The sequence below is a fragment of the Mycobacterium kyorinense genome, assembly GCF_002101735.1.
Taxonomy (GTDB): Bacteria; Actinomycetota; Actinomycetes; order Mycobacteriales; family Mycobacteriaceae; genus Mycobacterium; species Mycobacterium kyorinense.
The window spans coordinates 1-55,999 of record NZ_LQPE01000143.1 but is presented as its reverse complement, the minus strand read 5'-3'; the positions used below and the strand labels follow the sequence as shown (position 1 = coordinate 55,999).

Below are 55,999 nucleotides of genomic sequence, written 5' to 3'. Positions count from 1 at the left end.
TACCGGCCTCAACGCCGCCACCGGTGACTACGAGGACCTGCTGAAGGCCGGCGTTGCCGACCCGGTCAAGGTGACTCGCTCGGCGCTGCAGAATGCGGCGTCGATCGCGGGCCTGTTCCTGACGACCGAGGCCGTTGTCGCCGACAAGCCGGAGAAGGAGAAGGCCGCCATGCCCGGTGGCGGTGACATGGGCGGCATGGACTTCTAAAGTCGCCAACGAAAAAGCCCGGCTCACTCGTGAGCCGGGCTTTTTCGTGCGCCCCTTCCCCCGAGTGTGCGGTTTTATACGCGACTCGCCGGTCGGGGCGTATCAATCCGCACAGTCGCGGCTGGGGTCTGTGGACAACCGTCGACCCTGCCGTGAGCCGGCGTGCCACTGTCCGGCCATGCAGCCGATCGAGTGGCCATTTCGAGCGGCGGAGGCGCTGGAAGCCGGAGCGCTGACCTTCCGCGAGCTGCGCCGTTTCCACGCCGCGGTCTACCCGGGGGTGTGGGCGCCCCGCGAAGCGGAGCTGTCGGCGGCTCAGCGCGCCCGGGCGGCGTGGCTATGGTCGGGCCGCGAGGGCGTGCCGGCCGGATTGTCGGCGTCGGCGTTGTTGGGGGCCAAGTGGATCGACGCCGGTATGACCGCGGAGCTCGTCCATACCAACCGCCGACCGCCACCGCTGATCGTCGTCCACACCGATGCCGTAATGCCGGACGAGAAGCAACTGATCTGCGGGATGACTGCGACGACACCCGCTCGCACCGCCTTCGATCTTGGTAGGCGACTCGGTCGCAACGAGGGCGTGCAGCGTATCGACGCTTTGATGAACGCCACTAATGTCACGGTCGCCGACATCGAGGCGGTGACCCGGCGGCATCGCGGCGCACGTGGCATTCGGCAATTGCGGAAGACATTGGCACTTGTCGACGGCGGCGCCGAATCGCCCTACGAGTCGCTGACTCGTTTGCTGTTGATAGACGCTGGATTTCCCCGGCCGCAGACGCAAATCCCGGTGTACGACGACGGCGGGTTCCTGATCGCGCGCATCGATATGGGTTGGCCGCAATGGCGCGTCGGCGTCGACTTCGAGGGCGCGCACCACTGGACTGATCCTCGCCAGCGGGATTGGGACGTCGAACGGTATGCCAAGTTGTCCGAACTGGATTGGGTCGACATCAGGTTGACCGCCCGGACGCTGCACCACAACCCGTGCGTGTTCCTCGACCGGGTTGGCGACGCGCTCAGCGGGCGCGGCTGCCCGAAGACGTGGTGACTGTGCGAATTCATCCGCCCCGACCGGCGAGTCGCGTATGAAACCGCACACTCGGCGGTGCGGCGCACGACGTTACGCGGGCTCGCTGAACACCACGCAGTCATGCAGACAGCCCTTGGCGGCGGACGGGGAGTCGGCGTTGCGATGCAAGAGCGCCTTCGTGGGCACCACCGCGAGGCGAACGGTGTCGTCGCCCGCATCCGTCACTTCGGCCCTCCCGTCGACGATCAACGAATACCCGCCGGACTCGCGCGGCGGCCACAGCAGCGTGACGTCGCTGCGGTTGGCGAGATTCTTGGTGGTGCGCCCGCCGATAAGCCCGACGTCCAAAACCCCGTCGCGCAGCACGGGTTCGACCGTCACGGTGTGCGGGCGATAGTCGTCGTCGACGGTGATGAGGTAGGCGAACGGGAAGTCGTCCAGGGCCGCGGCGAGGCGTTTGAGATCGACTTTCTTGGCGCTCATGAAACCGGCGCGGGTTGGCGGCCGCGGACCAGCCGGCCCGGCCGCGCGGACGTGGGGACGCCGTTCTCTGAAATCACTTCACCGGACACGATCGTCGCGACATACCCGTCGGCGGTCTGGTCGAGCCGTCGCCCGCCCGCGGGCAGGTCGTGGGTGACCACCGGCTTGTGCAGCCGCAGCCGCTCGTGGTCGATCACGTTGAGGTCGGCCTTGTAGCCGACGGCGATCCGACCGCGATCGCCGAGCCCGGCGACGCGGGCCGGCACCGACGTCAACTCGCGGACAGCCTCGGCGACGGACAGCCGCCCGGACGCCCTGTCCCGCACCCAATGCGTCAAAAGATACGTGGAATAGCTTGCGTCGCAGATCATTCCGTAATGCGCTCCGCCGTCGCCCAGGCCCAGCACCACGTCGTCGCGGCGGATCAACTCGCCGACGGTGGACAGCGAAGCCCCCTGGAAGTTGGCCATCGCCCCCAGCAGGATCGCGTGGCCGTCGTCGTCGAGCAGCCGGTCGTAGGCCTCCTCCAGCGGCGAGACACCGCGGGCGCGGGCCCGCGCAGCGATGCTGTTCGACGCGGAAGGCTCGTAGTCGGGCTCCTCGCCGAGCGGGAAGATCCAGTCCCAGGCCTGCGCCAGATAGAACAACGGATTCACCGCGGCCTCGGTCGGCTTGTCGGCCAAAATCCGTTGCCGCACTTCGGGTCTGCGCATCACGGCGACCCGCTCGGCCAGCGGCAGGCCGGCGATCTCGCGGTAGCTCGGATACAACATGAACGGGTTGACGGTCAGGTCCAGGCCGATCATCAGCCCGATCGGCCTCGGCAAGACCTGCGCGGTGACCTCGCCGCCGGCGCCGTTGGCCTTCTCGATCATGGTGATCGCGTCTTCCCACACCGGGTCGCCGGCATTGCCGACCACCAGCGTGAACGTCACCGGCAGCCCGACCTCGCCGGCGGCGTCGAACACCTGCTGCAGCACCGGCTGATAGCCGCCGGCCGGAATGTCGGGCACGAACTGGATCAGCCCGCCGCCGCCGTCGGCGACGCCGCGGCCGATCTCGAGGATCTCGTCGTAGGCGGCGTTGTAGCTGGGAATCTGCTGGCCGCCCTCGGTGCGATGCGTGGCCAGCCGCGACGACGCGAAGCCCAGCGCGCCGAGTTCGACGGCTTCCTTGGCCAGCGCCCGCATCTTGGCCAGATCCTCGGCGGTGGCCGGCTCCCGGTTGGCGCCGCGCTCGCCCATCACGTAGACCCGCAGCGGCGAATGCGGCAGGTAGGCGGCCACATCAATATCGCGCCGGCCCGCGTCCAGCGCATCCATGTATTCGCCGAACGTCTCCCACGTCCACGGCAGCCCGTCGGTCATCACGACGCCCGGAATGTCCTCCACGCCGGCCATCACGTCGACGAGCACGTCGTGGTCTTCGGCGCGGCACGGCGCGAACCCGACGCCGCAGTTGCCCATCACCACCGTCGTCACGCCGTGCGCCGACGACGGATTCAGCCGGTCCGACCAGATGGCCTGCCCGTCGTAGTGGGTGTGCAGGTCGACAAAGCCCGGCGTCACCAGCAGTCCGGTCGCGTCGATCTCCCGGGCGCCGCCCTCGGACACCTCCCCGATGGCGGCGATGACGCCGCCGCGCACCCCTACGTCGCCGACATAGGGCTCACCCCCCAACCCGTCCACGATCGTGCCGTTGCGGATGACGAGGTCGTAGGTCATCTAAATAATCTACGACCGTGTCGGTGGCTCATGCCAGGCTGTTTCCCATGATCGATCACTTCGGCATCAACTGCGCCGACTACACCAAAGCCCAGCACTTCTACGACGCCGTGCTCGGCGTGCTCGGCTACACCCGGCAGATGGACTTCGGCGAGGCCATCGGCTACGGGCGCGACGGGCACCCGGCGTTTTGGATCGCCGAGGGCGCCGGCATGGGTCCCAACCGCGAAGTCCACGTCGCGTTCCAAGCCGCCAATGAGGAGGCGGTCAAGGCGTTCTACGAAGCCGCGCTGGAGCTCGGCGCCGAGTCGCTGCACGCGCCGCGGCTGTGGCCCGAGTACCACCCGGGCTACTTCGGCGCGTTCGTGCGAGATCCCGACGGCAACAACGTCGAAGCGGTCTTCCACGGGGCGTAGCGTCGCCGGTATGGCCGAATCTGATGCTGCCGCCCAGGAATTGCTCCGCGATGCGTTCACCCGGCTGATCGAGCACGTCGACGAACTCACTGACGGATTGACCGACGACGAAGCCAAATACCGGCCCAGCCCCAACGCCAACAGCATCGCGTGGCTGATCTGGCACAGCGCGCGGGTCCAGGATGTGCAGGTCGCCGACATCGCCGGCGTCGAGCAGGTGTGGACTCGCGACGGCTGGGTGGACCGCTTCGGCCTGGACCTGCCGCGCGACGACACCGGTTACGGGCACAGCCCTGAAGCCGTGGGGAAGGTGCTGGCCCCCGGTGACCTGCTGGCCGGCTACTACCACGCCGTGCACCAGCTGACCCTGGATTACGTCAAGGGCATTACCGCCGGGGAGTTGGCCCGCGTCGTGGACACCAACTGGGATCCACCGGTGACGGCCAGCGTTCGGCTGGTCAGCGTCATCGACGACTGCGCGCAGCATCTGGGACAGGCCGCCTACGTGTTGGGGATCGCGCACCGGCGGACTTGACACCTGTCGAGCCCCGCTAGCATGGGGCGCTATGACCGCCATCACATCCGAGTTCTCCGGGACCGGCACCATCCTCAACCCAGCCACCGGCGCCACAGCCGGCAAGGTGCACTGGACCGATCCGGCCGACGTGCCGGCCATGGCCGCGAAACTGCGTGCGGCGCAACGCGAATGGGAGCAGCGCGGCGCCAAGGGGCGCGCCAAGGCGCTGGCCCGCTTCGCGGTGTGGCTCGGCGAGCACCGCGACGAGATCGAAGAACTGCTGATCAAGGAGACCGGCAAGTCGGCCGTCGACGCCGCACAAGAGGTGCCGCTGCTGATCCTGATCCTGTCGTACGTCATCAAGACGATGGACAAGGCGCTGGCCCCGGAAAGCCGGCCGGCCGCGCTGCCGTTCCTGGCGATCAAGAAGATCACCGTGCACTACCGGCCGCGGCCGGTCGTCGGGATCATCGCGCCGTGGAACTACCCGGTGGCCAACGCCATGATGGACGCCATCGGCGCCCTGGCGGCCGGATGTTCGGTGCTGCTCAAGCCGTCCGAGCGCACCCCGCTGACCGCCGAGGTGCTGCGGCGCGGCTGGCTGGAGTCCGGCGCCCCGGACGTGCTGGCGCTGGCTCAAGGCGCCCGCGACGTCTCCGAAGCCGTCATCGACAACGCCGACTTCGTGCAGTTCACCGGATCCAGCGCAACCGGACGCAAGGTGATGGAGCGCGCCGCCCAGCGGCTGACGCCGGTCAGCCTGGAGCTGGGCGGCAAGGATCCGATGATCGTGTGCGAGGACGCCGACATCGAGCTGGCCGCGCACGCCGCGGTATGGGGCGCGATGTTCAACGCCGGCCAGACCTGCGTCTCGGTCGAGCGCGTGTACGTACTGGAGCCGGTCTACGACCAGTTCGTCGAGGCCGTGGTCCGCGACGTCAAGGCGCTGCGGGTCGGCGGCGACGGGCATTTCGGCGCGCTGATCGACGAGGGCCAGCGCGCCGTCACCGAACGCCACGTCGCCGACGCCAAAGCCAAGGGCGCGCGGGTGCTGACCGGTGGCCAGCGACCCGACGGGCCGGGCAGCTTCTACCCGCCCACGGTGCTCGTCGACGTCGACCACTCGATGGACTGCATGACCGAGGAGACGTTCGGCCCCACACTGCCGATCATGAAGGTCGGCTCGGTCGCCGAAGCGATCCGGCTGGCCAACGACAGCGAGTACGGGCTGAGCGCGTCGGTGTTCTCCAAGGATCTCAACCGGGCCAAAGACATTGCGCTGCAGCTTGATTGCGGTGCGGTCAACATCAACGACGTGATTTCCAACCTGATGTGCACCACCGCGCCGATGGGTGGCTGGAAGGCGTCGGGCATCGGCGCGCGGTTCGGCGGTGCCGACGGGCTGCGCAAGTACTGCCGCGTCGAGACCGTCGTCGCGCCGCGCACCAATGTCGGCGCCGGCGGCAACTACTACCACCATTCGCTCAAAGCGCTGGCGCGGATGAACCGGATGATGACGAAGATGGCGCTGTCGCGTCCGCGTCGCACCGTCAAATAGGGCGCGCTCTACGGCACGATCACGTGTGACGGGTCGGGCCGCAATTCGGGTGGAGCCTGGCTGTAGTCGCCGAAGGGGCCGTCGCGCCGCTCGATCGCGGCGCGAACGCCCTCGGTGGCGGCGGTCTGGATGAACTCGAGCGCGTCGGGCGTGTTGCGCATCAGGCCGTCGAGGATGCCGCCGAGCATCTGGGTGGTCGCCAAACCCATGTTCTCGTAAGCCTGGTTGACGATCAGCTTCTGAGCGCGCAACTGCGACAACGGAATTCGCGCCAGCTCTGCGGCGATCTCGGCGACCCGAGCCTCGAGCCGCTCGAATGGCACCGCCTCGTTGATCAGCTCGACCTCGGCGGCCTGCACGCCGGTCAGCGGGCGGCCGGTCAGCGAATGCCACTTGACCTTGGCCAGGCTGAGCCGATACAGCCACATGCCGGTCAGGTAAGCGCCCCACATCCGGCTGTACGGCGTGCCGATCACCGCGTCCTCGCTGGCGATAACCAGGTCGGCGCACAACGCGTAATCGCTTGCGCCGCCCACACACCAGCCGTGAACCTGCGCGATCACCGGCTTGGATGCCCGCCAAATCGCCATGAACTTCTGCGTGGGCCCGGTTTCGCGGGCGGTGACCATCGCGAAATCCTTCCCCGGATCCCAGCGCCCGTCGGTCATCATGGCCTCGCCCCAGTGCGTAAAGCCGCCGCCGAAGTCGTAGCCGCCGGAGAACGCGCGCCCCGCGCCGCGCAACACGATCACCTTGACGTCCGGGTCGCGCTCGGCCGCGCCGATCGCCGCCTCGATCTCGTCGGGCATCGGCGGCACGATCGTGTTGAGGTGGTCGGGGCGGTTCAGCGTGATCGTGGCAACCGGGCCGGCCGTGCTGTAGAGCAGCGTCTCGAATTCAGGCATAGCCGAAGCGAAGTCGCTGCCCGACGGAGGTGTCAACCCCGGGTGTCCTTACCGTTATCTTAGAATCCTTACTATTCTCTTAATCAGTGTGTAGGGTGAGCTGGCATGGCAGACCGGTTCGACGTGGCGATAGTGGGCGCACGATGTGCGGGATCTCCGCTGGCGACGATGCTGGCCCGGCAGGGCTTGAGCGTCTGCCTTCTCGATCGGGCGCACTTTCCCTCCGAGACGCCGTCGACGCACATGATCCAGCCCTGCGGGGTGCAGATCCTGGGCCAGCTCGGGCTGCTCGACGGGATCTTGGCCGCCGGTGCGGTACCGCTCGATCGGCTGTCGCTGGTCAACGACGACGTGCGGATCGATGCGACGGTCGAGGCACCGTTGAGCCCCGCCTTGTGTATGCGCCGCGTGACGCTGGACGAGCTGCTGGTCGAGACCGCCGCTGCGGCCGGCGCGGAGGTGCGCACCGGGTCGCGGGTCACCCAGCTGATCACCGACGGCGGTCGGGTGACCGGTGTGCAGACGTCCTCGGGACCCGTGTACGCGCGGTTGGTGGTGGGTGCCGACGGCCGTCACTCGACGGTCGCGTCGTGCGTCGGCGCCCGCGAGTACCACCGCACATCACCCGGAAAGCTGTACGCCTGGGCGTATTTCGAGGGTGTCGCCGACCGGGAAGGCCACGCCCGGCTTGGCCGGCAGGGCGCCGTCGGGTTCCTTGCCGGTCCGACCGACGGGGATCTGTACATGGCCGCACTTGGGATCGATCTGCCCGAGCAGGCTGAATTCGACGCCGACCGCGACAGGGGCTTCGCCGCGCGGATTCAGCTGTGGCCCGAGTTGGCGGATCTCCTTGCCGGCACCCGGCGCGTCGGGCCGATCCGGGTAGTCGCCAACTGGCACGGCTATTTCCGGCAGTCGGCCGGACCCGGTTGGGTGCTGGTCGGCGATGCCGGACACTTCAAGGATCCGGCGCCCGGGCAAGGCATCGCCGACGCGTTCCGTCAGGCCGACAAGCTGGCGGCGGCCGTCGTCGAGGGGCTCGGCACCGGCAATCCGGATGCGGCCTTGCAACAGTGGTGGCGTTGGCGCGACCACGACGCCTACGAAATGTATTGGTACGCACGCGAGACGGGCGCTCGCGGAGTCACGTCTCCGTTGATCCGGCAGGTGCTGCGCGATATCGCCGGCGACGCGGAGGCCACCCGGGCGCTGCTTGGCGTCTTGAACCACCAGGTTCGCCCGTCGCAGTTGTTCACCCCGGCACGGCTGGCCCGCGCCGCAGCACGGACATTCGTCGACGAACCCCGCCAGATCGTGGCAACCGTCAAAGAGGTCATCGGCGCGGCGAAACGGGGCCGGCGACGACGGGTCCGCCCGCCGGGCATGGCCGACATGGCCGGGGAGCGGCTGTAGCTGCGACGTCGGGCAAGATGTGTCCTCGTGGAATCGGGCAATCGGGTGTATCGGCTGCTGATGCGGATGTTGTCGCTGCGCACCATCGTCGTGGTCGGTGCGATTTCCGTGATCGCTCTTGTCCTGACGCTCGGCGCCTGGGTCTGGTTCGGCGTCACCAACGACCAGCATAGCCAGTTGGACCGACGACTCGACTCGGTGAGCAGCCTGGGTGATATCAGCACGCTGCTGAGCCACCCCAACCAGCCCACCGCTAACAGCGATCTGGTGCGTACCGCGCGAATTGGTCCCATGACCGTGTCGGTGCCCGCCGAGATCGTGCTGCCCAAGCTCGACAACGGATTCGCCACCACGACCGTCAACGGCGTCGAGTACCGGGTGCGCACCTTCACCGCCGGCCACGCCTCGATTGCGCTCGGGGCACCGTTGGCCGAAGCTCAGCATCGGATCAACGAACTGCACCTGCGGGTGCTGTTGATCTGTGGGGGCGTCATCATCGGCACGGTTCTGGCCGCCTGGGTCATCTCGCTGGTGATGGTCAATCCCTTCCGGCTGCTGGCCCAGCAGGCGCGGGCCATCAACGCCCAGTCCAACCCCGACGAAGTTCAGGTCCGCGGTGTGCAAGAGGCGGTGGAGATCGCCGAAGCGGTCGAGGGAATGCTGGCTCGCATCGGCAAGGAACAACAGCGCACCAAGGCCGCGTTGGAGTCGGCCCGCGACTTCGCCGCCGTCGCGTCTCATGAGCTGCGCACTCCGCTGACGGCCATGCGGACCAATCTGGAGGTGCTCTCGACGCTCGAGCTGCCCGCCGAGCAGCGCAAAGAGGTGATCGGCGACGTCATGCGCACCCAAAGCCGCATCGAAGCGACGCTGAGCGCGCTGGAGCGGCTGGCGCAAAGCGAGCTGACCACCGTCGACGATTTCGTCCCGTTCGACATCACCGAGCTGCTGGACCGCGCCGCGCACGACGCGCTTCGCGTCTACCCGAACGTCAACGTGTCGTTGGTGCCGTCGCCCACCGTGCTGATGGTGGGGCTGCCGGTCGGGTTGCGGTTGGTGGTCGACAACGCTATCGCCAACGCGGTGAAGCACGGCGGGGCCACCGAAATCCTGCTCAGCGCAACAAGTTCCGCCTACGGCGTGGAGCTCGTGATCGACGACAACGGCAGTGGTGTGCCGGAGGAGGAACGCGCCACGGTCTTCGAGCGGTTCTCCCGCGGGTCGACGGCATCGCGGTCGGGTTCGGGGTTGGGGCTGGCCCTGGTCGCGCAGCAGGCCGAGTTACACGGCGGCACAGCGTCGTTGGGCGAAAGCCCGCTGGGCGGGGCCCGGTTACTGCTGCGACTGCCCGGGACCCACGACGGCTAGATCTAGGATGACCCGGCATGTATGAGATTGCGGAGATCAGCGGCATCGGCAAGGTCGGCCTGCTCAGCATCGGGGCGTACCGACCGGACCGCGTGGTCACCAACGACGAGATCTGCGAGAACATCGATTCGTCCGATGAGTGGATCTACACCCGCACCGGGATCAAGACCCGACGGTTCGCCGGCGACGACGAATCGGCCGCGACCATGGCGACCGAGGCCGGGCGTCGGGCAATCGCGAACGCGTTGCTCACCGGCCCCGAAATCGACGCCGTGATCGTTGCGACCAACACGCATTTTCTGCAAACTCCGGCGTCTGCTCCGATGGTCGCGTCCGCCGTGGACGCGCACGGAGTTCCGGCATTCGACATCAACGTCGGCTGTGCAGGCTTCGGGTACGCACTCGGTGTCGCGGCCGACATGGTGCGGGCCGGCAGCGCCGCCAAGGTGCTTGTGATCGGTTCGGAGAAACTGTCTCCCACGCTGGACATGCACGACCGCGGCAACTGCTTCATCTTCGGCGACGGGGCAGGGGCCGTGGTCGTCGGCGAGACGCCCGAGCAGGGCATTGGGCCGACGGTGTGGGGCAGCGACGGCCGGCAAAGCGATGCAGTGCGTCAGGACATCGACTGGATCGACTACACCGAAAATCCCACCGGCGCACGCCCGTTCCTGCGGATGGAGGGCACGGCGGTATTTCGTTGGGCCGCTTTCGAAATGACGAAGGTCTGCCAGCGGACACTGGAGGCAGCGAAGGTGAACACCGATGACTTGAAGGTGTTTGTGCCTCATCAGGCCAACAGCCGCATCAACGAGCTTCTGGCCAAGAACCTCAAACTCGCGCCACACGTGGTGGTAGCCAACGACATTGTGCACACCGGCAACACCTCTGCCGCCTCCGTTCCGTTGGCCATGGAGGAGCTGCTGTCCACCGGCGCAGCCAAATCCGGCGACCTGGCCCTGCTGCTGGGCTACGGCGCGGGTCTGAGCTACGCAGCCCAGGTGGTGAAAATGCCGCCGGTCCCGTTCGAGTGAGGGCATCCGCGAGTACTGTCGGGCCATGACCCGAGTTCTTCAGACCCAGGTCTGCGTCGCAGGCGGCGGTCCCGCCGGTCTTGTTCACGCTCTGCTACTCGCCCGCGCAGGCGTCCAGGTCGTCGTCTTGGAGAAGCACAACGACTTCCTGCGCGACTTTCGCGGCGACACCGTGCATCCGAGCACCCTGCGGATCATGGACGAGCTGGGGTTGATCGACGAATTCCTGCGGCTGCCGCACACCAAGATCAACCGGGTCGCCTTCGACGCCGACGGCTCGATCCGCACCTTCGGAAACTTCCGTGCGCTCAAATGGCTGGGCTTCAAACAGCCCTATATCGCGTTGATGCCGCAGTGGGACTTCCTCGACTTCCTCGCCGAAAAGGCCTCTGCCTACCCGGAATTCACCCTGATTCGCAACGCCGAGGTCACGGACCTGATCTTCGACGGCGATCGGGTCGTGGGCGTGCGCACGCCGGACCTGGAGGTGCACGCTGACCTGGTGGTGGGCGCGGACGGGCGAAAGTCCGCAGTGCGGGCTGCAGCCGGTCTGGAGATCGCCCGCGCGCACTCCCCGATGGATGTGCTGTGGTTCCGGCTGAAATGGCGACCGGGCGACCCCGAGGAGCTGTTCGGGGTGATCCGTAGAGGCCTGATGATGGCCATGATCTACCGCGGCGACTACTGGCAGGTCGCGTATCTGATGCCGAAGGGGTCGAACCCCCAGGACGGCTCGCTGGAGGAATTCAAAAAGCGGCTGGTGTCCGTGCAACCCCGGCTGCGTGAACACGTCGACGACCTGCGCTCCTGGGACGACACCAGCCAACTCGACGTGCGGGTGGACCGGCTCAAGACCTGGTGGCGCACCGGCCTGCTGTGCATCGGCGACGCCGCGCACGCCATGTCACCAGCCGGCGGGATCGGCATCAACCTCGCGGTCGCCGATGCGGTGGCCGCAGCGAACATCCTTCACGGACCGCTCCGCGACGGGCGGATTACCGATGCTGACCTCGCTAAGGTGCAGCGCCGCCGGGAACTGCCGACGCGGGTCATCCAGGCCGGGCAGGTTTTCCTGCAGGATGCGGCCATCGAGCCCAATTTGAGCGGGGACCTATCGCCGATCCGTATCCCGGGGATTGTCGGCCGGGGTCCGCTGCAGTTCATTCCGCCGATCGTGGTTGGACGAGGCTTCCGCCCGGAGCATGTCCGCAGTCCCGACGTCCACGCTCGTTGACGCATGACGGTAAGCTTCCGATGAAATCCGGCGTTCCCTGCGACCCGGAGGGTCTGGGCTGCGAGCTGCCGCCGGCGCGGTCGATCGAATTCCCCGGCGGCATCGGGCAGGCCATCGTGCGGGTCGCGCCGGGCCCGAGTCCCGTGTTGCTGCTGCACGGGTGGGCGATCACCGCCGACTTCAACTTCTGCCATGTGATGGCGCCACTTGCGGAGCGTTTCGGTGTTGTCGCGATGGATTTGCGCGGACACGGTCGCGGTCTACCGCTGACGCGCACGGAACGGTTCAGCATTGTCCAGTGCGCCGACGATGCCGCCGCGCTGCTCGATGCACTAGCGCTCGACCGCGTCGTCGTGTGCGGCTATTCGCTTGGTGGGCCGGTCGGATTGGAATTCGCGCGCCGCCACCGTGATCGCGTCGCCGGACTGGTCTTGCAGGCAACCGCTTTGTCGTTCGACACCCCGGGTGACCGGATCACCCGTGTCGTGCTGAGGGCGTTGCGGCCGTTGGCTCATCGCAGCCGCGGCGTTGGCCGGTCGTTGCCGCTGGGCTATTTCAACCGCATTCGCGACGGTCATCCTCTTACGGCGAAGTGGTGGCCTTGGCTGCGCCGCGAGCTCGTGTTGTGCCACCCACGCGTGATCGTCGATGCGATTCTCGACGAATACACCTTCGACTTTCGCCCGCACGTGACGACGATCGCCGGGTTGCCCACCGTGGTCGTCGTCACCGCCCGTGACCGAGCGGTGCCGCCCCGCGACCAACGTCTGATGGCCGAACTGCTGGACGCGGCGGTGGTCGAGATCGACGCCGACCACGATGTATTCCTCACCGACCCGGACGTATACATCGATGCCACTGTCTCGGCCGTCGACTGCGTGCGCCGCGACACGTGATTGTCGAGTGTGCGGTTTCATACGCGACGGGCCGCGACAGGCGTATGAATCCGCACACTGGCGGACCCGTCGACCGATTCCCGGGCAGCCATGCGCAGCGAGCGGGGCAAATATCGGTCGCGCTCGCAGAGGCCGCGCCGTTACGCTGCGAGACGCAAGGCACACCGGAAATGTTGGAAGGCGAGTACGTGGCCAAGGTGTTTGCACGAATCGACGAGTCGCTGCGGGAGTTTATTCAGCAGCAGGCCATGTTCTTCGTCGCGACCGCCCCGTCCGACGGCGGCCGGGTCAACCTATCGCCCAAGGGATATCGCGATACGTTCGCAGTGCTCGATGACCACACGGTGGCCTATCTGGACCTGTTCGGTAGCGGCGCCGAAACCGTCGCCCACCTGCGAGACAACGGCCGTATCACCGTGATGTTCTGCTCGTTCACCCGCAACTCACGGATCCTGCGGCTGTTCGGCACCGGCCGGGTGGTCAGGCCCGACGACATCGAATTCGGCTGTCTGCGACCATATTTCGGGGTTCATCATCCCGGGATCCGTGCCGCGATCGTGATCGATGTCGAGCGAATCGCCGACGCCTGCGGTTTCTCGGTGCCGTACTACGAGCTTGTTGGCGAACGGCCCGTCCTCGATGCGCATCACGCGAAACAGCCCGACGAAAAGTTCGCGCGCCGAATCGCCGGTGACAACGGCCACAGCATCGACGGCCTGCCGGCATTGGACCCCGACCACCCTCTGCCGTCGACAATCAAACGGTGACTCCCTGGCCACGCCCGCAGCACAGGAAGCGGCGTGATATGTTCGCCGACGTGAACATCGTCGTGCGCGCGTATTGGCGCTTTATCTCGGCTCCGGGTGGGGCCGCGGATGGAGCGTCTTACTGACGCGCCGCTCGACGGATACCCGGAGCCCAAGCAGTGACCACAAGGTCGCTGCTTTTCGTTTTCAGGGCATCGGGAACCAGTGGGCGTGCCCTGAACCATCACAGAAAGGCACAACCCACCATGTCAACCGGTACCGCGGCAAGCGTCAACACCAGCGACCGCCGGATCATCGCGTTCCGAGAAATCCCCGCGCCCAACGTAATCCGCACCGAACTACCGCTGACACCTGCCCGAGCCGAGGCCGTCCAGCGCGACCGCGACGACGTCGCCGCCATCCTGGCCGGTCGCGACGACCGACTGCTGGTCGTGGTCGGCCCCTGCTCGGTCCACGACCCGGACGCCGCCCTGGACTACGCGCACCACCTCGCCGCGCTGGCCACCAAGTACGCCGACCGACTGAAGATCGTGATGCGGGTGTACTTCGAGAAACCCCGCACCACTGTCGGCTGGAAGGGGCTGATCAACGATCCCGGCCTGGACGGCAGCTTCGACGTGGAACGCGGACTCCGCACCGCCCGCGGACTGCTGCTCGACGTCGTCGACCTCGGCCTGCCGGTGGGCTGCGAATTCCTCGAGCCCACCAGCCCCCAGTACATCGCCGACGCCGTCGCCTGGGGCGCGATCGGCGCCCGAACGACCGAATCGCAAGTGCACCGGCAGTTGGCGTCCGGCCTGTCGATGCCGGTCGGATTCAAGAACGGCACCGACGGCAACATCCAGGTCGCGATCGACGGCGTCAAAGCCGCCGCGGCGCCACACAGCTTTTTCGGCGTCGACAACATCGGCCGGGCAGCCGTTGTCGAGACGACGGGCAATCCCGACTGCCATATGATCCTGCGGGGCGGTTCGGCGGGTCCAAACCACGACGCCGCGTCGGTGGCTACCGCGGTCGCGCAACTGCGCAAACTGGGGCTGCCCGAACGCGTCATGATCGACTGTTCGCACGCCAACTCCGGTAAGGACCACATCCGCCAGGCGAACGTCGCGGCGGAGGTGGCCGCACGCCTCGGCGCGGGCGAACCCGGGATCGCCGGCCTGATGCTGGAAAGTTTCTTGGTCGCAGGCGCGCAGCCCCTGGGCGGCGAGTTGGTGTACGGCCAATCAGTGACCGATCCCTGCATGGACTTGCCCACCACCGCAGACGTGTTGGCGCGTCTTTACGCGGCCAAGGACGATATCCGACATGACTTCCTCTAGCGACAGCCGGCTACCGCCGCTCGCGGCGGAAGATCATGTGTGCGCCGATTGTGCTTTGGCCTATCCGGAGATCACCGTCGAGCAGGCCGTCGAGGTCATCGGCGGTTTGGCGGGCAGGGTCCGTGAATCACTGTCGGGCGTCCCACGCGAGGCGCTCCGAAAACGTCCCAGTCCGCGAGTCTGGTCAATCACCGAGTATGTCTGCCATCTTCGCGACGTGTACCTCACCTTCACCATCCGGCTGCACCGGGCCCGCACCGAGGACCAGCCGATGCTCGAGCCGATGTTCAACGACCTGCGCGCCCGGCGGTTCCGGTACAACGATCGCAACGTGGAAGTGGTGCTCGACGAGCTTGCGGCGACGACAGCAGGGTTCTGCGACGAAATTGCCCGCGCCGGACAAGCCGACTGGGATCGAACCGCCAGTCGGCTACCGGGCGAATACCGCACTGCCCGTTGGCTTGTCCGTCAGGCGATGCACGAAGGTGTTCACCATCTCGCCGATATCCAGAAGATCCGTGCGACGGTAGCCGGTCCGCACCCTTAGTCGGTAGTGAGCGTAATACCCGCAAACAGATCGGTTTCCGGGCCGGACGTCGCGACCCGGGATCTGGCCAGCTTGAATTTCTCCGTCGGCCAGAGCCGCTGCCTCCACTCCAGCGGAATGACGAAGAAGAACCCGTTCGGATCGACTTGGGTTGCGTGGGCGCGCAATGCTTCGTCCCGCACACCGAAGTATTCACTGCAGCTGATCTCGGTGATCGTCCGGTGAGATCGCCCGGACCGTAGCGCCGAGAGGCGTTTCAAGGCTTCTACCAACTGGAGTGTTCGACTGCGGGATCGGCCGCCGACACGTGGGCGGCTGGGCAGAAATCGGGCAGCCGTTCGAAAAATCTTCTCCAGATGACCGGCGAGCTTGACCATCGGCAACGTTATCCGGATCGGCTGAGGATGTAATAGATTTTGGCAACCGTCCACGGGGTTCCTGCCTCCGGATAGGCGTCGGGATCACCGCTGGCCTCGTAGGCGGCCATCGAAACCTGGTGACAGCGAATGTGATCCGGGTGGGGGTAGCCGCCATTCTCGTCGTAGGTGATCATGACGTGCGGCTTGAACTCGCGAATCACCCTCACCAGCCGCCCCGTCGATTCCTCGAGGGGAACCTCGGCGAAACAGTCGGCGGGAAGCGACCCGCTGTGAAACAGCCCGGAGTCGACGTAGCCAAGCCAGCGGTGCTGGACACCCAGTATCTCCGCTGCCCTGGCCATTTCAACACGGCGTAGCTCGGCCAGGTTTTCTTTGATGTCGGGCTGGTCCATCGCCGGGTTGAGGACATCGCCGCGTTCACCGCCGGTCAATGTCACCACCAGTACGTCATGGCCTTCGGCCGCGTATTTGGCCAATGTGGCTGCGCCCCTGGCCGATTCGTCGTCGGGATGGGCGTGTACGGCCATCAGTCGCATGGGGGGCTTACCTCCCCAGCATTCGCCACAGGAACGAGAAGCTCAGCGCGGACTTGAACGCGGCCTGCGCATTGTCGGCCGCGCCGGCATGCCCGCCCTCGATGTTCTCGTAGTACCAGACCCGATGCCCGGCCGCCTCCAGCGCGGCGGTCATCTTGCGGGCATGACCGGGGTGCACCCGGTCGTCGCGGGTCGAGGTGGTGATCAGAACCGGCGGGTAGTGCGCATCTGCCGAAATATGGTGATACGGCGAGTATTCGGAGATGAACTCCCAGTCCTCGGGGTCGTCGGGATCGCCGTACTCCGCCACCCACGACGCGCCCGCCAGCAGCAGGTGGTAGCGGCGCATGTCCAGCAGCGGCACCTGGCACACCAGCGCGCCGAACAGGTCCGGATATTGGGTCAGCATGATGCCCATCAACAGCCCGCCGTTGCTGCCGCCCTGCGCACCGAGCTGCTCCACGGTGGTGATGCCCCGCTTCGCCAAATCGGCTGCCACCGCGGCGAAATCCTCGGCGACCAGATGACGGCCTTCGCGCATCGCCTGGGTGTGCCAGCTCGGCCCGTACTCGCCGCCACCGCGGATGTTGGCCAGCACGTAGGTGCCGCCGCGCGCCAGCCACAACCGGCCCAACACCCCGTCGTATCCCGGGGTGCGCGCCACCTCGAACCCGCCGTAGCCGCCCAGCAGTGTGGGGCCCGTCGCATCGCGCGGCCGCACCACGAAGTACGGAATCGACGTGCCGTCCGCCGACGCCACAAAGTATTGCGTCACGGACAGGCCCTCGGCGTCGAAAAACGCCGGCGCGGACTTGATCTGTTGCAGCGGTCCACCCGCGGCGCCGTGCAACAGCCGCGACGGCGTGTCGAATCCGCTGGAGTCCAGAAAGATCTCGTCGCCGAGGTCGTCGGCGGCCACGACGACGGTATTGGTGTTGGCCGGCACATCGTCGACCGGTTGTCGCTCCCAGCTGCCTGGCTCGACGATCTCGACGCGGCTGGCCACGTCGGCCAGCGTGACCACCACCAGCCGGTCGCGGGTCCACGCGTAGTGGTTCAGCGCGGTGTGCTCGTCGGGCTCGAACACGACCGTCAACTCCGCTGTGCCGGCGAGGAATTCGTCGTAGTCGGCCGCCAGCAGCGATCCCGCCGCATACGAGGCGCTGCCGGTGAACCAGTCGGTGCGTAACTCGATCAGCAGCCACTGCCGATGGACGGAGACCGTCGCGTCGGTGGGCGCGTCGATGCGGATCAGCTCGTCGCCGCGCAGCTCGTAGACCTGGTCGTTGAAGAAGTCGATGGCACGGCGCACAAACGTCCGCTCGAAACCCGGTGTCCGGTCGACGCCCGCCGTCACGATCACATCGCTGTGTGACCCTTCGAACAGCGTGGCCGCCTCCGCCAGCGGCCGGCCGCGCCGCCAGCGCTTGACGATCCGCGGATAGCCGGATTCGGTCAGCGAGCCTTCACCGAAGTCGGTGCCCACCAACACCGTATCGGGGTCGGCCCAGCCGATATTGGTTTTGGCCTCGGGAATCTCGAACCCATCGACGACGAATTCCTTTGTTGCCATGTCGAATTCGCGGACAACTGCCGCATCCGAACCGCCGCGTGACAGGCTGATCAACGCACGGCTGTACTCGGGTTCGATGACCACTGCGCCGCCCCACACCCAGTTCTCGTCGTCGACGCGACCCAGCTCGTCGACGTCGATCAGCACATCCCACTCCGGCGAGTCGCTGCGGTAGCTGTCCAACGTAGTGCGCCGCCACAGCCCGCGCGGGTTGGCCGCGTCGCGCCAGAAGTTGTACAGGTACTCGCCACGGCGACGCACATAGGGGATGCGCGCGTCGGTGTCGAGCACTTCGAGAGCCTCGGCCCGCATCCGCTCGAAGTCCGGACCGCCGAACTCCGCGACCGTCGGCTCGTTGCGGGCGCGCACCCAGTCGAGCGCGTCCTCGCCGGTGATGTCCTCCAGCCACAGATACGGGTCGTCGAGCTCATCAGCTTCTGTCATGTGCGCGGCTCCTCTCCCCCGCAAGCGGGGGTACCCCCACATCGCGTCCTTTGCGCGCTCTGCATCGTCGCCACGCGCATGGAAGTCATTGTCACCGCAGCGGTAGTGTGAGCTGTGTCACGGGAAACAACGAGGAGCTGAAACGATGACCGTCTTTGCACGTCCGGGGTCCGACGGGGCGCTGATGAGCTACGAATCCCGGTACGACAACTTCATCGGGGGCGAGTGGGTGGCGCCGGCCCGGGGCCGGTATTTCGAGAACCCGACGCCGGTGACGGGTCAGACGTTCTGCGAGGTCCCGCGGTCCGACGAGACCGACATTGACAGGGCGCTCGATGCCGCACACGCGGCGGCGCCGACGTGGGGCAAGACCGCCCCGGCGGAGCGGGCCGCGATTCTCAACAAGATCGCCGAGGCCATCGACGCCAACCGCGACAAGCTGGCACTCGCCGAAGCGTGGGACAACGGCAAACCGATCCGCGAGGCGCTGAGCGCCGACATCCCGTTGGCCGCCGACCATTTCCGCTACTTCGCCGCCGCGATCCGCGCCCAGGAGGGCACGCTGTCCCAGATCGACGAGGACACCGTCGCCTACCACTTCCACGAGCCACTCGGCGTGGTGGGCCAGATCATTCCATGGAACTTCCCCATCCTGATGGGCGCCTGGAAGCTGGCGCCGGCGCTGGCGGCCGGCAACACCGTCGTCCTCAAACCGGCCGAGCAGACCCCGGCCTCCATCCTCTACCTGATGAGCCTGATCGCCGACCTGCTGCCGGCCGGAGTCGTCAACGTGGTCAACGGGTTTGGCGCCGAAGCCGGCAAACCGCTGGCATCGAGCAACCGGATCGCTAAGGTCGCGTTCACCGGCGAGACCACCACTGGGCGGCTGATCATGCAGTACGCCAGCCAGAACCTGATCCCGGTCACGCTGGAGCTCGGCGGCAAGAGCCCCAACATCTTCTTCTCCGACGTGATGGCCGCCAACGACAATTTCCAGGACAAGGCGCTGGAAGGCTTCACGATGTTCGCGCTCAACCAGGGCGAGGTGTGCACGTGCCCGTCACGCAGCCTGATCCAGGCCGACATCTACGACGAGTTCCTGGAACTGGCGGCCATCCGCACCAAGGCGGTCCGCCAAGGCGACCCGCTGGACACCGAGACCATGTTGGGCTCGCAGGCCTCCAATGACCAACTCGAAAAGATCTTGTCCTACATCGAGATCGGCAAAGACGAGGGCGCCAAGATCATCACCGGCGGCGAGCGCGCCGAGCTGGGCGGTGACCTGTCCGGCGGCTACTACATGCAGCCGACGATCTTCTCCGGGCAGAACAAGATGCGGATCTTCCAGGAGGAGATCTTCGGACCGGTGGTGGCAGTGACGTCGTTCAAGGACTACGACGACGCCATCGGCATCGCCAACGACACCCTCTACGGGCTGGGTGCGGGCGTGTGGTCACGGGACGGCAACACCGCCTACCGGGCCGGCCGCGACATCCAGGCCGGCCGCGTGTGGATCAACTGCTACCACGTCTATCCCGCGCACGCGGCGTTCGGCGGCTACAAGCAGTCAGGCTTCGGGCGGGAGAACCACAAGGTGGTGCTCGACCACTACCAGAACACCAAGAACTTGATGGTGTCCTACTCCGACAAGGCGCTCGGCTTCTTCTGATGGTGCCGCGCCGGCGACGATGCAGAGCGAAGCGATGAGGAGGAGCGGCGCCATGCCGCACCGGGTGGTGATCACCGCCGCCGCCGCGAAGCTGCTGGGCGAGCTGATCGAGCGGCACGGGCCGGTGATGTTTCACCAGTCGGGTGGCTGCTGCGACGGGTCCTCGCCGATGTGCTACCCCGACGGGGACTTCATCGTCGGCGACCGCGACGTGCTGCTGGGAGTGCTCGACGTCGGTGACGGTGTGCCGGTGTGGATCTCCCGGCCGCAGTTCGAGGCCTGGAAGCACACCCAGCTTGTCATCGACGTGGTGCCCGGCCGCGGGGGCGGCTTCAGCCTGGAAGCCCCCGAGGGCAAGCGGTTTCTGTCCCGGGGGCGGGCCTTCAGCGACGACGAGAACGCGGCGCTGGCCGGCACCCCGGCGATCACCGGCGCCGGCTACGCCCGCGGTGAGCGACCGACCGCCGCCAGCCCGATCGTGGCCGAGGCCGCCGACGCGTGCCCAATACCGCAAGGGCGCGCCGATCGCGTACCGCGCTAGCTGCCAGCTACCGCAGTATCGTCGTAAGATGTGATCCCACTACCGCGTCCGTGGATGCTGACCAGCGCAATGCTGATCGGCGTCGCGGTCGGGGTGCTAGCGGGAACCGCGGCCACTTTGCTCGTCAGCGCCCGAATCCGGCCCGACGTCGTCATCGCCGTGGTGGTCGGATTGCCCAGCGCCGCAGGGCTGCTGCTGATCTTGATCTCCCGACGGCGATGGGTGACTGCACTGGGTGCGTTCACGCTCGCCCTAGCGCCAGGCTGGTTCGGTGTGCTCGCGCTGATCGAGGTGATGACCCCTGTCTGACGACGAATCCCTCCCGAAGACCGAGCCCTACACGCCGACCTTCGACACCGGCGCGCATCCCGTCGCGGAGGGTGCCGAAGACGCACCGCCGCTCGAGCCGATCCCGGCGCCGGCGCCGTCGATCACGGTGCCCAGCCGGTATCACTACCTCAAGTGGTGGCACTACATCCTGATACTCGTCGCGGTGTGGATTCCCGCGGCGGGGATCGGAGCGGGACTCTTCTACTGGTGGACCCAGGACGCCTCGGCGCACAAGACGCCGGTCGTCTTCGTGACGCTGGTCTACGTCGTGGTGTGCACGGTTGCCGGCCTGATGCTGGCGATGGTGCCCGACCGCCCGCTGCTCTCGGCGCTGGGGATCGCGATGATGTCGGCGGTGTTCGCCTCCGTCGCCGCCGCCGCGCCGTTCTACGGCGCCTTCTACTGCGACCACACAACGGGGCCCTGCCTGGCGGGCATCATTCCGCATTAAGACATCGAGTCGCCTAAGGGGCATCGTGGTCGCCGCAAACCTACTTCGCCAACGTGAACTGGTTGACGTCCACCCGCTTCTCACGGAACATCGTCGCGCACCCGGTCAGGTACCTCATGTAGCGGTCGTAGACCTCCTGCGACTGGAGCTTGATGGCCTCGGCTTTGTGACTCTGTAATGCCGCCGCCCAGAGGTCCAGGGTTCTCGCATAGTGCGGCTGCAGCGAGTGCACCCGGCTCACGGTGAAGCCTGCCTCGGTAGCGCGCTCCTCGACCATTGAGATCGACGGCAGCCGACCGCCGGGGAAGATCTCGGTCATGATGAATTTGACGAACCGAGCCAACTCGAACGTCATCGAGAGCCCCAACGCGTAGACTTCCTTGGCGGTCAGGCCGCAGATCGTATGCAGCAGCATCACCCCGTCGGCGGGCAGCGCGTCGTACGCCATCTTGAAGAACGCGGGGTAGCGCTCGTGGCCGAAATGCTCGAACGCGCCGATGGAGACGATCCGATCGACCGGCTCGTCGAACTGCTCCCAACCCTGCAGAAGCACCCGCTTGGTGCGGGGGCTGTCCATCCCGTCGAACGTCTTCTGGACGTGGGCGGCCTGGTTCTTGCTCAGCGTCAGGCCGATGACGTTAACGTCGTAGCGCTCGATCGCACGTCGCATCGTGGCGCCCCAGCCGCAGCCGACGTCGAGCAGCGTCATCCCCGGCTGCAGGCCCAGCTTGCCCAGTGCCAGATCGATCTTCGCGAGCTGGGCCTCTTCCAGAGTCATGTCGTCGCGCTCGAAGTACGCGCAACTGTAGGTTTGCGTCGCATCGAGGAACAGCCGGTAGAAGTCGTCGGACAGGTCGTAATGCGCTTGCACGTTTTCGAACTGCGGCGTGAACTGCTTGGACATGACGGTTACTTCCTGTAGGTCCGGATAGTCGGTCGAGAGTCTCCACGTGATGTATTCGGCGCCGATGACGTCGCGACAGCAGGAATTTCAGCTCAGCGGCAACGCGGCCAGTATCGTCCCGGTCGGCTGCTGCGATCCGGCCCCGGGTTCGACGGTGAACGCGAGCGCCGTCGAATCGCCCAAGTGGGGGAGGACCGCAGTGGTCGACGGCGCCACGGCCTTGGTGTCCATCGTGCCCGCCGAAGTCGGCCCCTGGGCGCCGAGCAACCACATCTGATAAACAGAGCCCGGCGACGGCGGGGGCACATTGTTCATCACCAGCACGCCGGCGTTCTTTTCGCGGGAGAACACCACCGTTGCCGTCCCGGGTCCCAACGACCCGATCACCGTTCGCACGTCCGGCGCATCCAGCACCTGTTCGGCGATGCTCGGTGCCGAGGACGGACGTACCGCGATCCCCACGCCGAACGCGCCCAGCCCGACGACGATCGCGGCGGCAGCGGCGACAATAGCTGTGCGCCAACGGGACCGCCGACCGGCGCCCGATTCCACCGCGGCCAGCACCGCCGCGCGAAGGTGTGGGGGCGGCTCGGCGGCCGTTGCGGCCGAGACCAGCGCGGTCGTCTCGCGGACGGCGCGGACTTCCTCGCTGAAGGCCTCGGCGACGGACTGCGGCGCGGCGGCGAGACGACGGTCGATGTCGGCTCGCTCGGCATCGGAGATGGCGTGCAGCGCATACGGCGTTGCCAGCTCGAGCAATTCGAATTCGGTCGGCTCGGTCATGTCACGCCCAGGCAATTGCGGAGGCTACGCAGCGCGTCGCGCATGCGGGATTTGATGGTCGACAGATTGGCGGACAATCGTTGCGACACTTCGACGTAGGTCAAGCCGCCGTAATACGCCATTTCGATGCACTGCCGCTGCGCATCGGTCAGGCCGTCAAGGCACTCGGTGACCCGGCGTCGCTCGTCACCGGCAATCGCCGAATCGGCGACCACGTCGGTGGGCGGGTCGACGCTGGCCGCTCCATAGCGGGAGTCTCGCTGGCTCGCGGCCTGCTCGGCGCGCACCCGGTCGACGGCACGGCGGTGCGCGATCGTCAGCAGCCAGGCCAGTGCGGAGCCCTTGCTGGAGTCATAAGCCTCCGCGCTGCGCCACACCTCCAGGTAGACCTCCTGAGTGGTTTCTTCGCTGTAGCCCGAATCGCGAAGGACGCGGGCCACCAGCCCGTACACCCGCGACCGGGTGTGGTCATAGAACGCAGCGAACGCATCGGTGTCACGTCGGGCCACCCGACGCAGCAATGCGTCGAGGTCGCCGTTCAGCTGCGGCGGTCCGGTCATCGACCGGTAGCCTATCCCGTTAGCTGCGACGGCCGTCATCTACGTGCCGATCTCGGCGGCCTCGGCACGAAAAACGCTGTCCGTTGCCGGTATTCATCGAAGCCGGGGCGGCTCTTCATGTATTTCTCCGTGCGCCGCGCGCCGGTTGCGTACACCAGAAAGTAGGTCATGAGCAGCGGCGAGAGGACGGTCGCCAGGGCAGGCCAACCGGTGATGGTGATGAGCCACAACCCCCACCAGACGCATGCGTCGCCGAAGTAGTTGGGGTGGCGTGTCCACGCCCACAGACCGCGGTCCATCACCACGCCGCGATTCGCCGGGTCGGCTTTGAACGCTTGCAGCTGCCGGTCACCGATGGGTTCGAAGCACAGGCCCACGATCCAGACCACGAAGCCGGCGACAGGGACGGCGACCAGCTGTCGCGGCGTCGGCCCGTTCACCGCCGACAGCTGCAGCGGCAAGGAAACGAACCAGGTGGCGAAGCCTTGGAGGGCGAACACCTTCCGCAGCACCTGGCCCACGGTGGCGCCGCGCAACAGGTCGGCGTAGCGCGGATCCTCGCCCTTGCCGGCCGTCTTCCGATACATGTGCCAGGCCAGCCGTAGACCCCAGATCGCGACCAGCGTCAGCAGCAGCCAGCGCCGGAACGCGTCGCCCTGGCCGAGCACCGCGGCAACCAGGGCGACCGTCACGAAACCCACACCCCACGCCACATCCACCACGTTGTAGCGGCCGACTCGCCTGCCGATGCCGAACGTCACGCCATGCACCACGACGAGGACTAAAGCCGAAGTGCCGGATACCAGGACGAAGTTCATAAGGCGCCCTCGCGCGCGAACGTCCACTGATAGACGTTGAGGTATCCGGACCGGAAACCCGCCTCCGAATAAGCCAGGTATAGCTCCCACATCCGGGCGAACACCTCGTCGAACCCTAACTGTGCCAGGTGGTTCCGTCGCTCGGCGAACCTTTCTCGCCACAGCCGCAGCGTCTCCGCGTAATCACGGCGCATCGACAGCGCGTGCAGCGCGCGTAAACCGGTGTGGCGTGCCGTGATCCCCAGGATGGCCTCTACAGACGGGATCAGTCCACCGGGGAAGACGTACTTCTGGATCCACGTGTGGGTATTGCGGGTGGCCAGCATCCGGTCGTGCGGCATTGTGATGGCCTGGATCGCCAGCCGTCCGCTCGGCATCAGCAGTCGCTCAAGCGTTTGGAAGTACTCCGGCCACGCCTGGCAACCGATCGCCTCGATCATCTCCACTGATAGCACCGCGTCGTAGTTTCCGCCGACATCGCGGTAGTCGCGCAGGTCGACCCGAATGCGGTCGGACAGCCCGGCTGCGGCGATCCGCTGCCGCGCCAGCCGCTGCTGTTCAGTCGACAGCGTTATCGAGCGAACGAATGCTCCGCGCTCGGCCGCCCGGATACATAATTCGCCCCACCCGGTGCCGATCTCGAGGACGCGGGTTCCGGGCCCGACGCCGGCCGCATCGAGCAGGCGGTCGATCTTGCGCCGTTGCGCCCCGGCCAGATCGTCCCACGATGCGGGCAGGTCGGTGAATAGTGCACTCGAGTAGGTCATGGTCTCGTCGAGGAACAAGGCGAACAGCTCGTTTGACAGGTCGTAGTGGGCAGCGACGTTGCGCTGGGCCTGGTTTCGGCTATCACTTGGCGAACGTGGCTGGGCGGCAACCACGATGGGACGTAGCCACTGCAGTGCGGGCGGTACGAGTTCGGCCACCGCCGTCGCGAAGACGGTCAGCAGCCCAGTGAGATCGGTCGACTCCCACTCGCCGGCCATGTAGGACTCGCCGAAGCCGATCAAGCCGTAGCGTCCCATCCGCCGGCTAAGGGCGGCCGGCCGGTGGATGAGCATCGCCGGTGACGTCCGGTCGCCGGCGCCGATCATCGTGCCGTTGGGGTACACAAGCCGCAGCGGCAGGCTAGCAGCAGCTCGGCGCAGCAACCTGTCGGCGACCGCCGCCGACGCTGCCGCGACGGGCCCGGACGGTATCCGCGCGACCGCCGGCCAGCGTTCGGGATCGATTGCCGCCGAAGGCGTTCGGGTGAGGGCGGCACTCATCGTGGCACCACCGGAACTCCGCGCCGCCACAACGTGATTCCCTGGATCCGAATGCGCAGCGCCACTATCAGCGGCGCCAGCGGCGCGACGATCTGCATCCGCACGACGTGGCGCACCGTTGCGGGTTGCCCGGTGCCGCGCAGGGTCGCAACGAACGCCGGCTCGTTGCCCCGGTGCAGTGACACCGCGATGTCCACGCGACCGTCAGGGCGGGGTGCTCGTACGCGATAGTGGCCGTCTACCGAGTTGAACGGTGAGACGTAGAACGTCTTGGGGACCGGCACCGGTACGTCGGCCGGCGGCAACAAATAGGTGTGGCGTTCTCCATAGGTGTTGTGCACCTCCGCAATTACGCGGCGTAGCACTCCGCCGCGGTCGTGACACCAGAAGATGCTGACCGGGTTGAACACGTAACCGAGCACACGAGCCTGCAGTAGCGCCGTAACGGGGCCGCCGACCGGAGTCACGTCGCGTTCGGCGAGAAAGGCGTTCACCCGGTCACGCAGCGAGTCGCCGGGTCGCCCGGTCAAGTGGTCTGCTGCATCGAAGCGCGCAAACGGCCGCAGCCACCAGGGCAGCCGCGGCAGATCGTCGATGTCGACATACCAGCTGTAGCTGCGGTATTCGAAGTGATGCTGTATGGGAACCACTCGCCGGTGGGTGATCCTGGTGCGATAGATCGCCGGAGTCAGCACGTCAGAATCTCCTTCCGCTGGGCGCGGCCCGGCCACTCGGCGCCGAGTCGCCGTGCCGCCCGAAGTCCCGACGCCGCTCCGTCCTCGTGGAACCCCCAGCCGTGGTAGGCGCCCGCGAACGCCACCCGGTCATCATCGAGCATCGGTAATAAGCGTTGGGCCGCAACCGATTCAGGCGTATACAGCGGATGGCTGTAGGTCATTTCGGCGATCACCGACCCGGGATCGACCCGGTCATGGCCGCCGAGAGTCACCAAAAACCGGCGGTCGCCTGCGATTCGCATCAGCCTGCTGACGTCGTAGGTAACCAACACGTGGTCGTTTGTCGCCCCGATCAGGTAGTTCCAGGAGGCGCGGGCGCGACGGTGGCGGGGGAGTACGGACTGGTCGGTGTGCAGCTGCGCGAGGTTGGTGGAATAGGGGATCGCCCCGAGTACGGCCCGCTCGTACGGCGAGGGGTCGTCGAGCAGTAGCAGCGCCTGGTCGGGGTGGACGGCGACGACCGCCGCGTCGAAAACTCGCGGTGCGGCATCGTCGGCATGTATCAAGACGCCGGCGGGCAGCCGGCGCAGCGACTGCACCGGTGTCCCCACCAAGACCTCGTCGAGCCGAGCTGCGATGGCCTGCACGTACTGTGCCGAGCCTCCGGTGACCGTGCGCCATGTCGGTGAGCCGAACACCGAGAGCATGCCGTGGTGCTCGAGAAAGACGAACAGATACCGGGCCGGATAGCGCAGAGCGTCGTCGCCGCCGCATGACCACACCGCGGCCACCAACGGGGTGATGAAGTGCTCGACGAAAAACGACGAGAAGCCGCGCCGGCTCAAGAAAGTCTCCAGGGTCTCCAGGTCGTCGTCGGAGCCGTCGCGCAGGAGGCGGGTCGCGGCGCGATGGAAGCGGATGACCTCGGCGAGCATGAGTAGATAGCGAGGGCGTGCGGACTGCCGCGACGCGAACAATCCACCGACGCCGAGGGCTCCGGCGTATTCGAGGCCGGTCGACTCTGCGCGCACCGACATCGACATGTCCGACTCCTGGGTGGATACCCCGAGTTCGCAGAACAGTCGGCACAGCGTCGGGTAGGTCCGTTCGTTGTGCACCAGGAACGCGGAGTCGACGCCGACGAGGGTGCCGTCGCTGCGCTCGACCATGTGGGTGTGCGCGTGACCGCCGAGCCGCACGTCGGCCTCGTACAGCGTGACCCGATCGCTCTGCGACAACACGTAGGCCGCGGTCAGGCCGGCGACACCGCTACCGATGACCGCGACCGAACGTGGCGCGCTCAATCCTTCTTGCACATCAGGTATTCGGATCCGACGGCAGCACGGTTGGCAGAGCGCGACGGCTCGTGTCCATCGCACCCACCGATGTGAAAGCGGGTTTTGGAAACCGAATGTCGGTATCCGAGTTATCGAGGTCGCCGACATGTTGCACTAAAAATGTTCCGGTTCAGCTATCCGCGCGCGGATCGACTCCGAATCACTGTGGTTAACCGAACAGTCCGCGGCCCCATTGCCGCACGTGAGCACAGGGTTATCGAGGATGGAGCACCAACGCGAACGCGATTGTCAGCCAGCCTCGCCGACCGACACCGACAGTTATGGCTTCCCCGCTCAGCTATGGCGAGCACTGGATCGCTACCGCCCGCCAGGTGGTGGGCTGGCGCGACGCTGGCGCAGCCCGTTGCGCGGACCGTGGTTGACGTCGGTGTTCGGGTCGGTGTTGTTGGTGACGTTGCCGCTTGTCATTCTGAGCGGACTGCTGTCCTACATCGCCTACTCGCCGCAGTTCGGGCAGGCCCTGCCAAGCCATGTGGGGTGGCTCAAACTGCCGACGTTCGATTGGCCCACCCGCCCGGTTTGGTTGTATCGGGTCAGCCAGGGCATACACGTGGGGCTGGGTCTGGTACTCATTCCTGTGGTGCTGGCCAAGTTGTGGTCGGTGATCCCGCGGCTATTTGCCTGGCCGCCGAGTCGGTCGATAGCGCAGGTGATGGAACGGCTTTCGATTGCCATGCTGGTCGGCGGAATCCTCTTCGAGATGGCCACCGGCGTGCTGAACATCCAGTACGACTATATCTACGGTTTCAGCTTTTACCCGGCGCACTACTACGGCGCCTGGGTGTTCATCGCCGGCTTTCTGATGCATATCACCATCAAGATTCCACGCATGGTCACCGGGCTGCGGTCGATGTCTCTGCGAAAAGTGTTGCGCACCAACCGTGCCGATACTCAGCCGGAGTCGCCGGACGCTGAGGGGTTGGTCGCCGCCGACCCGGCGGCCCCGACGATGAGCCGCCGCGGCGCGCTGGCGCTGGTCGGCGGCGGCGTGCTGCTGACGACCCTGGTCACGACGGGACAGACGATCGGCGGGATCGCGCGCCGCCTTCCCGCGATGCTTCCCCCAGGCGACATGACAGGCAGGGGTCCCAACGACTTTCGGGTCAACAAGACGGCCGCAGGGGTCGGCGTCGATCCCGCTGGTACGGGGGAGCGCTGGCGCCTCACGCTGCGTGGGGGTCCCTCGCCCGCGGTGCTGGACCGCGACATGTTGTGCTCGCTGCCCCAGCACAGCGCCCGGCTGCCGATAGCCTGCGTTCAGGGCTGGTCCAGCGTACAGACATGGAGCGGGGTGCGGCTTGCCGATCTGGCCGAACTGGCTGGCGTGCCGGCACCACTATGCGCTCGAGTCTCGTCGTTGGGGCGCGAGGGTAGCTTCAACCGGGCAACGTTGCAGGCCAACCAGATCCGCCACCCAGATGCATTGCTCGCGCTGCGAGTCAACGGCGCCGATTTGTCATTGGACCACGGTTACCCGGCGCGGCTCATCGTCCCCGCGCTGCCCGGGGTGCACAACACCAAATGGGTAAGCTCCATCGACTTCGAGGCGAACTGAGATGCGGGCGCTACTGGCCGGCTTCCGCGGCTGCTATGGATCCAATCCACTGCACCTGTTGACGATGCTGGCCGGCTTCGCGCTGCTGGGCTACGTCATCGTCACGGCCGGGCCGTCTGTTCTGTGGCGACCGGAGGGAGCGTGGTGGAAATCGATCGCGGTTTGGTTTGTAGGGGCGATCGTTGCCCACGACTTCGTATTGTTTCCCATCTATTCACTCGCGGATCGCCTCCTGGGCATCCCGGTCAAGCGGCAACGCCGCGGCGCACCCCATGTCCCAGTGCGCACATATCTTCGGGTACCGGCACTTGGGTCCGCCTTGATACTGCTCCTCTTTTTTCCTGACATCGTCGAACAAGGCGCGCCACTGTATCTCGCCGATACTGGGCTAACGCAGCAGCCGTTCTTCGGCCGCTGGCTGCTGCTTTCAGCCACGATGTTTGCCACCAGCGCCGTCATCTACGGAGCTCGGCTGGTCATGGCTCGTGTGTGCAAGGACCGTATCGACGAGGCATCCGGCACCACAGCAACGGACAGCACGAAGACATGACGGCGCAATCGATTAGCACGACCAGGCGCTGGTCGATCCTGGTTATGTCGCTGACGGCGACGTTATGCGCCACGGTCTTCATCAACGGCGTCCCGTTTCTGATTCCCGCGCTGAAAGCCGAGCGCCACACCGACTTGGCAGAGGGCGGTCTGTTGGCGGCAATGCCGAGCCTCGGCATGGCAGTCACACTGATCGCCTGGGGCTACCTGTTGGATGTTATTGGTGAACGGATCGTGCTCGGCGTGGGCTTGGCGCTGACTGCGGCGGCTGCCTACGCCGCGGCTTCGATGAATTCGATGGTGGCCGCGGGGGCATTTCTATTCCTCGGTGGCATGGCCGCCGCTAGCAGCATCACCGCCAGCGGCCGGCTCGTGACCGGCTGGTTTCCACCGCACCAACGTGGCGTGGCAATGGGAATCCGACAGACCGCGCAGCCGCTGGGAATTGCGTTGGCCGCCTTGGTGATGCCCGAACTAGCTAAGCGCGGCCTCTCGGCGGCGCTGGTGTTCCCGGCGGTGCTGTGCGCTCTGGCGGCACTGGCCAGCGCGCTGAGCGTGCTGGATCCGCCGCGTTCGACACGAGAAGCCGCCGACGATAAGGAACTGGCCAACCCGTACCGCGGGCCGGCAGTGCTGTGGCGGATTCATGCGGCGTCCGCGCTGCTAGTGGTTCCACAGAACGTGGTGTTGACGTTCATGGTGGTCTGGTTGATAGGTAATCACGGCTGGTCGACCGCATCCGCTGGTGGGCTGTTGGCGCTCTCGCAACTGCTCGGTGCCTTAGCGCGCACCGTGGCCGGCCGATGGTCGGACCGATTCGGCTCGCGGATGCGACCGATGCGGATCATCGCAGTCGTGACTTCCGTGATCATGTTGGCGCTCTCGCTCACCGATCACCTGGGTTCGTCACTTGCCGTGGTAGTGATGGTCGCCGCGGGAGCGATCACGGGCGACAACGGATTGCCGTTCACCGCGATCCCCGAGTATGCCGGGCCATTTTGGAGCGGACGCGCACTAGGTACCCAACACACCGCCGAGCGGATGGTGTTCGCCATCGGACCCCCGGTATTCGGCGCGATAATTGGGGCGGTCGGCTACCCGTTCGCGTTCGCGGTCTGCGGATTTTTTCCACTGGCTGCGCTGCCCCTAGTGCCGGTCATCGGCCGCGCGCGATGACGCGGCCGCCGCCGGGTCGCCAGACGGAATGTCAGTCGATCCGCGGCGCTGTTGGCTCCGAATAAACGGCAGTGACACTGCCTGGCCGGCGTTTCGTCTACCAGGCGTGGGGTAGACGCATGCTGTGTGAAGAAGCTGGCAGGAGGGATTCGGTGCTCAAGCAAGTACTGACATTGATCTGTCAACTGTTGGAATCGGTCCCGTCGGTGGTGGGAATTCGCAGCGGGACGGAGCAACCGCTGTACAGGGTGGAACCGCTCACCGACGAGGTAGAGATTCGACGATATGGCCCACGTATCGCTGCGGAAACGACGGTGCGAGCTAGCGAGGAGGCGGCGCGCCACGAGGGATTCCGTCGTCTTGCCGGCTACATCTTTGGTGCCAACCATTCGGCCGAGAAGATTGCGATGACCGCACCGGTAGGCCAGTATTCGGTTCGCGGTAATGGTCAGAAGATTGCGATGACCGCCCCGGTGGCCCAGTCCGGGAACTTCGAGCAGGGCTGGGTCATTCGGTTTTTCATGCCCGCGAAATGGACAATGGACACTTTGCCCGTGCCTGTCGACACCCGGGTGCGCCTCGTGGAACTGCCGGCTCAGACCGTGGCCGTGCTGAGCTTCAGTGGCGGCCGCGGTCCCGATGCCGTCGCCGCCCGGACCGCGCAGCTGCGCGAAGTGTTGCGCGCCTACGGGTTCGAACCGGCCGGTGAACCGACCGCATGGTTCTACGACCCTCCATGGACGGTTCCCTTCCGCCGCCGCAACGAGATCGCAATCCCGATCAGTTGCACCTGATCCTTGAGGATTTATAAGCATGACGGCAACGGTGGCCGTGTTCACCAGAGACCTCCGAATACACGACAATCCGGTGCTCACCGCTGCCCATCGACGCGGGTCCGCGGTGGTCCCGCTGTTCGTGCTTGACGACACGATCCTGGCCAGCAGCTATGCCACCGCGAACAAGGCCGCATTTTTGGCCGCCGCGCTCACTGAACTCGACGACGAGTTGCGCCGCCGCGGTGGACGCTTGATCGTGCGGCGAGGCAAGTTCGTGACCGAGGTGCTGCGTCTGGTCGACGAACTGTCGGTCACCGAGGTGCATATAGCCGCTGATGTCAGCACCTACAGTCAGCGCCGCGAACAGCGATTGCGCCGCCGCCTCGCCGAGCACCGCTGCGCTCTGCACGTCCATCCCGGCACCATTACCGTGGCCGAGCCTGGCAACATCGCCCCGCATGGTGGCGACCACTTCGCTGTGTTCACGCCTTACTACCGGCGCTGGTTGGACACGCCGATCCGAAATGTGTTGCGGGCTCCGGTCACACTGACGGTCCCGGACAGCCACAGCGAGCACATCCCAGATGCTGGCGATTTGTGTTCGGGCGTCGCATCCTCCCGGCTCAGCATGGGCGGGGAGACGACCGGCCGGCGGTTGCTGAAACGCTGGTTGAACACAACCGTCGATCATTATGACGAGCGCCATGACGACCTCGCCGCCGACGCGACGTCACGGCTCTCGGCGTATCTGCACTTCGGCTGCTTGTCGCCGGTTGAAATCGTCCACCGCGCCGGGCAATCCACCACAGGTCGTAAATCCTTTGTCCGCCAGCTGGCCTGGCGCGACTTTCACCATCAAGTCCTGGCCGCGCGCCCTGAGGCGGCTCGCGTCGACTACCGGACCCGACACGACCACTGGCACCACGGCGGTCCAATGCTCGACGCCTGGCGCGACGGCCGCACCGGCTATCCGATCGTCGACGCCGGCATGCGCCAACTCGCGGCCGAAGGCTGGATGCACAACCGCGCTCGGTTGATCACTGCGAGCTTTCTGGCCAAGACATTGTATCTCGATTGGCGACTCGGAGCCGCCCATTTCATGAGCCTGCTTGTCGATGGGGACGTGGCGAACAACCAACTCAACTGGCAATGGGTGGCCGGCACCGGCACCGACACCCGACCCAACCGGGTGCTCAACCCGGTCCGGCAGGCGCAACGCTACGACCCCGCTGGTGACTACGTGCGACGGTGGGTTCCCGAGCTCGCCAACATGCGCGGCCCCGACATCCATACCCCGTGGAAACAGCCTGAGTTGGCACCGGATTACCCGCCGCGGGTCGTCGACCACCTAGATGCCGCAAGGCAATTCAAGGCTGCCCGAGCTCACCGGGGGCCCACCAAGAAATGAAGGGACAGCAGTGAACAAAGCAACGTTGACCGGAGTGGGCGACGCGAATCAGCAAGCAGGCCTGGCACTTGTCCCGTACCCGCTGTGGTGTGCGTTTGCGACGCTGTTGTCGACCCGGATCTGGCAGCTCAATCGCTGAGTGGGAAGGCCGTCATGGGCATCGAGTACGAAAGTGTGGTCGACCACCCGCTCGCCGACGTGTTCGCCTGGCATACTTGTCCGGGCGCGATGAGGCGGCTTGTCCCGCCCTGGCAGCCGATGACCGTACTGGCCGAAGCCGAATCACTGGCCGACGGGCGCGCTGTGTTGGGCCTTCCCGGTGGACTGCAGTGGGTGGCGCAGCATTGTCCCGACGAGTTCGAGCCGCCCCACCGGTTCGTCGACGTGCTGTCGTCCGCGGGCCCGGTGTCCTGGCCGCCGCGGCTGGTCGGCTGGTGGCGGCACACGCATGAGTTCAGCGATGCCGGCAACGGCACCACCCGGGTGCACGACCGGGTCGACACCCCGGTGCCGGCCGTGGCGCTGAAGTCCACGTTCGTCTATCGGCATCGCCAGCTCACCGACGACCTCGCCGCGCACCGCGAGGCTGCGGAGCGCGGAACGAGATCGCTTGTCGTCGCGATCACCGGCGCGTCCGGCTTGGTCGGGTCGGCGCTCACCGCGTTTCTCACGACCGGGGGGCACAGGGTGATCCGGCTGGTGCGCCGACGCGCCACCGCGGCAGACGAGCGGCACTGGGACTCGACCGCGCCGACGGCCGACCTGTTGTCCGGGGTGGACGCGGTCATCCACCTTGCGGGCGCGTCGATCGCGGGCAGATTCACCGACGGGCACAAGGCAGCGATCCGCGAGAGCCGAATCGGGCCCACCCGTCGACTCGCCGAGTCCGCGGCGCGAGCCGAGAACGGTCCGTCGATTCTCGTCAGTGCGTCGGGGATCGGCTACTACGGGTACGACCGGGGAGACGCGTCGCTGGATGAGGGCAGCGCGCACGGCGGAGGTTTTCTGGCCGATGTCGTCGCCGACTGGGAGGCGGCGACCGCGCCGGCCGCCGACGCGGGATTGCGAGTGGTGTTGGTGCGCACCGGAATTGTGCAGGCGGCCCGCGGCGGCACGCTGAAGTTGTTACGTCCATTGTTCGCAGCCGGTTTGGGTGGTCGGCTCGGCAGCGGCCGCCAGTGGCTGTCGTGGATCGGCCTGGACGATTTGACCGACATCTACTACCGGGCGCTCTACGACACCCGGCTGACCGGACCCGTAAACGCTGTGGCCCCGGCGTCGGTGCGCAACAGCGACTACACCAAGGCCCTCGCGCGCGTGCTGCATCGTCCCGCTATTGTCCCCGTTCCATCGTTAGGACCCCGAATCCTGTTGGGCAGCCAGGGCGCTCGTGAACTCGCCGAAGCCGACCAGCGGGTGCTGCCGACCAAACTGGAAGCCATCGGTCATCAGTTTCGCCACCCCACCGTGCAAGCGGCGCTGGCCCACCAACTGGGCCGCGAAATCGACTGAAGGCTAGGTGCGTATCTTCGTCGGGCTATCGGAGGGGACAGTGTTCAACCGTTCGAGGTTGTCATTGGCCGCTTGCAGCGCCGACTTGATCATTCCCAGCAGCCTTTCCCGCGCCCGTGGTCTTTGCAGCAGTGGAGCGTACATATCGCGAAGCAGGTTCAAACGTGCTGACGCCAGCCAGTCCATCAGCTGGGGATCGCTGATCCAGCGGATCTCATTGCGCTGCTCGGCTAGTGTCATCTCCAGCCAGTCGAGATCGGTGTCGGGATGCGGCACGGGCACGCACAACTGGTTCTTGGCCAGGTCGTCGTCGTACGCGGCTTCGATGTGGGCAATCAGGCTAGCACTGAACACCTGCTGACAGCCGCGCACGCTTTGCAGGGTAATAAGGTTTCCGTCGAAAATAGCTGTTGCGGAGTGTCTTTCGAGTCCATCAGCAGTGCAGTCGATGTACAGAGTTGACGGGTCTGCGGCGATGGTGCCGTCGGTGAGGATGATCTTTTCCGATTCGATCCGTTCGACTCGTCCCAGACGAACAATGTCCCCGATGCGCCGCAATTGCGTCAACTCTGCGCTCGACACCGTGGCGCAGCGATACATCGTCGGGCGAACCGACGGATCAAGCCGTAGTAGGTTACCGGTAGCCTCCAGCCGCTCGAACAGATCCTCCACCGAACTGGCTGCCGCGGCAGATTGCAGCCGCGCGGCAAAGCTGGCGCGAAAGCGGTTGAAAAACTGCGGCCCGGGCTGAACGTTCGCCCGATCCAGCAGCCACGAGTCGCGAGGCATGATCCAGGTCAGCCGCTCGGGTGGAATGCCGTTGCCCAGCAACCACAAACAGGCATCCATCCCGGTCTTGCCGGCGCCCACGATGACGTAGCGGTCCCGGCCCGGTGCGTGGTCGGGTAGCTCATTAGGCGGCACGCAACCGATGCCGTCGGCCACCTGGTAAGGCGGAGGACGCATCGACGGCACTACGGTGTGCAGAAACGTCGCATCCACGACGCGACGCCGGACCCCGACGGAGTACTCCATCCCGGCAAGATCGCGTATCCGGCCCTCTCCCAGGTACTCGCTCATCGGGAAATACGACACACGTCCGGTGGGCAACAGGTCCTGCTGCATGACGCGGTCGAAGTAGGCGCACACATCGCCCGCCGTTGCCAGCTCGTAAAGCCCTTTATTCCAGCCAGATTGATCGAGAGCGTCGCTGCCCAGCGTTCGCGAATTGACTCCGTAAGACGCGGACGGCTGGTGCAGGCGCACGTAGGGATACGCGCGGGTCCAGTGCCCACCCGGCTGATGACCCCGGTCGACGACCACCACGCGCGCATCTGTTTCGGCCACCAGCGTGTCGGTGAAAGCCATTCCCATCGCCCCGGCGCCGACGACCAGGTAATCCGTCTCAATCGTGCGCATCGCCCTCTCCGTTACCGTACGACGCCGGTGCAACCCATGGGCGGGTCAGCGGCATCCCTGCAGCACCGTTGGCCGCCGGCTTAACGGCGAGAACCTGATCGACACCCATGCGCCCCTCCTCGAACGCCAGCGCCCCGCCGCTCAGGTACAGCCGCCATACCCGGACCATCTCTTTACCCTGGAGGGCGACAAACTCGTCGTAATGGCTCTCGAGCGTGTCGATCCAGTGCCCGACGGTGCGCACATAGTGCTCCCGCATCGCCTCGACGTCGCGCACCTCGAAGCCCGCCCGCTGCAGATAGCCCAGCGTCTGCGCCAGCGGTCGCATGTGCATGTCGGGTGCGATATACGACTCGATGAACGCCCCACCTCCTGGAGCGGCGTCGAGCCGGCGCGACATCTGCTGCAGCAGTAATCGGCCCGTCGGCTTGACCGCCCGAAACAAGATGTCGGTGTAGGTCTGGTAGTGCTCCTCACCGACATGTTCGCCCATCTCGATGGAGCTGACCGCGTCGAATGCCTCCAGTGACGTTGGAAGGGAACCGAATTCACGATAGTCCTGCAATCGGACCTCGACGTTTTCCGCGCGGCGCTCGGCGATGCGTTTGACGATGAAATCCCGCTGCTGCTCCGACAACGTGATACCGGTGGCGTGAACTCCGTAATGCTTTGCCGCATAGAGGATCAGCGATCCCCAGCCGCATCCGATGTCGAGCAACCGCATCCCTGGCTTGAGGGCCAGTTTGCGGCAGGCGAGGTCCAGCTTGGCGGTCTGCGCGTCGTACAACGACTGCCCTTGGTGGGTGAAATACGCCGACGAGTAGGCCATGTGCTCGTCGAGCAGCAGCCGGTAGAAGTCGTTCGACAGGTCGTAGTGGTGGGCGATCACGGCGCGATCCCTTAACCGGGAGTGTCGCCGCCCGTTCGGCCGCGTCTCCGCATGCGGTGGAGGCGGGGGCAGGCCGACCGCGCCCAGCCTGACCGCGGCGATTGCCGCCTTGATCTTGCCGGACCGCGTCAGGCGCAGCCCCGGGTCGGGACGGGAGCGGGCATTCTGCCAGGCCAGCCGGAGGCCGTCGGCGAGGTCGCCGTCCACGTCGATATCGCCGGACACGTAGGCCCGGGCAAGCCCCAATTCACCTGGTGCCCAAAGCAACCGGCGCAGCGCGCGTCGCGACCGGATCACCAGCACCGGCCCGTCACAGTGCCCGGCCTCGCTGCCGTCCCAGGCTCGGATCCGCACCGGGAGCGCGACCCCGACGATGTCGCGGAAAACCTCCGCCAAACGGTCAGCGATCACGGCAGACGCAAATCGGGTCGCAGGCCCTTACATAGCCGGGGGCATGAGCACAGTGTCGATCATGTAGACCGTCGCGTTGGCGGTAGGTACCCCGCCGCACACCAGACCGGCGTTGTTGACCCGCAGGTCGTTTCCCTGGCCGGTCACGCTCACGTTGGCGCCCTGCAGGGTCTTGTGGCTGCCGGGGATCTTCGCCGGGCTGATCTGGCCTTGCACCACGTGGTAGGTCAGGATGCTGCTCAACATATTTGAGTTTGTTTTCAGCTGGTCGATCGTGGACGCCGGAAGTTTGTTGAACGCGGCGTCGGTCGGTGCGAACACCGTGTACTGGCCGTTGTTGAGGGTGTCGACCAGGTTGACCTGCGGATTGAGCTGGCCCGACACCGCCGCGGTCAGCGTGGTCAGCTCCGGGTTGTTGGATGCCGCCGTCGCGACCGGGTCCTGGGACATCCCGTCGACCGACGCGGGTCCGCTGGGATGCAGTGCCGCGTAATCCGCGCATCCCGGACCGACCAAATCGGCCGCCGCTGCGGTTGGGGACGTTACTACCGCTAGGCCGACGATCGCGGCAGCCGCGAAACCGCTTGCCGCAATCGGCTTGCTGTGCATTTTCATTGCCTTCCGCTCCTCTGTTGAATTCTGAAGACGGTCCGGGCGTCCTATTCGACCTGGACATGGTTTCTTCGGAGCCGGGCGGGTGTTGGATGGGTCACAGCGCATCGCGGCTGGCTTATTCAGCTGTAGGTGAAGGAATACACCTGCAATCCCCTGCTGGGGCGCACCTCGAGTGTTCCGGGCACCACATGGTCGCCGGCGACGAGCTGATGCGACGTCGGCGGGCCGGTGATCGGCAGCGGGGTCGACTGCCCGCCGCGCAACACGGTGAGAGTCCCCGTGCCGCCGACGACGACGTAGACGTTCTTGGCGTGGTAGTTGAGTTTGATGCTCGAATTGTCGCCCTCGGGTCTGGCGCCCTGATAATCCAGCGACCAGGGGCCGCTGAGCGCGAAGCTGTCGGCGGGGAGATCCGGCGGGTAGGTGAACGTCGCCGAGCCTTCGTCGTATACACCGCCGCCGGCGTAGTTGACCACCTTGCCCACCCCGAAGTAGGTCTCGGGCGTGGTCTGCTGATGTGGGGTGAGGTCGGGCGCGTCGGTCGGTGGCGGCAGCTTGACCCCGGGATTGGCTTGCGTGAGCAACTGCCTTATCAGCTTCTCGGTGACGTTGTAGTCGCCTTCCCCGAACTTGATGTGGCGCACCGTGCCGTCGGCGTCGATCAAATACTCGGCGGGCCAGTACCTGTTGCGGTAGTTCGTCCAGGTGGAGTAGCCGTTGTCCAGCGCGATCGGGTAGGTGATTCCCAGATCGGCGGCGCCCTTCGCGACGTTGCCGGTCACTTTTTCGAACGCGTATTCGGGCGTGTGTACGCCGATGACCTCGAAACCGCTGTTCTGATATGCCCGGTACCAACCGACGACGTGCGGTAGCGCCCGCTGGCAGTTGATGCACGAATAGGCCCAGAAGTCGACGAGCACCACCTTGCCCCGCAACGAGCGCAGCTCGATCGGCTTGTCGCCGGGTGTATTCAGCCAGGCAGTGATGCCCTTGATGTCGGGTGCAGGGCCGCAGTTTTCCAGCTGAGCGCCGCCGTTGCTGCAGTTCGACAGCTGCCTGTTCTGATCGGTGACAATGCCGCCGAGATTCAGCTTCTGCCGTATCTGATCACCGCCGCCGACCTTCTCTTGAAGCGAGCTGGTGTAGTCGGGAATGGCGCGCTGCAGGACCGCAGGCAGGTTGAACACCAGCGCTACCGCGAGCAGGATCGTCACGATTCCCGCGGCAATCCGGATCTCGCGCTGGCGTCGCCGGAATGCGGTCACCCGTTCAGCCACCCGTTGGCCGGCCAGCGCGAAGATCAACAACGGCACTGCGGTGCCCACCGCGAACGCCATCGTGAGCACGACGATGCCGGGGCCGATGTTCGCCGTGGCCCCGGCGACCATGATCGCGGCGAGAATTGGACCCGCGCACGGGACATAGAGCACGCCCAGCGCCAGTCCCAGTCCGAACCCGTTGCTGCGGACGGCGATGTGCTTCTGCGGAATCCGGGCAAACGGCCGCTCGAGCAACTGCTCGAACCGCGGAAAGATCAGGCTTAGACCGATCGCCACCAAGGCGACCAGCGCGACCCACCGGATGGCGTCCTGCGGCAGGCGCAGCAGCGACAGCAATGCTGAGCCCAGCAAAGTGACCAGGCCGAAGCTGACCACCAAACCGCAGATCACCCGGTAGGGGCGCAGGGTCTCACGTTTCGTTCCCACCGCGACACCGCCTGCACCTTCGGAGGTGCTTTGCGCGCCCGAGAAAAAAATCACCGGCAGCACCGGGAGTATGCACGGTGATATTCCGGTGATCAGGCCTCCGACGAGGCCGATCAGCGCAAGAGTGAACATGACCCTTATTCGTTGCCATGCCCGTCTTGGATCGGTAGCATCTGCCGCGAATTTTGCTGTGCGCCAGGCTCGTTAAGCGCGACAAGGCAGCCCGGGGGCTGCCTTGTCTGATACGGCGGAAGACTGTTACCGGCCAGGAGGCATCAGCACAGTATCGATCATGTACACCGTCGCGTTCGCGGTGTGCACCCCGCCGCACACCAGGCCCGCGTCGTTGACTTTCAGGTCATTTCCAGTGCCGGTGACGGTCGCGTCCGCGCCCTGCAGCGTCTTGTGGGCGCCGTCGATCTTCGCCGGGCTCAACTGCCCCTGCACCACGTGGTAGGTCAGGATGCTGCTCAACATGTTGGCGTTGGTCTTGAGCTCGTCGATCGTGGCCGCGGGCAGCTTGTCGAACGCCGCGTTGGTCGGCGCGAACACCGTGTACTGACCGTTGTTGAGCGTGTCGACCAGGTTCACGTTCGGGTTCAGCTTGCCCGACAGCGCGGCGGTCAGCGTGGAGAGCATCGGGTTGTTCGACGCCGCCGTCGCGACCGGGTCTTGCGCCATCCCGGTCACCGAGGCGGGACCGCTGGGGTGCAGCGCCGCATAGTCGGCGCACCCTGGACCGATCAGATCGGCCGCCGGGTCCGCCATCGCGGACGTCGTCGCCGGCGCCGCCGCGCTGGTGGTCTGACTCGCGCTGGGCGGCTTCTCCGACTCGGACTTCTGGCTCGAACACGCCGAGAAGCCCACGATGGCGATCGCCGCGAGGCTTGCCGCCGCAAGGGTCTTTGTCTGAACGTTCGTCATTGCGCTTTCACTCCTGCGTCATGGACGGCTGGTGCCGCCGCCCTCCGGTCGGACACCGGATATTCGGAGCGACCACTACGGTGGACGGGTTGCGATCGCCATTAGGGTGGGCTCGTGACTTCTCACTATGACGTCGTCGTCCTCGGAGCCGGCCCCGGCGGTTACGTCGCCGCGATCCGCGCCGCCCAGCTCGGGCGCAGCACCGCAATCGTCGAACCCAAATACTGGGGCGGCGTGTGTCTCAACGTCGGCTGCATCCCGTCCAAGGCGCTGCTGCGCAACGCCGAACTGGTGCACATCTTCACCAAGGAAGCCAAGACCTTCGGGATCAACGGCGATGCCTCTTTCGACTACGGCATCGCCTACGACCGCAGCCGCAAGGTGGCCGAGGGCCGCGTCGCCGGTGTGCACTTCTTGATGAAGAAGAACAAGATCACCGAAATCCACGGCTACGGCAGGTTCACCGACCCCAACACGCTCGCGGTGGAACTCAACGACGGCGGCACCGACACGGTCACCTTCGACAACGCGATCATCGCGACCGGCAGCAGCACCCGACTGGTGCCGGGCACGTCGCTGAGCCAGAACGTCGTGACCTTCGAGGAGCAGATCCTGTCCCGGGAGCTGCCCGGCTCGATCATCATCGCCGGCGCCGGCGCCATCGGCATGGAGTTCGGCTACGTGCTGGCCAATTACGGCGTCGACGTGACGATCGTCGAATTCCTGCCCCGCGCTCTGCCCAACGAGGACGCCGAGGTCTCCAAGGAGATCGAAAAGCAGTTCAAGAAGCTGGGCGTCAAGATCCTCACCGGCACCAAGGTGGAGGGCATGAACGACGACGGCGGCCAGGTCACCGTCACCGTCAGCAAAGACGGCCAGTCGCAGGAAATCAAAGCCGATAAAGTGTTGCAGGCCATCGGATTTGCCCCGAACGTCGAGGGTTACGGACTCGACAAGGCCGGGGTGGAGCTGACCGACCGCAAGGCCATCGGCATCAACGACAACATGCGCACGTCCGTGCCGCACATCTACGCGATCGGCGACGTCACCGGGCTGCTGCAGCTCGCGCACGTCGCCGAGGCCCAGGGCGTGGTGGCGGCCGAAACCATCGCCGGCGCAGAGACTTTGACGCTCGGCGACTACCGGATGCTGCCGCGTGCGACGTTCTGCCAGCCGCAGGTCGCCAGCTTCGGGCTCACCGAGGAGCAGGCACGTGCCGAGGGGTACGACGTCAAGGTTGCCAAGTTCCCGTTCACGGCCAACGGCAAGGCGCACGGCCTCGGCGACCCCAGCGGGTTCGTCAAGCTGGTGGCCGACGCCCGCTACGGCGAGCTGCTCGGCGGACACCTGATCGGCCACGACGTCTCGGAGCTGCTGCCCGAGCTGACCCTGGCGCAGAAGTGGGATCTGACCGCAAACGAGTTGGCGCGCAACGTGCATACCCATCCGACGATGTCGGAGGCGCTACAGGAATGCTTCCACGGCCTGACCGGACACATGATCAACTTCTGATCGCTGTGCGTGCCGAGACCGTCTGGAGCGCCGCCGGCGGAGCACTTGTCGGCTACGTCGGATGGCTGGTGGCGATTTCGGTCGGTGCCGCGCTGGGCAGCGCGGGTTCCTGGAGTCTGGTCGTGCTGGCGCTCTCGGTGGGTTTCGCGGTCTGGGCCGTGCTGTGGGGATGGCGGCTGCGTCGGCGACGCAATTATTCGTTGGCAGCGTTCGCCTTTGGGCTGCCGGTTCTTCCGGTTGTGCTGACGCTTGCAGTGCTGGCCGCGACTTACTCCGGGTAATCCAACGGGATGTCCAGGGCGGACATGGTGGCTGCCAGGCCGTCGTATTGGCTTGCCAGCAAACAGAATTCGATGAGTTGGCGACGATCCAGGTGACTCGCCAGCTGCTGCCAGGTGCCGTCAGTGATGGTTCGTTGCGTGACGAACTCGTCGGTGGCCGCCAGCAGCGCCTTCTGCCGGGCGCTGAATCGGTCCGCGGCATTACCGTCCGGGTACGCGAAAATCGAGGCCTGCATGTCCGAATCGAGGCCCCGCTTGCGCGCGATCCGGCGATGGTGCTGCAGCTCGTACTCGCACGCCCGCAAATGCGCGACCCGCAGGATCACCAACTCGGTATCGACCGCGGGCAGCCGTCCGCGCAGCAGCCGGGCGCCGTAGAAGGCCCACGCCCAGAACAGCAGTTGGCGCTGCCCCAACGTGGTGAACAGATGAAACTCGGGCGCCCGGACGGTGTGGGCGCCGAGCTTGGCGAGCACCCAGTTGATCGGCCCCAGCTCGCGGAATCCTCCCGACGGGATCCTCCCGGCATCCGTGCCCGTCATTGCTTCACCAGGTAGGGCGACACCGTGCTGCGGTGCTCGTCGAGGTCAAGGGCGCGGCCCAGCGCCGGGAAGGCCCGCTGCGGGCAGTTGTCGCGTTCGCAGACCCGGCATCCCGCGCCGATCGGAGTGGCGTTGTCGCCGGACAAGTCGAGTCCTTCCGAGTAGACGAGCCGGTGGGCGTGCCGCAGTTCACAGCCCAGCCCGATCGCGAAGGTCTTACCGGGCTGACCATACCGCGATGCCCGTCGCTCGACGGTGCGGGCCACCCACATGTAGTTGCGGCCGTCGGGCATCTGGGCGATCTGCACCAGGATCTTGCCCGGGTTGGCAAACGTCTCGTAGACGTTCCACAGCGGGCAGGTACCTCCGCTAGAGGAAAAGTGAAATCCCGTGGCGGACTGGCGTTTTGACATGTTGCCGGCCCGGTCGACCCGGATGAACGAGAACGGCACGCCACGCATCGACGGCCGCTGCAGGGTGGACAGCCGGTGTCCGATCGTCTCGTAGCTCACCGAGTAGAACGACGAGAGCCGCTCGATGTCGTAGCGGAAGTTCTCGGCCACGTCGAGGAACTGCCGGTACGGCAAGACCGTCGCTGCGGCGAAGTAATTGGCCAAGCCGAGGCGGGCCAGCGTGCGCGACTCCTCGGAGGTGAACTTGCCCTCGGTGACCATCCGGTCGATCAGGTCGCCGAACTCCAGATATGCCAGCTCGGCGGCCATCTTGAACACCTGCTGACCCGACGAGAGGTGGTTGCTGATCTCCAGCGTCTTGGTTTCCGGGTCGTAGCGGTGCAAGACCGTGTCGCCGAGGTCGATGCGCTTGTTGATGTGCACGCCGTGCACCTCGGTCAGCCGCCGGGCGATCTCGCCGGCCAGATCGCCGCGGTGCATCCGCATCCGGGCGGTCAGGTCCTCGGCGGCGGTGTCCAGCTCGTGCAAATAGTTCTGCCGCTGATAGAAGTAGTCGCGCACCTCCTCGTGCGGCATCGTCAGCAACCCGGTGCCGCTGCCGTCGGAGTAGCGCTCCTCGGTGGCGGCGGCCAACTGCGCGGTGGTGAGCCGGTAGCGGCGATGCAGGTTGACCATCGCGCGGGCCAGCTTCGGGTGAGCGTTGACCATTTCGGCGACCTCGGGCAGGTCGACGTCGATGTCCAAGTCGCGGTCCATGGTCACTTCGCGCAGTTCGGCGACCAGCCGGGTGTCGTCTTGCGAGGCGAAGAACGTCGCGTCCACGCCGAACACCTCGGTGATCCGCAGCAGCACGGCCACCGTCAGCGGGCGGACGTCGTGCTCGATCTGGTTGAGGTAGCTCGGCGAGATCTCCAGCATCTGCGCCAGTGCGGCCTGGCTGAATCCGCGCTCGCTGCGCAGCTGCCGAACGCGAGAGCCGACGAACGTTTTGGGCACGCGACCAGGCTACCGGTGTTGCGAAGGTGTGGTTAGCAGAGTTCGCACGGCGGCGTGCATTGGCGCCGCACGGTGGTCGTTTGGCATGATTCGCTGCAGGGCTGGGGGGAGAGCAACCGGGGAGTGGAGCCGTGAGCCTGGACAAAGTGATGATGCCGGTGCCGGACGGCCATCCCGACGTCTTCGACCGGGAATGGCCGCTGCGCGTGGCCGACATCGACCGCGAGGGGCGGCTGCGCTTCGATGCGGCCACCCGCCACATCCAGGATGTCGGCCAAGATCACTTGCGCGAGTTGGGTTTTGAGGAAACCCATCCGCTGTGGATTGTCCGGCGCACGATGATCGACCTGATCCGCCCGATCGAATTCCAGGACATGCTGCGGTTGCGCCGCTGGTGCTCGGGGACGTCGAACCGGTGGTGTGAGATGCGGGTCCGCGTCGACGGTCGCAAGGGCGGGCTGATGGAGTCCGAGGCGTTCTGGATCAACATCAACCGGGAAACCCAGGGACCCGCGCGTATCGCCGACGACTTCATCGAGGGCCTGCAACGCACGACCAACGTCGACCGGTTGCGGTGGAAGGCCTATCTGAGCGCCGGCAGCCGCGATGACGCCCTGGAAATCCACGAGTACCCGGTCCGGGTCACCGACATCGACCTGTTCGACCACATGAACAACTCGGTGTACTGGGGGGTCATCGAGGACTACCTGGCGTCTCACCCTGAGTTCCTCAAGGCGCCGCTACGGGTCACCATCGAGCACGACGCGCCCGTCGCCCTCGGCGACAAGCTGGAGATCATTTCGCACGTCTACCCGCCCGGTTCCACTGATCAGTTCGGTCCCGGCCTGGTGGATCGCACTGTTACAACGCTCACATACGCCGTCGGCGACGAGACCAAAGCTGTCGCGTCGATCTTCTCGTTGTAGCCCTCCGCCGCCCGCCGGTCACGTCGGCAAACACGCCGTTGACCTGCGCAATTTGGTTACTGACCGGTAATCATCTGAACCGGTTCAGAGCGCCAGCGCCTTCGCAAGCTTTGCAAAATCATGCCGAGTCGTAGCTGAACTTGGCAACTGAAACGGGTGGACCTGCGGAGCTAAGTTGTGCCATGTTCGACTTAGCAGACCAGTGAAGTTGCTGCGGGGCTTAACACGACCGCGGCGGCGAAGAACCTACAAGGAGCACCTCCATGTCAACCGTTGGCACCCCGAAAAGCGCCGAGCAAATTCAGCACGAATGGGACACCAACCCGCGGTGGAAGGACGTCACCCGTACCTACAGCGCCGAGGACGTGGTCGCGTTGCAGGGCACCGTGGTCGAGGAGAACACGCTGGCCCGTCGCGGCGCCGAGGTGCTGTGGGAGCAGTTGCACGACCTGGAGTACATCAACGCGCTCGGTGCGCTGACCGGCAACATGGCCGTGCAGCAGGTCCGCGCCGGCCTGAAGGCCATCTACCTGTCCGGTTGGCAGGTCGCCGGTGACGCGAACCTGTCCGGGCACACCTACCCCGACCAGAGCCTCTACCCGGCCAACTCGGTGCCGCAGGTGGTCCGCCGGATCAACAACGCGCTGATGCGCGCCGACCAGATCGCCAAGATCGAGGGCGACACCTCAGTGAAGAACTGGCTGGCGCCGATCGTCGCCGACGGCGAGGCCGGCTTCGGTGGCGCGCTCAACGTGTTCGAGCTGCAGAAGGCGATGATCGCGGCCGGTGTCGCCGGGTCGCACTGGGAGGACCAGCTGGCGTCGGAGAAGAAGTGCGGCCACCTGGGTGGCAAGGTGCTGATCCCGACCCAGCAGCACATCCGCACCCTGACGTCGGCCCGGCTGGCCGCCGACGTGTGCGACGTGCCGACCGTCGTCATCGCCCGCACCGACGCCGAGGCGGCCACGCTGATCACCTCCGACGTCGACGAGCGCGACAAGCCGTTCATCACCGGCGAGCGCACCCGGGAGGGCTTCTACCGCACCCGCAACGGCATCGACCCGTGCATCGCCCGGGCCAAGGCCTACGCGCCGTTCGCCGACCTGATCTGGATGGAGACCGGCACCCCCGACCTCGAGCTCGCCAAGCAGTTCTCCGAGGCGGTCAAGGCCGAGTTCCCCGACCAGATGCTGGCCTACAACTGCTCGCCGTCATTCAACTGGAAGAAGCACCTGGACGACGCCACCATCGCCAAGTTCCAAAAAGAGCTTGCCGCAATGGGATTCAAGTTCCAGTTCATCACGCTGGCCGGCTTCCACGCGCTCAACTACTCGATGTTCGACCTGGCTTACGGCTACGCCCGCAACCAGATGAGCGCCTACGTGGAACTGCAGGAGCGCGAATTCGCCGCCGAGGAGCGGGGTTACACCGCGACCAAGCACCAGCGCGAGGTCGGTGCGGGCTACTTCGACCGGATCGCCACCACCGTCGACCCGACGTCGTCGACGACCGCGCTGGCAGGCTCGACCGAAGAGGGCCAGTTCCACTGAGGTAACCTCCGCCGAGCGTGAAGCTGTTGCTAGTTTTCGGCTGGTTTTTCGCAACGGCTTCACGCTCGGCGAAAGGAAAACAATGATCGAACGAGTAGGCGTCATCGGCGCGGGCCAGATGGGCGCCGGCATCGCCGAAGTGTCAGCCCGCGCCGGTGTCGGCGTGACGGTCTTCGAGACCACCGAGGCGCTGGTCACCGCGGGTCGCAACCGCATCGTGAAATCGCTGGAGCGCGGTGTGAGCGCCGGCAAGATCACCGAGCGCGAGCGCGACGCCGCCGTCGAAAAGCTGACCTTCACCACCGATCTCAAAGACCTCGCCGACCGGCAACTGGTCATCGAAGCCGTCATCGAGGACGAGGCGGTCAAGGCGCAGATCTTCGCCGAGCTCGACGAGATCATCACCGATCCCGACGCGGTGCTGGCGTCGAACACGTCCAGCATCCCGATCATGAAGCTGGCCGCCGCGACCAAGAACCCGCGGCGGGTGCTCGGACTGCACTTCTTCAACCCGGTGCCGGTGCTGCCGCTGGTCGAGCTGGTCTGCACGCTGGTCACCGACGAGGCCGCGGCCGCGCGCACCGAGGAATTCGCCAGCGCCGTGCTGGGCAAGCAGGTGGTGCGCTGCAGTGACCGGTCCGGGTTTGTGGTGAACGCGCTGCTGGTGCCCTACCTGCTCTCGGCGATCCGGATGGTCGAGGCCGGGTTCGCCAGCGTCGAAGACGTCGACAAGGCCGTCGTCGCGGGCCTGTCGCATCCGATGGGACCGTTGCGGCTCTGCGATCTGGTCGGGCTGGACACCTGCAAGCTGATCGCCGACAAGATGTTCGAGGAATTCAAAGAGCCGCAGTACGCCCCGCCGCCGCTGTTGCTGCGCATGGTCGAAGCCGGCTTACTGGGCAAGAAATCCGGTCAAGGATTTTATTCATACTGAGGTCTTATTCACGAGTTGCGGTGGGGAGCAGACCTTTCGGACTGCGGTAAAGTATGCGCAGCACGGCACTGAAGACGCATAGGTACTGGTGGAATGACAAAATTACGTCCGTACTACGAAGAAGCGCAAGCGATCTACGACCTGTCCGACGAGTTCTTTTCGCTGTTTCTCGATCCCACGATGACCTACACCTGCGCCTACTTCGAGCGCGACGACATGACCCTCGAAGAGGCTCAGATCGCGAAATGGGACCTGGCGCTGGACAAGCTGAATCTCGAGCCGGGAATGACGCTGCTCGACGTGGGCTGCGGCTGGGGCGCCGCACTGGTGCGAGCCGTCGAGCGCTACGACGTCAACGTCATCGGCATCACGCTCAGCCGCAACCAGTACGAATACAGCAAGGCCAAGCTGGCCGAGATCCCGACCGAGCGCACCGCGGAGGCCCGGCTGCAAGGCTGGGAGGAGTTCGAGGAGAAGGTCGACCGGATCGTCACGGTAGAGGCGTTCGACGCGTTCAAGAAGGAGCGGTATCCGGCATTCTTCGAACGCGCCTACGACATCATGCCCGGCGACGGTCGGATGCTGCTGCACAGCTTGTTCACTTATCCCTGGACGTATTGGTCCGAGCACGGCATCCCGGTGACCATGACCGATTTGCGGTTCATGCGCTTTATCGGCCAGGAGATTTTCCCCGGCGGGCAGATGCCGGCCAAAGAAGACATTCTCGAGTTTTCCGCCGGGGCCGGATTCTCGGTCGAGCAGATCCAGTCGTTGAACCCCCACTACGCGCGGACTCTGGACATCTGGGCGGCCAACCTGCAGGCCAACCGCGAGCGAGCCATCGCCGTCCAGTCCGAAGAGGTCTACGACCGCTTCATGAAGTACTTGGTCGGTTGCGCGGATTTCTTCCGGCGGGGAATTACCGAGGTCGCACAGTTCACGCTGACCAAATAGCGATCTGCGTCACATCCATTTGAATCTTACGTCGCTGCAACTCGGCGCGCAGGCGGAGCCGGTGCCAGATGCATTTCGGCGTCAGAGTATGGTGCTTGCGACCGAAAAAATTTGAGGGTTGGGGTGCAAGTTCACAAATGCTCAGTTGATGCCGTTAACCAGTACGAGTACAGCAAGGCCAAACTCGCGAAGATCCCGACGAAGCGCAATGTCGAAGTCCGGCTGCAGGGTTGGGAAGAATTCTACGAGCCTGCGGACCGGATCGTCAGCATCGGCGCCTTCAAAGCGTTCAAGAAGGAGCGCTATACCGCGTTCTTCGAACGCGCCTTCGACATCCTTCCCGACGACGGCCGGATGCGGCTGCACACCATCATGACCTTACCCGTACAAACACATGCAGGAAACGGCGTGAAGCTCACCATGAGCGACGTGAGGTTGTTCAAATTCATCGGGACGGAGATATTCCCGGGCGGCCAGTTGCCGTCAAAAGAAGATGTTGTCGAGTACTCGGAAGCGGCGGGATTCACGGTTGAGCGGATGCAATTCTTGCAGCCCCATTACGCCCGGACTCTCGACATGTGGGCGGCAAATCTGGAAGCAAATCGCGACCAGGCCGTTGCCCTACAGTCCGAAGAGGTCTACGACCGTTATATGCGCTACTTGACCGGATGCGCCGGCCTATTCCGCAAAGGAATCACCAACGTGGGCCAATTCACCCTCACCAAGTAAGGGCTGCGACGCAGGCCACCGGTTAGGCGGCCTGCTTTTCCATCGTGAACTGGCAGACGTTGGTGTAGCCGTCGCGGAACAGCTCGCGGCAGCCTGTCAGGTACTTGATGAACGTCTCGTACATCTGCTCGCCCTTGAGCTCGATCGCCTGGTCTTTGTGCGCTTCCAGGGCCTTTGCCCAGGTGTCCAGAGTGCGGACGTAGTTCTTGCCGATGAAGTGGTGGCGGCTGATGTGGAAGCCGGCTTCGGTGGCGTACTTGTCGACGATGTCGACCTGCGGCAAGCGGCCCCCGGGGTAGATCTCTTTGCGGATGAAGCTGATGAAACGCATCAGCGACATGGTCCTTTTCAGCCCGAGCTTTTCGCCCTCCTCGGCACTGGGCACCACGATGGTGTGCAGCAGCATCACCCCGTCGTCGGGCATCACGTTGTAGGTCATCTTGAAAAAGTCGGCGTAGCGCTCGTAAGTGCCGATGCCATCGGCGAAGTGCTCGAACGCGCCCAGCGACACGATGCGGTCCACCGGCTCGTTGAATTCCTCCCACCCTTGCAGCCGCACTTCCTTGCGCCGCGGCGAGTCCATCTCGTCGAACTTTTGCTGGCAGTGCGCTAACTGGTTCTCGCTCAACGTCAGACCGATCACGTTGACGTCGTACTTCTCGATCGCGTGCCGCATGGTCGAGCCCCAGCCGCAACCAATATCGAGCAGGGTCATGCCCGGCTTCAATCCGAGCTTGCCCAGTGCCAGCTCGCGTTTGGCGTACTGCGCCTCTTCGAGCGTCGTGGCGCCGTCTTCCCAATACGCGCAGCTGTATGTCATCGAAGGGTCGAGCCAGAGTTTGAAGAATTCGTTCGATCGATCGTAGTGCGACTGGATGTGCTCGATATCCGGCTTGAGTTCACTGTTGCCGTGTGTCATAGCCGCCGACCTTATACGCAGCGGCGGAGCGCTGCAATTGGCCCCGGCGGGATCGTGGTTGTGTCTGTAACGGCATGTGCCGTCGCAGTATTGGCGCCGTCGGCGCCGGGCGCGCAGCCCGGTGACGCGGGGCGGGGCGATGGGGTGTTTGTGACCATTTTCGGTGGGTACCCGACCGAAGCCGGGTGCCAAACGACAAATGCTCGGAGGTCCGAACATGGCTGAGGGCACGACCACAATGCGGCCGTACTTCGAGGACGTTCAAGCGCATTACGACTTGTCCGACGATTTCTTCGGGCTGTTCCAGGATCCGTCCCGCACGTATAGCTGCGCCTACTTCGAACGTGAGGACATGACACTGGGGGAGGCGCAACTGGCCAAGGTCGACCTGAACCTGTCCAAGCTGGATCTACAGCCGGGCATGACGCTGCTCGACGTCGGCTGCGGCTGGGGTTCGGCGATGCGGCGCGCCATCGAGCGCTACGACGTCAACGTCGTGGGGCTGACCTTGAGCAAGAATCAGCACGCCTACTGTCGGCGTCTGCTTGGCGGCCTCGACACCCGCCGTTCGCGCGAGGTGCTGCTGCGTGGCTGGGAAGACTTCGACAACCCGGTCGACCGGATCGTCAGCATCGAGGCGTTCGAGGCGTTCGGCAAAGAGCGCTATGCGGCGTTTTTCCAGACAGCCCATCGCGTGCTGCCCAGCGACGGCCGAATGGTTCTGCAGACGATATTCACCCACCCGCCGGACTACTGGCAGAAGCACGGTATCCCGATCACGATGAGCGACTTGAGATTCATGCGTTTCATCGGCAAGGAGATATTCCCCGGCGGCCAGGTTCCCTCAGCAGAAGACGTCGTCGAGTTTTCGAGCGCGGCCGGGTTCTCGGTGGGCGACGTTCAACGGCTCAACCCGCATTACGTCCGGACCCTCGACACCTGGGCGGCCAACCTTGTGGCCCATCACGACGAGGCCGTCGCCGCTACGTCTGAAGAGGTCTACCAGCGTTACCTGCGGTACCTGACCGGATGCGCCGACTTCTTCAACCGCGGCATCACCGAGGTGGCGCAGTTTACCCTGACCAAGGGCTGATCGCTACTTTTCCAGCGTGAACTGGTCGACGTCGGTATACCCGTCGTGGAACAGCTGAGCGCAGCCGGTCAGGTAGCGCATGTAGCGGTCGTAGACGTCCTGCGATTGCATCGCGATGGCCCGCTCCTTGTTGGCCCGCAACGCCGCCGCCCACATCTGCAGCGTCCTGGCGTAGTGCGGCTGTAGCGACTGGATCCGCGCTACTTCGAAACCGGCCTTGGCGGCGTGCTCTTCGACGGTCGGGACCGTGGGCAGCCAGCCGCCCGGAAAGATCTCGGTCAGAATGAATTTGCTGAAGTGCACGATGTCGTGCGTGAGCCCCATGCCGCGGCTGCGTAACTCCTTGAACGTGGGCCGGACGATGGTGTGCAGCAGCATGACTCCGTCGCCCGGCAATGCATGGGCGGCCATCGCGAAGAAACGTGCATAGCGCTGGTGGCCGAAGTGCTCGAACGCGCCGATGCTGACAATGCGATCGACGGGCTCGTCGAACTCTTCCCAGCCCTCCAGCAACACCCGCGTCGAGCGCCGGGTGTGCATGTCGTCGAACATCTTCTGCACATGGGTGGCCTGGTTGTTGGACAACGTCAAGCCGACGACGTTGACGTCGTATCGCTCGACGGCGCGTTTCATCGTGGCGCCCCAGCCGCAGCCGATGTCGAGCAACGTCATTCCGGGCTCGAGCCGCAATTTGCCCAGCGCGAGGTCGATCTTGGCCAGTTGCGCTTGCTCCAGCGTCATGTCGTCGCGCTCGAAGTAGGCGCAGCTGTAGGTCTGGGTGGGATCGAGGAAGAGCCGGAAGAAGTCGTCGGACAGGTCGTAGTGAGCTTGCACGTCGCTGAAGCGCGGCGTGAGCTGGAGGGGCATTACAGAGTGGGCCTTTCTCAATTCGAGAGGCATTCACGAGTCCCGCGACAGCAGCATGATCTACCCCCATGCGTTCGTTGGATGCTAGCCGCTGCGGGTGTCGCGCGGAAGTAGCCGACGTCAGAGGGTGCGCAACAGCGCGCCGACCGCAAGGCCCACCACCAGCAGTGCGCCCGCTTGCCGGACGTGGACCCAGGCCAGCGCCGCATACCACAGCGGCCACACCGGATAACCCTTCGGCGGCTCGTCGGGCGGCGGGCGACGAAAATAGGGCCACACCTTGACAAGTCGCGGCAGTGCCAGCACGACGAGCAGCGCCGGCCATGGCATCGCGCCCGCGGCCACCGCGACAGCCGCAAGCACGTAGAAGCCGACCATCATGGCGAGCGTGACGGCGCGGGCGCGGGTTTCGCCGAGGATCACCGGCAGCGTATGGATGCCGAGCGGCGCGTCGTAGGGGATCTTGTCGATGTGCTTGCCCATCAACACGGTGGTGCACAGCAGCCCGTAGGGCAGCGACGCCAGCACGACACTCCAGTCGACGCTGCCGACCGCCGAGTAGTAGGTCCCGCACACCATCAGCGGGCCCCACACCACGAAGACGTCAGGCTCGCCCAAGCCGCGTTTCTTCAGCCGCACCGGCGGCGCGGTGTAGGCGACGCTCAACACGAAGCCCGACAGCGCGAACGCCACCACCGGCCAGCCGCGCGCCCACGTCAACACGATCAGGATCGCCAGGTCGGCCAGGTTCACCGCGGCGATCGCGACGAGCAGGGTGCGACGGCTGACCAGACCCGAGAGCACCGGGTGCGGGGCGTACAGGGCGCGCGGATAGCTGGCGCTGTCGGTGCCGGTCTGCGTGTCGTAGAGGTCGTTCATGAGGTTGTTTGCGATGTGCGCCAACGTGATTCCGGCCACCGCGAGAACCAGCCAGCGCCAATCCAGGCCCGGCTTGCCCACCGCCAACAGCGCGGCGACCAGGCCGGCGAACAGCGTCATCGGCAGCACGGCGGCGCGTGTGACGACAATCCAGCGGGTGACGATGTCGACCGGCCCGTCCGGCGGCGGGTTGGTGGTGCGCAACGCGTATGCCCACGACTTCAGCCGAGACGGTGCCGACACTTCTGGCATCACTCAAGAGTAGAACGCGGCACGGCTTCCGGGGAGTCATCGCAGCGGGCGCCGGCCCGCTACCGCCCCGCCTCGGTGCGTAACAACGGCTACTGTGCGGGGGATGCAAGGAAGTAGCGAAGGCGCGGGCACACACGCCGTCGTCATCGGGGCCAGCATCGCGGGGTTGTGCGCGGGGCGGGTGCTGTCTGGTTTCTATGACCGGGTGACATTGTTTGAACGCGATCGGTTGCCGGACGCACCTGCCAATCGCGCGGCCGTCCCGCAAGGACGGCACGTGCACCTCCTGATGGCCCGAGGCGCGCAGGAGTTCGATGGCTTGTTTCCGGGTCTGCTCCAGGAAATGGTGGCCGCGGGCGTGCCGATACTGGAAAACCGGCCGGACTGCATTTACTTCGGTGCGGCAGGGCATGTGCTGGGTGTGGGGCACACCTTGCGCGACGAGTTCACCGCGTACGTGCCCAGCCGGCCACAGTTGGAATGGCAGATCCGCCGCCGCGTCAACGCAATCCCCAATGTCGAGATACAACAGCGGACAATGGCCGAACCGCATTTCGATACCGCTGCACAGCGAGTGACCGGAGTGTGGCGCGATTCCGAAGAGTTCATCGCCGCCGATCTGGTGGTCGATGCCTCTGGCCGCGCCAGCCGGTTGCCGTTGTGGCTGGAGAAGTGGGGGTTTGACCGGCCGCGCGAGGATGTCGTCGACGTCGGTATCGGGTACGCGTCGCATCAGTTCCGCATTCCTGACGGCCTAATCGACCAGCGGGTTGTGGTTGCGGGGGCCTCCCGGGAGCAGCCGCTGGGCTTGGGCATGCTGGGCTACGAGGACGGCACCTGGGTTTTGACCACCTTCGGTGTGGCCAAAGTCGAGCCGCCGCAAACCTTTTCCGAGATGCGCTTGCTCGCCGAGAAGCTGCTGCCCGCCCACTTCACGGCCGCACTGGAGCAGGCCGAACCCCTCGGCGGGGTGGCGTTGCATCGCTTCCCCGTCAGCCGATGGCGCCGCTACGACAAACTGGACCACTTCCCCGCCGGCATCGTGCCGTTGGGCGATGCGGTGGCCAGCTTCGATCCGACCTTCGGTCAAGGTATGACGATGGCGTCGCTGCAGGCCCGTCATCTGCGGGAGGCGCTGCAAATCCCGCACCGTGATCTGGCGCGGGAACTGAACCGGGCCACAGCGAAGACCACCTATCCGGTGTGGATCATGAACGCCGTCGCTGATTTCAGCTTCCACCACGCGAGCGGAGCGATGCCCTGGTGGTACCGCCCGGTGGGTGACCTGTTCGACCAGTTGCTCGGCGCGGCGGAGACCGATCCCGTTCTGGCCGAATGGTTCTTGCGACGGTTCTCCCTACTGGACAGTCTCTACATGGTGCCCTCGGCGAGCCTGATCTTCCGCACCATTCGGCACAACATGCGATTGTGGCTCGCCGAGCGCCGCCAGATGTTGCGCGACCGCAAGACGCTTAGGCGGCAGGCTTCTCCATGGTGAACTGACACACGTCGGTGTAGCCGTCGCGGAAGAGTTCTCGGCATCCGGTGAGGTATTTCATGAAAGTCTCGTACGTCCGCTCGCCTTTGAGGGCGATCGCTTCGTCCTTGTGCGCTTCCAGTCCCTTGGCCCAGGTATCCAGGGTGCGGACGTAGTTGTTGCCGATCCGGTGGTGGCGGGTGATCTCGAAACCGGCCTCTTTTGCGTATTCGTCGACCACCTCGATCATCGGCAATCGCCCACCGGGGTAGATCTCTTTACGGATGAAGCTGATGAACCGCATCAGCGACATGGTCCGCTTCAGCCCGAGTTGCTTTTCTTCCTCTGCGGAGGGCAGCACGATCGAATGCAGCAGCATCACGCCGTCGTCGGGCAAAACGTCGTAGCACATCTTGAAAAAGTCGGCGTAACGCTCGTACGTGCCGACGCCGTCGGCGAAGTGCTCGAAGGCCCCGATAGACACGATGCGGTCGACCGGTTCGTCGAACTCTTCCCAGCCCTGTAGCCGCACCTCTTTGGAGCGCGGGCTGTCCATTTCGTCGAACTTCTGCTTGCAGTGGGCCAATTGGTTTTCGCTGAGCGTCAGCCCGATAACGTTGACGTCGTATTTTTCGATTGCCCGACGCATCGTTGAGCCCCAGCCACAACCAATGTCGAGCAGCGTCATGCCGGACTGCAGGCCCAGCTTGCCCAGCGCCAGATCGACCTTGGCCATCTGTGCCTCTTCGAGCGTCATGTCGTCGCGCTCGAAATAGGCGCAGCTGTAGGTCATGGTCGGATCCAGCCACAGCCTGAAGAATTCATTCGACTTGTCGTAGTGCGACTGGATGTGGTCGGCATTGGGCTGCAGCCTGGTGTTTCGATCTGTCATCATCGCCCGCCTTGTTCGTACCTTGCTCCCCGGCGATTGGACTCGCGGTTACTTTGCCAGGGTGAATTGGTTGACGTCGATGTAGCCGATCCGGAATGCGTTGGCGCAGCCGGTCAGGTAGCGCAT

At 65.5% G+C, this 55,999-nt stretch carries 54 protein-coding genes and 3 pseudogenes (1 of these 57 cut by a window edge); 33 read left to right on the top strand and 24 right to left on the bottom strand.

Annotated features, from left to right (window positions below):
- Window positions 1-208, top strand: the final stretch of a protein-coding gene (groL, locus tag AWC14_RS18770; RefSeq protein ID WP_045375782.1) for a chaperonin GroEL. 1,415 nt of this gene lie to the left of the window's left edge; 208 of the gene's 1,623 nt are visible here — the last part of the coding sequence; its start codon lies off the left edge, out of view; it ends in the stop codon at window positions 206-208.
- Window positions 209-386: 178 nt separating this feature from the next.
- Window positions 387-1,259, top strand: a complete 873-nt coding sequence (locus AWC14_RS18765) for a hypothetical protein (RefSeq protein WP_045375784.1) — start codon at window positions 387-389, stop codon at window positions 1,257-1,259.
- Between the two features lie 72 nt (window positions 1,260-1,331).
- On the opposite strand, the gene AWC14_RS18760 is transcribed toward AWC14_RS18765, so the two are convergent.
- Window positions 1,332-1,724 carry a pyridoxamine 5'-phosphate oxidase family protein gene (locus AWC14_RS18760; protein ID WP_045375786.1) on the bottom strand — a complete coding sequence of 131 codons (393 nt, stop codon included), beginning with the start codon at window positions 1,722-1,724 and terminating at the stop codon, window positions 1,332-1,334.
- Window positions 1,721-3,448: an N-acyl-D-amino-acid deacylase family protein gene (locus AWC14_RS18755; RefSeq protein ID WP_045375788.1), complete on the bottom strand. Its 1,728-nt coding sequence runs from the start codon at window positions 3,446-3,448 to the stop codon at window positions 1,721-1,723. Before AWC14_RS18755 ends, AWC14_RS18760 begins: the two co-directional genes overlap by 4 nt.
- A gap of 47 nt (window positions 3,449-3,495) precedes the next feature.
- Here AWC14_RS18755 and AWC14_RS18750 point away from each other — a divergent pair, with 47 nt between their 5' ends.
- Genes AWC14_RS18750 through AWC14_RS18740 form a run of 3 tightly spaced genes read left to right on the top strand, consistent with a single transcriptional unit; the run spans window position 3,496 to window position 5,939 of the window.
- A complete protein-coding gene (locus tag AWC14_RS18750) occupies window positions 3,496-3,864 on the top strand; it encodes a VOC family protein (protein ID WP_045375790.1) in 369 nt (122 codons plus the stop codon).
- Between the two features lie 10 nt (window positions 3,865-3,874).
- Window positions 3,875-4,399 carry a mycothiol transferase gene (locus AWC14_RS18745; protein WP_045375793.1) on the top strand — a complete coding sequence of 175 codons (525 nt, stop codon included), beginning with the start codon at window positions 3,875-3,877 and terminating at the stop codon, window positions 4,397-4,399.
- 31 nt (window positions 4,400-4,430) lie between these two features.
- Window positions 4,431-5,939, top strand: coding sequence for an aldehyde dehydrogenase family protein (locus AWC14_RS18740; RefSeq protein ID WP_045375795.1), 1,509 nt, complete (start codon window positions 4,431-4,433; stop codon window positions 5,937-5,939).
- Between the two features lie 8 nt (window positions 5,940-5,947).
- On the opposite strand, the gene AWC14_RS18735 is transcribed toward AWC14_RS18740, so the two are convergent.
- Window positions 5,948-6,844, bottom strand: a complete 897-nt coding sequence (locus AWC14_RS18735; protein WP_045375798.1) for a crotonase/enoyl-CoA hydratase family protein — start codon at window positions 6,842-6,844, stop codon at window positions 5,948-5,950.
- Between the two features lie 105 nt (window positions 6,845-6,949).
- Here AWC14_RS18735 and AWC14_RS18730 point away from each other — a divergent pair, with 105 nt between their 5' ends.
- From AWC14_RS18730 to AWC14_RS18695, 8 genes are all read left to right on the top strand, one after another.
- Window positions 6,950-8,257, top strand: a complete 1,308-nt coding sequence (locus tag AWC14_RS18730; protein WP_057003133.1) for an NAD(P)/FAD-dependent oxidoreductase — start codon at window positions 6,950-6,952, stop codon at window positions 8,255-8,257.
- A 60-nt stretch (window positions 8,258-8,317) separates the two neighbouring features.
- On the top strand, window positions 8,318-9,625 hold the full coding sequence (locus AWC14_RS18725; RefSeq protein ID WP_045375907.1) for a sensor histidine kinase: 1,308 nt from the start codon (window positions 8,318-8,320) through the stop codon (window positions 9,623-9,625).
- A 17-nt stretch (window positions 9,626-9,642) separates the two neighbouring features.
- A complete protein-coding gene (locus AWC14_RS18720) occupies window positions 9,643-10,659 on the top strand; it encodes a beta-ketoacyl-ACP synthase III (protein WP_045375800.1) in 1,017 nt (338 codons plus the stop codon).
- Between the two features lie 25 nt (window positions 10,660-10,684).
- Entirely contained in the window at window positions 10,685-11,893 is a 1,209-nt protein-coding gene (locus AWC14_RS18715; RefSeq protein WP_057003132.1) for an FAD-dependent oxidoreductase, read from the top strand.
- Between the two features lie 20 nt (window positions 11,894-11,913).
- On the top strand, window positions 11,914-12,789 hold the full coding sequence (locus AWC14_RS18710) for an alpha/beta fold hydrolase (RefSeq protein WP_045375803.1): 876 nt from the start codon (window positions 11,914-11,916) through the stop codon (window positions 12,787-12,789).
- A 188-nt stretch (window positions 12,790-12,977) separates the two neighbouring features.
- Window positions 12,978-13,556: a pyridoxamine 5'-phosphate oxidase family protein gene (locus AWC14_RS18705; protein ID WP_045375911.1), complete on the top strand. Its 579-nt coding sequence runs from the start codon at window positions 12,978-12,980 to the stop codon at window positions 13,554-13,556.
- 245 nt (window positions 13,557-13,801) lie between these two features.
- Entirely contained in the window at window positions 13,802-14,878 is a 1,077-nt protein-coding gene (locus AWC14_RS18700) for a 3-deoxy-7-phosphoheptulonate synthase (protein ID WP_045375806.1), read from the top strand.
- The gene (locus AWC14_RS18695) at window positions 14,865-15,425 is read left to right on the top strand and encodes a DinB family protein (RefSeq protein ID WP_045375809.1); all 561 of its coding nucleotides are present in this window, start codon (window positions 14,865-14,867) and stop codon (window positions 15,423-15,425) included. The genes AWC14_RS18700 and AWC14_RS18695 overlap by 14 nt, the downstream gene beginning before the upstream one ends.
- Here the strand turns inward: AWC14_RS18695 and AWC14_RS30105 are convergent.
- The 3 genes and pseudogenes from AWC14_RS30105 to AWC14_RS18680 form a co-directional block, all read right to left on the bottom strand.
- Window positions 15,422-15,631 (bottom strand): annotated as a pseudogene (locus AWC14_RS30105) (mycothiol conjugate amidase Mca); the annotation flags it as partial. The gene AWC14_RS18695 and the pseudogene AWC14_RS30105 overlap by 4 nt on opposite strands.
- A 199-nt stretch (window positions 15,632-15,830) precedes the next feature.
- Window positions 15,831-16,341, bottom strand: a pseudogene (gene mca / locus AWC14_RS30100) (mycothiol conjugate amidase Mca); the annotation flags it as partial.
- A 7-nt stretch (window positions 16,342-16,348) separates the two neighbouring features.
- Window positions 16,349-18,400, bottom strand: a complete 2,052-nt coding sequence (locus AWC14_RS18680; protein ID WP_081968035.1) for a prolyl oligopeptidase family serine peptidase — start codon at window positions 18,398-18,400, stop codon at window positions 16,349-16,351.
- A 103-nt stretch (window positions 18,401-18,503) separates the two neighbouring features.
- On the opposite strand from AWC14_RS18680, the gene exaC reads away from it, so the two are divergent.
- From exaC to AWC14_RS18660, 4 genes are read left to right on the top strand one after another with little or no spacing between them, the layout of a single operon-like run.
- On the top strand, window positions 18,504-20,027 hold the full coding sequence (gene exaC, locus AWC14_RS18675; RefSeq protein WP_045375818.1) for an acetaldehyde dehydrogenase ExaC: 1,524 nt from the start codon (window positions 18,504-18,506) through the stop codon (window positions 20,025-20,027).
- Between the two features lie 52 nt (window positions 20,028-20,079).
- Entirely contained in the window at window positions 20,080-20,568 is a 489-nt protein-coding gene (locus AWC14_RS18670; protein WP_235215848.1) for a DUF779 domain-containing protein, read from the top strand.
- A 30-nt stretch (window positions 20,569-20,598) separates the two neighbouring features.
- The gene (locus AWC14_RS18665) at window positions 20,599-20,877 is read left to right on the top strand and encodes a putative holin (protein WP_081968036.1); all 279 of its coding nucleotides are present in this window, start codon (window positions 20,599-20,601) and stop codon (window positions 20,875-20,877) included.
- Window positions 20,870-21,349 (top strand): hypothetical protein, encoded by a 480-nt coding sequence (locus AWC14_RS18660; protein WP_045375827.1) that lies wholly within the window; start codon window positions 20,870-20,872, stop codon window positions 21,347-21,349. Before AWC14_RS18665 ends, AWC14_RS18660 begins: the two co-directional genes overlap by 8 nt.
- A gap of 40 nt (window positions 21,350-21,389) precedes the next feature.
- On the opposite strand, the gene AWC14_RS18655 is transcribed toward AWC14_RS18660, so the two are convergent.
- The 7 genes from AWC14_RS18655 to AWC14_RS18625 form a co-directional block, all read right to left on the bottom strand.
- A complete protein-coding gene (locus AWC14_RS18655; protein ID WP_045375831.1) occupies window positions 21,390-22,253 on the bottom strand; it encodes a cyclopropane mycolic acid synthase family methyltransferase in 864 nt (287 codons plus the stop codon).
- A gap of 87 nt (window positions 22,254-22,340) precedes the next feature.
- The gene (locus tag AWC14_RS18650; RefSeq protein WP_045375833.1) at window positions 22,341-23,036 is read right to left on the bottom strand and encodes an anti-sigma factor; all 696 of its coding nucleotides are present in this window, start codon (window positions 23,034-23,036) and stop codon (window positions 22,341-22,343) included.
- Window positions 23,033-23,596: a sigma-70 family RNA polymerase sigma factor gene (locus tag AWC14_RS18645; RefSeq protein WP_045375834.1), complete on the bottom strand. Its 564-nt coding sequence runs from the start codon at window positions 23,594-23,596 to the stop codon at window positions 23,033-23,035. Before AWC14_RS18645 ends, AWC14_RS18650 begins: the two co-directional genes overlap by 4 nt.
- A gap of 35 nt (window positions 23,597-23,631) precedes the next feature.
- Complete coding sequence (locus AWC14_RS18640; protein ID WP_085241393.1) at window positions 23,632-24,414, bottom strand: DUF1295 domain-containing protein; 783 nt, start codon at window positions 24,412-24,414, stop codon at window positions 23,632-23,634.
- A complete protein-coding gene (locus AWC14_RS18635) occupies window positions 24,411-25,682 on the bottom strand; it encodes a class I SAM-dependent methyltransferase (RefSeq protein WP_045375840.1) in 1,272 nt (423 codons plus the stop codon). Before AWC14_RS18635 ends, AWC14_RS18640 begins: the two co-directional genes overlap by 4 nt.
- Window positions 25,679-26,377: a DUF1365 domain-containing protein gene (locus tag AWC14_RS18630; RefSeq protein WP_045375842.1), complete on the bottom strand. Its 699-nt coding sequence runs from the start codon at window positions 26,375-26,377 to the stop codon at window positions 25,679-25,681. Before AWC14_RS18630 ends, AWC14_RS18635 begins: the two co-directional genes overlap by 4 nt.
- Window positions 26,371-27,663: an NAD(P)/FAD-dependent oxidoreductase gene (locus AWC14_RS18625; RefSeq protein WP_428838983.1), complete on the bottom strand. Its 1,293-nt coding sequence runs from the start codon at window positions 27,661-27,663 to the stop codon at window positions 26,371-26,373. Before AWC14_RS18625 ends, AWC14_RS18630 begins: the two co-directional genes overlap by 7 nt.
- 256 nt (window positions 27,664-27,919) lie before the next feature.
- Between AWC14_RS18625 and AWC14_RS18620 the strand changes: the two genes are divergently transcribed.
- The 7 genes from AWC14_RS18620 to AWC14_RS18590 all read left to right on the top strand — a co-directional run bounded on the left by AWC14_RS18620 (window position 27,920) and on the right by AWC14_RS18590 (window position 34,693).
- Window positions 27,920-29,272: a molybdopterin-dependent oxidoreductase gene (locus AWC14_RS18620; RefSeq protein WP_081968038.1), complete on the top strand. Its 1,353-nt coding sequence runs from the start codon at window positions 27,920-27,922 to the stop codon at window positions 29,270-29,272.
- Window position 29,273: 1 nt separating this feature from the next.
- Window positions 29,274-29,822: a hypothetical protein gene (locus AWC14_RS18615; protein WP_045375848.1), complete on the top strand. Its 549-nt coding sequence runs from the start codon at window positions 29,274-29,276 to the stop codon at window positions 29,820-29,822.
- Window positions 29,819-30,997, top strand: coding sequence for an MFS transporter (locus AWC14_RS18610; protein ID WP_045375851.1), 1,179 nt, complete (start codon window positions 29,819-29,821; stop codon window positions 30,995-30,997). The genes AWC14_RS18615 and AWC14_RS18610 overlap by 4 nt, the downstream gene beginning before the upstream one ends.
- 119 nt (window positions 30,998-31,116) lie before the next feature.
- Window positions 31,117-31,791, top strand: a complete 675-nt coding sequence (locus AWC14_RS18605; RefSeq protein WP_142281751.1) for an SOUL family heme-binding protein — start codon at window positions 31,117-31,119, stop codon at window positions 31,789-31,791.
- Window positions 31,792-31,810: 19 nt separating this feature from the next.
- Complete coding sequence (locus AWC14_RS18600) at window positions 31,811-33,181, top strand: cryptochrome/photolyase family protein (protein ID WP_045375857.1); 1,371 nt, start codon at window positions 31,811-31,813, stop codon at window positions 33,179-33,181.
- Window positions 33,126-33,320 carry a tryptophan-rich sensory protein gene (locus tag AWC14_RS30245; protein ID WP_428838982.1) on the top strand — a complete coding sequence of 65 codons (195 nt, stop codon included), beginning with the start codon at window positions 33,126-33,128 and terminating at the stop codon, window positions 33,318-33,320. The genes AWC14_RS18600 and AWC14_RS30245 overlap by 56 nt, the downstream gene beginning before the upstream one ends.
- Before the next feature lie 14 nt (window positions 33,321-33,334).
- Window positions 33,335-34,693, top strand: coding sequence for a TIGR01777 family oxidoreductase (locus tag AWC14_RS18590; protein WP_045375859.1), 1,359 nt, complete (start codon window positions 33,335-33,337; stop codon window positions 34,691-34,693).
- Window positions 34,694-34,696: 3 nt separating this feature from the next.
- Here the strand turns inward: AWC14_RS18590 and AWC14_RS18585 are convergent, their stop codons facing one another.
- The 5 genes from AWC14_RS18585 to AWC14_RS18565 form a co-directional block, all read right to left on the bottom strand.
- The gene (locus AWC14_RS18585) at window positions 34,697-36,112 is read right to left on the bottom strand and encodes an NAD(P)-binding protein (RefSeq protein ID WP_045375862.1); all 1,416 of its coding nucleotides are present in this window, start codon (window positions 36,110-36,112) and stop codon (window positions 34,697-34,699) included.
- Window positions 36,099-37,412 carry an SAM-dependent methyltransferase gene (locus AWC14_RS18580; protein ID WP_057003131.1) on the bottom strand — a complete coding sequence of 438 codons (1,314 nt, stop codon included), beginning with the start codon at window positions 37,410-37,412 and terminating at the stop codon, window positions 36,099-36,101. Before AWC14_RS18580 ends, AWC14_RS18585 begins: the two co-directional genes overlap by 14 nt.
- A gap of 27 nt (window positions 37,413-37,439) precedes the next feature.
- Window positions 37,440-38,021: a fasciclin domain-containing protein gene (locus tag AWC14_RS18575; RefSeq protein WP_428838986.1), complete on the bottom strand. Its 582-nt coding sequence runs from the start codon at window positions 38,019-38,021 to the stop codon at window positions 37,440-37,442.
- A 125-nt stretch (window positions 38,022-38,146) separates the two neighbouring features.
- Window positions 38,147-39,865, bottom strand: coding sequence for a cytochrome c biogenesis protein DipZ (locus AWC14_RS18570; RefSeq protein ID WP_045375867.1), 1,719 nt, complete (start codon window positions 39,863-39,865; stop codon window positions 38,147-38,149).
- Between the two features lie 126 nt (window positions 39,866-39,991).
- On the bottom strand, window positions 39,992-40,657 hold the full coding sequence (locus AWC14_RS18565; RefSeq protein ID WP_045375869.1) for a fasciclin domain-containing protein: 666 nt from the start codon (window positions 40,655-40,657) through the stop codon (window positions 39,992-39,994).
- 114 nt (window positions 40,658-40,771) lie between these two features.
- Here AWC14_RS18565 and lpdA point away from each other — a divergent pair, with 114 nt between their 5' ends.
- Window positions 40,772-42,169, top strand: coding sequence for a dihydrolipoyl dehydrogenase (lpdA, locus tag AWC14_RS18560; protein WP_045375871.1), 1,398 nt, complete (start codon window positions 40,772-40,774; stop codon window positions 42,167-42,169).
- 5 nt (window positions 42,170-42,174) lie between these two features.
- Entirely contained in the window at window positions 42,175-42,450 is a 276-nt protein-coding gene (locus tag AWC14_RS18555; RefSeq protein WP_142281750.1) for a hypothetical protein, read from the top strand.
- Here AWC14_RS18555 and AWC14_RS18550 read toward each other — a convergent pair.
- Both AWC14_RS18550 and ramB read right to left on the bottom strand, forming a co-directional pair.
- Window positions 42,438-42,992 carry a carboxymuconolactone decarboxylase family protein gene (locus AWC14_RS18550; protein WP_045375876.1) on the bottom strand — a complete coding sequence of 185 codons (555 nt, stop codon included), beginning with the start codon at window positions 42,990-42,992 and terminating at the stop codon, window positions 42,438-42,440. The two genes, AWC14_RS18555 and AWC14_RS18550, sit on opposite strands and share 13 nt — an antisense overlap.
- Window positions 42,989-44,401: an acetate metabolism transcriptional regulator RamB gene (ramB, locus tag AWC14_RS18545; protein WP_045375879.1), complete on the bottom strand. Its 1,413-nt coding sequence runs from the start codon at window positions 44,399-44,401 to the stop codon at window positions 42,989-42,991. The genes AWC14_RS18550 and ramB overlap by 4 nt, the downstream gene beginning before the upstream one ends.
- 131 nt (window positions 44,402-44,532) lie before the next feature.
- Between ramB and AWC14_RS18540 the strand changes: the two genes are divergently transcribed.
- The 5 genes and pseudogenes from AWC14_RS18540 to AWC14_RS18520 all read left to right on the top strand — a co-directional run.
- Window positions 44,533-45,327: an acyl-[acyl-carrier-protein] thioesterase gene (locus AWC14_RS18540; RefSeq protein ID WP_045375882.1), complete on the top strand. Its 795-nt coding sequence runs from the start codon at window positions 44,533-44,535 to the stop codon at window positions 45,325-45,327.
- Window positions 45,328-45,590: 263 nt separating this feature from the next.
- Window positions 45,591-46,877, top strand: a complete 1,287-nt coding sequence (aceA, locus tag AWC14_RS18535) for an isocitrate lyase (RefSeq protein WP_045375885.1) — start codon at window positions 45,591-45,593, stop codon at window positions 46,875-46,877.
- Window positions 46,878-46,959: 82 nt separating this feature from the next.
- Window positions 46,960-47,811 (top strand): 3-hydroxybutyryl-CoA dehydrogenase, encoded by an 852-nt coding sequence (locus AWC14_RS18530; protein WP_045375888.1) that lies wholly within the window; start codon window positions 46,960-46,962, stop codon window positions 47,809-47,811.
- Window positions 47,812-47,904: 93 nt separating this feature from the next.
- On the top strand, window positions 47,905-48,765 hold the full coding sequence (locus tag AWC14_RS18525; protein WP_045375891.1) for a cyclopropane mycolic acid synthase family methyltransferase: 861 nt from the start codon (window positions 47,905-47,907) through the stop codon (window positions 48,763-48,765).
- Between the two features lie 90 nt (window positions 48,766-48,855).
- Window positions 48,856-49,494 (top strand): annotated as a pseudogene (locus AWC14_RS18520) (class I SAM-dependent methyltransferase); the annotation flags it as partial.
- A gap of 22 nt (window positions 49,495-49,516) precedes the next feature.
- Here the strand turns inward: AWC14_RS18520 and AWC14_RS18515 are convergent.
- Entirely contained in the window at window positions 49,517-50,413 is an 897-nt protein-coding gene (locus tag AWC14_RS18515; RefSeq protein WP_045375894.1) for a cyclopropane mycolic acid synthase family methyltransferase, read from the bottom strand.
- 217 nt (window positions 50,414-50,630) lie between these two features.
- Between AWC14_RS18515 and AWC14_RS18510 the strand changes: the two genes are divergently transcribed.
- Complete coding sequence (locus AWC14_RS18510) at window positions 50,631-51,506, top strand: cyclopropane mycolic acid synthase family methyltransferase (RefSeq protein WP_045375920.1); 876 nt, start codon at window positions 50,631-50,633, stop codon at window positions 51,504-51,506.
- A 3-nt stretch (window positions 51,507-51,509) separates the two neighbouring features.
- Here the strand turns inward: AWC14_RS18510 and AWC14_RS18505 are convergent, their stop codons facing one another.
- Together AWC14_RS18505 and AWC14_RS18500 are read right to left on the bottom strand one after the other, a co-directional pair.
- Window positions 51,510-52,373, bottom strand: coding sequence for a cyclopropane mycolic acid synthase family methyltransferase (locus AWC14_RS18505; protein ID WP_045375897.1), 864 nt, complete (start codon window positions 52,371-52,373; stop codon window positions 51,510-51,512).
- 120 nt (window positions 52,374-52,493) lie between these two features.
- Window positions 52,494-53,504, bottom strand: a complete 1,011-nt coding sequence (locus AWC14_RS18500) for a prenyltransferase (protein WP_045375899.1) — start codon at window positions 53,502-53,504, stop codon at window positions 52,494-52,496.
- A gap of 103 nt (window positions 53,505-53,607) precedes the next feature.
- Between AWC14_RS18500 and AWC14_RS18495 the strand changes: the two genes are divergently transcribed.
- Window positions 53,608-55,002 (top strand): FAD-dependent oxidoreductase, encoded by a 1,395-nt coding sequence (locus tag AWC14_RS18495; protein ID WP_045375902.1) that lies wholly within the window; start codon window positions 53,608-53,610, stop codon window positions 55,000-55,002.
- Here the strand turns inward: AWC14_RS18495 and AWC14_RS18490 are convergent.
- The gene (locus tag AWC14_RS18490; RefSeq protein ID WP_045375922.1) at window positions 54,977-55,873 is read right to left on the bottom strand and encodes a cyclopropane mycolic acid synthase family methyltransferase; all 897 of its coding nucleotides are present in this window, start codon (window positions 55,871-55,873) and stop codon (window positions 54,977-54,979) included. The two genes, AWC14_RS18495 and AWC14_RS18490, sit on opposite strands and share 26 nt — an antisense overlap.
- Between the last annotated feature and the right edge of the window lie 126 nt (window positions 55,874-55,999).

Coding starts and splice junctions, on each gene's coding strand:
- AWC14_RS18695 (WP_045375809.1), top strand. CDS start 14,865: ATGACTTCCTCTAGCGACAGCCGGCTACCGCCGCTCGCGGCGGAAGAT.
- AWC14_RS30245 (WP_428838982.1), top strand. CDS start 33,126: ATGCCGCAAGGCAATTCAAGGCTGCCCGAGCTCACCGGGGGCCCACCA.
- AWC14_RS18590 (WP_045375859.1), top strand. CDS start 33,335: ATGGGCATCGAGTACGAAAGTGTGGTCGACCACCCGCTCGCCGACGTG.
- AWC14_RS18750 (WP_045375790.1), top strand. CDS start 3,496: ATGATCGATCACTTCGGCATCAACTGCGCCGACTACACCAAAGCCCAG.
- AWC14_RS18605 (WP_142281751.1), top strand. CDS start 31,117: ATGCTGTGTGAAGAAGCTGGCAGGAGGGATTCGGTGCTCAAGCAAGTA.
- AWC14_RS18505 (WP_045375897.1), bottom strand. CDS start 52,373: ATGCCCCTCCAGCTCACGCCGCGCTTCAGCGACGTGCAAGCTCACTAC.
- AWC14_RS18650 (WP_045375833.1), bottom strand. CDS start 23,036: ATGACCGAGCCGACCGAATTCGAATTGCTCGAGCTGGCAACGCCGTAT.
- aceA (WP_045375885.1), top strand. CDS start 45,591: ATGTCAACCGTTGGCACCCCGAAAAGCGCCGAGCAAATTCAGCACGAA.
- AWC14_RS18585 (WP_045375862.1), bottom strand. CDS start 36,112: ATGCGCACGATTGAGACGGATTACCTGGTCGTCGGCGCCGGGGCGATG.
- AWC14_RS18490 (WP_045375922.1), bottom strand. CDS start 55,873: ATGACAGATCGAAACACCAGGCTGCAGCCCAATGCCGACCACATCCAG.
- AWC14_RS18755 (WP_045375788.1), bottom strand. CDS start 3,448: ATGACCTACGACCTCGTCATCCGCAACGGCACGATCGTGGACGGGTTG.
- AWC14_RS18700 (WP_045375806.1), top strand. CDS start 13,802: ATGTCAACCGGTACCGCGGCAAGCGTCAACACCAGCGACCGCCGGATC.
- AWC14_RS18655 (WP_045375831.1), bottom strand. CDS start 22,253: ATGTCCAAGCAGTTCACGCCGCAGTTCGAAAACGTGCAAGCGCATTAC.
- AWC14_RS18530 (WP_045375888.1), top strand. CDS start 46,960: ATGATCGAACGAGTAGGCGTCATCGGCGCGGGCCAGATGGGCGCCGGC.
- AWC14_RS18510 (WP_045375920.1), top strand. CDS start 50,631: ATGGCTGAGGGCACGACCACAATGCGGCCGTACTTCGAGGACGTTCAA.
- AWC14_RS18720 (WP_045375800.1), top strand. CDS start 9,643: ATGTATGAGATTGCGGAGATCAGCGGCATCGGCAAGGTCGGCCTGCTC.
- AWC14_RS18495 (WP_045375902.1), top strand. CDS start 53,608: ATGCAAGGAAGTAGCGAAGGCGCGGGCACACACGCCGTCGTCATCGGG.
- AWC14_RS18635 (WP_045375840.1), bottom strand. CDS start 25,682: ATGAGTGCCGCCCTCACCCGAACGCCTTCGGCGGCAATCGATCCCGAA.
- AWC14_RS18730 (WP_057003133.1), top strand. CDS start 6,950: ATGGCAGACCGGTTCGACGTGGCGATAGTGGGCGCACGATGTGCGGGA.
- AWC14_RS18725 (WP_045375907.1), top strand. CDS start 8,318: ATGCGGATGTTGTCGCTGCGCACCATCGTCGTGGTCGGTGCGATTTCC.
- AWC14_RS18570 (WP_045375867.1), bottom strand. CDS start 39,865: ATGTTCACTCTTGCGCTGATCGGCCTCGTCGGAGGCCTGATCACCGGA.
- AWC14_RS18610 (WP_045375851.1), top strand. CDS start 29,819: ATGACGGCGCAATCGATTAGCACGACCAGGCGCTGGTCGATCCTGGTT.
- AWC14_RS18525 (WP_045375891.1), top strand. CDS start 47,905: ATGACAAAATTACGTCCGTACTACGAAGAAGCGCAAGCGATCTACGAC.
- AWC14_RS18735 (WP_045375798.1), bottom strand. CDS start 6,844: ATGCCTGAATTCGAGACGCTGCTCTACAGCACGGCCGGCCCGGTTGCC.
- AWC14_RS18710 (WP_045375803.1), top strand. CDS start 11,914: ATGAAATCCGGCGTTCCCTGCGACCCGGAGGGTCTGGGCTGCGAGCTG.
- AWC14_RS18670 (WP_235215848.1), top strand. CDS start 20,080: ATGCCGCACCGGGTGGTGATCACCGCCGCCGCCGCGAAGCTGCTGGGC.
- AWC14_RS18515 (WP_045375894.1), bottom strand. CDS start 50,413: ATGACACACGGCAACAGTGAACTCAAGCCGGATATCGAGCACATCCAG.
- AWC14_RS18760 (WP_045375786.1), bottom strand. CDS start 1,724: ATGAGCGCCAAGAAAGTCGATCTCAAACGCCTCGCCGCGGCCCTGGAC.
- AWC14_RS18615 (WP_045375848.1), top strand. CDS start 29,274: ATGCGGGCGCTACTGGCCGGCTTCCGCGGCTGCTATGGATCCAATCCA.
- AWC14_RS18645 (WP_045375834.1), bottom strand. CDS start 23,596: ATGACCGGACCGCCGCAGCTGAACGGCGACCTCGACGCATTGCTGCGT.
- AWC14_RS18550 (WP_045375876.1), bottom strand. CDS start 42,992: ATGACGGGCACGGATGCCGGGAGGATCCCGTCGGGAGGATTCCGCGAG.
- AWC14_RS18600 (WP_045375857.1), top strand. CDS start 31,811: ATGACGGCAACGGTGGCCGTGTTCACCAGAGACCTCCGAATACACGAC.
- AWC14_RS18500 (WP_045375899.1), bottom strand. CDS start 53,504: ATGCCAGAAGTGTCGGCACCGTCTCGGCTGAAGTCGTGGGCATACGCG.
- AWC14_RS18740 (WP_045375795.1), top strand. CDS start 4,431: ATGACCGCCATCACATCCGAGTTCTCCGGGACCGGCACCATCCTCAAC.
- AWC14_RS18745 (WP_045375793.1), top strand. CDS start 3,875: ATGGCCGAATCTGATGCTGCCGCCCAGGAATTGCTCCGCGATGCGTTC.
- AWC14_RS18565 (WP_045375869.1), bottom strand. CDS start 40,657: ATGACGAACGTTCAGACAAAGACCCTTGCGGCGGCAAGCCTCGCGGCG.
- AWC14_RS18575 (WP_428838986.1), bottom strand. CDS start 38,021: ATGCACAGCAAGCCGATTGCGGCAAGCGGTTTCGCGGCTGCCGCGATC.
- AWC14_RS18765 (WP_045375784.1), top strand. CDS start 387: ATGCAGCCGATCGAGTGGCCATTTCGAGCGGCGGAGGCGCTGGAAGCC.
- AWC14_RS18620 (WP_081968038.1), top strand. CDS start 27,920: ATGGAGCACCAACGCGAACGCGATTGTCAGCCAGCCTCGCCGACCGAC.
- AWC14_RS18680 (WP_081968035.1), bottom strand. CDS start 18,400: ATGTGGGGGTACCCCCGCTTGCGGGGGAGAGGAGCCGCGCACATGACA.
- AWC14_RS18640 (WP_085241393.1), bottom strand. CDS start 24,414: ATGAACTTCGTCCTGGTATCCGGCACTTCGGCTTTAGTCCTCGTCGTG.
- AWC14_RS18715 (WP_057003132.1), top strand. CDS start 10,685: ATGACCCGAGTTCTTCAGACCCAGGTCTGCGTCGCAGGCGGCGGTCCC.
- exaC (WP_045375818.1), top strand. CDS start 18,504: ATGACCGTCTTTGCACGTCCGGGGTCCGACGGGGCGCTGATGAGCTAC.